This is a genomic window from Micromonospora globbae (genome assembly GCF_036184225.1).
Taxonomy (GTDB): domain Bacteria; phylum Actinomycetota; class Actinomycetes; order Mycobacteriales; family Micromonosporaceae; genus Micromonospora; species Micromonospora globbae.
The window spans coordinates 6,286,695-6,340,949 of sequence record NZ_CP108084.1 but is presented as its reverse complement, the minus strand read 5'-3'; the positions used below and the strand labels follow the sequence as shown (position 1 = coordinate 6,340,949).

Here is a 54,255-nt window from a genome sequence, read left to right as displayed (position 1 = left end):
GCGCGATCTGCTTGATCTCGAACGGCACCGGCTGCTGGGCGCCGTGCGGGTGCTCGGCACCGGCGTAGACCTTCAGCTTCTTGATGAGCTTACGGCCGAGCTTGTTGTGCGGGAGCATCCCCTTGACAGCCAGCTCGACGGCCCGCTCGGGACGCTTGGTCAGAAGCTCGTCGTAGCCGACCTGCTTCAGACCACCGGGGTAGCCGGAGTGGCGGTAGGCGATCTTCTGCTGCCGCTTGTTGCCGGTCAGCGCCACCTTGCTCGCGTTCACGATGACGACAAAGTCGCCCGTGTCGACGTGCGGCGCGAAGGTCGGCTTGTGCTTGCCACGCAGCAACGTGGCGGCGTGGGTGGCCAGGCGGCCCAGCACGACATCAGAAGCGTCGATGACGTGCCACTGACGCTCGATCTCACCCGGCTTCGGGCTGTACGTACGCACAGGTCTACCTTGTCTCGTCGTCGGTCTGGGGTCGCGCGCCGGGTCACCAGGCGCGCACGAACGACCAAGCGTACCTGATGGGGCACGCCTCTGGATGTCGTACAACAGCAGGCAACGATACCCGGCGCCCGGTCGGCTGGTCAAAACAGGGTCCCCACCCGGCGCGCCCGCCCGGCCGCCATGGTCGATGTCACACCCGACCGGCGGGCTCCGGGCCCGGTGCCGCGCCCCGGCTCAGAGCTGCTGGAGGATGCGCAGCGCGCGCCCCACCCGTTGCATGGTCCCGCTGTCCGCCACGTCCACGCACTCGGTGAACCACTTCTTCATCGGTGAGGAGAGGCGGTCCGGCATGATCACGTACCGACCCATCGGCACGGCGAGCGGCGAGTCCCGCAGCAGCTCCTGCTCGACCACCTCGGCCACGATCACGATGGGTACGGCGGTGGAGTTGTAGACGTCCGAGCTGATCACCAGCCCGAGCCGTTCCCGGGCGCCCTCGATGCGCCAGACCTCTCCCCTACGCAGCACGCGGACGCCCGCCGAAGAGCAGGTCGTCGACCATGTCCACCTCGCGGGCGTCGGCGAGCGCGGCCGACTCGAGATCCATGCCGGCGCGCTCGACGGCGTCGGCGTGGGCGGCGAAGACCTCGCGCAGCGCCTTCTCCCGGGCCGCCTGGTCCATCCACGCCGAGAGCGACAGCCCCTCGCGCTTGGCGAACCGCCGGGCCTCCTCGATCGTCTCGTCGGAGAACGACAGTGTCACCTTGGCAGTCATGCCGGAGAGACTACCCCTCGGTATGACTCTCAGTCATCCCGGCAACCGGCGGGCGGCAAACCGGACATCACGGCCTTCCGGCCGGGCCGGGCGGCGCTCAGGCCGGGCCGGGCCGCATCGGGCCGGCGCTCAGGGGCGGCGGCCACCGAAGACCGCGAAGCGCCACTCCTTGAAGAAGCAGTCGACGTCGGCGAGGCCGGCGTCGGTGAGCCACCGGCACTGGTCGGCCACCGGCGCCGGCCGGTCGTGCCGCATCCGCTCCCGTGCCGCCGCGATCTCGTCGGCGTCCGAGCCGAGTTCGGTGATCCGTGCCGTCCACACCTCGTCGTACCGGCGGTCCAGGGCGGGCGTCGGCCCGGCCACCTGCTCGGCGTTGACGAACACCCCGCCCGGCACCAGCGCGTCGGCCGCCCGCCGGTAGAGCGCCCGCTTGCCGACGTCGTCCAGGTGGTGGATCGCCAGGGCGCTGACCACCGCGTCGTACCGGCCGGCCGGGAGCGGGTCGGCCAGGTCGGCGACCACGGTCCGGTGCGGCACGTCGCGGTCGCGCAGGTGGTCGCGGGCCACCGCCAGCATGGCCGGCGCCGCGTCGACCAGGGTGAGCCGTACCCCGGGCACGGCGGCGGCGACCAGCAGGGACAGCAGGCCGGTGCCGGCGCCCAGGTCGAGCACCTCGGGGGTACGCCCGGCGGCCAGCGCGGCGCGCAGCGGCGGCGCCGCCACCTCGACGGCCGTGCCGTAGAACGCGTCGAAGCAGGGCACCAGCCGGCGGCGGGCCTCGTCGTAGGTGCCGGCGACGGCGTCGAACGCCTCGGCGACGGTCATGGCGCCCTCCCATAATCCAGGAAACCTGTCCCACATCCTAAACGTCCGAGAGTGGGCGGTCACCGGCGAGCGGTGTGAACCGGCCGTGACAGGACCGAAACAGGAGGGACCCGGGCCGGAAACCGCCCGGCGGCACGCTGTGCCCGCATGACGCACGGTGCGCGGACGGCCACGCGGCCCCCGGCGAGCCGTGCCCGCACCACCACGACGGCCGGCGGCCCGTCGTCGACCGTCGGCGGCGGACGAACCCCGGGCGGCACCCGCCGAGGCCGCCCGGCCGCTCGCCGGCGGCGGGCGGACCGCGTGGCGGCACCGCCGGACGCCGCCCGGGGCGCGGACGCCGTGGCCGCCCCGGCCGCGGACGGGGCGCGCCGCCGGACGGGTGCGGACGCGACAGGAGGGGTGATGCGGGAGGAACTCGCCGGCTTCACCGTCGGAGTGACCGCGCACCGGCGGCACGACGAACTGGCCGCGCTGCTGGAGCGGCGAGGCGCCCGGGTCGTGCTCGCCCCGGCGGTGCGGATCGTGCCGCTGACCGACGACACCGGGCTCCGCGAGGCGACCCGTGCCTGCCTCGACCGGCCCCCGGACGTCCTGGTGGCGAACGCCGGCATGCGGGGCTGGCTGGAGGCGGCCGAGGGGTGGGGTCTGGGCGAGCCGCTGCGCGCGGCGCTGGCCCGGGCGTACGTGGTGGCCCGCGGCCCCGCGGCGCGCGCCGCCGTCCGTGCCGCCGGCCTGCGCGACCGGTGGTCCCCGCGTACCGAGGACTGCGACGAGGTGGTCGACCACCTGCGCCGGAGGGGGATCGCCGGGCGGGTGGTCGCCACGCAGCTGCACGGCGACTGGCAGCCGGAGTGCACCCTCGCGCTGGAGGCGGCCGGCGCGACGGTCGTCGAGGTGCCGGTCCACCGGTGGGCGCCGCCGACCGACCCGGCGCCGCTGCACCGGCTCGTCGACCTGATCGCCAACCGGCTGGTCGACGCGGTCACGTTCACCTCCGCACCGGCGGCGGAGGCCCTGCTGCGGGCCGCCGGGGACCGCAGCGAGGCGGTGCTCGCCGCGTTCCGGACGGAGGTGCTGGCCGGCTGCGTCGGACCGGTCACCGCGGAGCCGCTGCGACGGCGCGGGGTGCCGGTACGCACACCGGACCGCGCCCGGATCGACGCGCTGGTCCGCACCATCGCCGACGAGCTGCCCCGGCGCACGGTGAGTTGCCGTGCGGCCGGGCACGTCCTCACCCTGCGCGGGCACGCGGCGGTGGTCGACGGGGAACTGCGCCCGCTCGCGCCGGCCCCGATGGCGGTCCTCCGGGCGCTCGCGCAGCGGCCCGGACGGGTGCTGTCCCGGGCCGCCCTGCTGCGGACGCTGCCGCGCGGAGCGGACGAGCACGCGGTGGAGATGGCGGTGGCCCGCCTCCGTGCCGGCCTGCGCGCTCCCCGCGTCGTGCAGACCGTCGTCAAGCGCGGCTACCGCCTGCGCGTGGACTGACCGCCGCGCGCCGTGGGCACTCGGGCGCGGCGTGGCCCCCGCCGGCGGCGGGTCAGCCGACGGGCGCCGGGTACCCCCGGCCGTGCTCGGCCTGGAGCCGGATCATGGCGTGCTCGACGACGGTGACCAGCACCTGCTTCACCGAGTCCCGGCGGCGGGCGTCGGTCATGATCAGCGGCACGTCGGGCGAGATCGCCAGCGCCTCGCGAACCTCCTCCAGCTCGTAGCGCGGCGCACCGTCGAAGCAGTTCAGCGCGACCACGTACGGCAGCTTGCGGTTCTCGAAGTAGTCCAGCGGCGCGAAGGCGTCGGTGATCCGGCGGGTGTCCACCAGCACGGCGGCCCCCACCGCACCCCGGATGATCTCGTCCCACATGAACCAGAAGCGCGTCTGACCCGGCGTACCGAACAGGTAGAGGATCAGGTCGTCGGCCATCGTGATACGGCCGAAGTCCATGGCGACGGTGGTGGTCTCCTTGCCCGGCACCTTGGACGGGTCGTCGATCCCGACACCCGCCGCGGTCATCACCGCCTCGGTCCGCAGCGGGGTGATCTCGGAGATCGAACCGACCAGTGTGGTCTTGCCGACGCCGAACCCGCCCGCGATGACGATCTTGGCGGAGACGATCCCGCGGCTCTGCTGCCCCCTGGCGGGGTCATAGCCTGCGAAGTCCACTTAGCACCCTTCCCAGCAGTTCCATCCGCTCCTCGAACCCCTCGGCGGGAGCAGCAGCGTGTAGCGTCAGCAGGCCCTCGGCCACCATGTCGGCGACCAGCACCCGGGCGACGCCGAGCGGCATCCGGGTGTACGCGGCGATCTCCGCCAGCGACTGCGCGCGTCCCTCGCAGACGGTGGCGATGCGGTGCTTGTCGTGGCCGGCGAAGCGGGACTCGGCGACCTGGGTGGGCGTCGCCATGAGGACCGCTTCCAGAGCGATGTCCTGCCGGGGCTCCGTACGGCCGCGGGTGACCGCGTACGGGCGCACCAGCGCGCCGCGCGGGTCACGCCGGGGTTCCATCCGCGATCACCTCCTCTCCGTGCCGGCGCCCGTGCGGCCCCGGTCCCTTCCCGTTCCTGTGCGGGCGCGCGGGCGCGCCCCGTGTGCTACGAGCGCACCGCGTCCCGCGGCAGCGGCACCAGCGCGGCGCCGACCCGCTCGACCAGCAACGCCATCTCGTAACCGACCTGACCCACGTCGCAACTGCGGGCGGCCAGCACCGCCATGGAGGACCCGTCGCTGATCGACATGAGGAACAGGTAGCCGCTGTCCATCTCGATGACGGTCTGCAGCACGCCGCCGGCGCTGAACATCCGGGCGGCACCCTCCGTCAGGCTCACCACGCCGGACGTGATGGCGGCGAGCTGGTCCGCCCGGTCCGGGGGCAGGTCCCGGGACGAGGCGAGCAGCAGCCCGTCGGCGGACACCGCCACGACGTGGGCGATCCCCGCCACGCTGTCGGCGAAGTTGGTGAGCAGCCAACCCATGTCCTGCATGGCCGCTGGCCTGTTCATCGGGTCTCCTTGGTAGAGGTGCGGTTCTGGTCCGTACCGGCCGACCGACCGCGTTGCACACCGCGGTGGTAGGCCGACAACAGACCACGTACGTCGTCCGGGCTGCGCCGGGTGCGCTGCTGGCCGCCGCGCGGCTCGACACCGCCGGGGACGAGCTGGGCCTGCGGCACGCGCTTGGGCAGACCGGACCGGGTGGTCCCGCCGGTGGCCGGCTCGGCCGCCCGGCTGGCGCGCGACCAGCCCTCGTCGGCCGCCGTCCGCCAGGCCCCGGCGTCACTGTCCGGCGCGGAGGACGCCGTGCTCGCGGCGGGCGCCGCGCTCGCGGGGGGCGCGGCCGTGCTCGCGGCGGTTGCGGCCGTGCTCGCGGCGGTTGTGGCCGTGCTCGCCGGCGGAGTGTACGACGGCGGCGGCTGGGGCGGGGGGACGGCGCCGCTGCCACCGGGGGTACGGGTGGGCAGTGGCGGGGCCGGGGCGGCCGGAGCCGTGGCCGCCGGGGCGGCGCTGGCGCCGACGGTCGGGGCGGCACTGGCCACCGGCGCGGTGGCCGGGGCGGCGGACGGCGTACCGGCGGGCGGCTCGTCGAACTGCGGCCGGGTGAAGATCGCCGTGGCGTCGTTGCCGTGGGAGCGGAACCAGACCGCCTCCATCTCCCGGAAGATCGGCGCCTCGGCCGCCGGCTCGGGACGTGCCGCGACCGGCGCCGGCGGGACGGCCGGCATGGGCGGCGGAGCCGCCGGCACGGGCGGGGCGGGCGGTGCGGCGCCCGGCCCCGCGGTGGGCCCGAGCGGCAGCCCCGCCGCGGACGACAGGTCGGTGGCGCTGGTGGCCGGCGAGCGCCGGGGCAGCGGGGCGAGCGTCGGGTGGGCGGCCGTTGGGTTGTCGGCGAGCCCACCGGCGTACGCCGGCCGGGCTGGCGGCGTCGCGGGAGCGGGTGGCGCGGCCGGCGGCGTGGCGGTCAGGCCGCCCGCCGACACGGCCGGGGTGCCGTCCTGGGCGTCCATCGGGGACTGCCACGGTGCCGGCGCCGGCGCGCTCGTGCGCCACTGGCTGGTCAGGGTGGCGGCCGAGGTGAGGCCGGTACGCGGCTCGGCGAGCGCCACCGGGGTGTGGGGCGCCTGCTCGACCGCCATCGGCTGCCGCGGCCTCGTGAGCGTCTGCTCCCGGCCCCGGTGCGTCGGCAGCACCACCGTGGAATTGGGCAGGGTCACCTGCGCGACGGTGCCGCCCTCGACGTTGCGCCGCAGCTCGACGCGGATGCCGTAGCGTGCCGCCAGCCGGCTCACCACCGCGAGACCCATCAGCCGGAACGCCGCGACGTCCACGGTCGGCGGCGCCGCCAGCCGGCGGTTCAGCGAGTCGAGCTGCTCGTCGGTGAGGCCGAGCCCGCGGTCCTCGATCTGGATGAGCACGTAGTCCCGGATGCGCCGGCCGTCGGCGACGACGATCGTGTTCGGCGGCGAGAACCGGGTCGCGTTGTCCAGCAGCTCGGCGACGAGCCGGACCACGTCGTTGACGGCGTGCGCCGCCACCGAGATGTCGGTGTCGACGGTGCCGAACTCGATGCGGTTGTAGAGCTCGACCTCGGACTGCGCGGCGCGCAGCACGTCCACGAGCAGGGCGTCGTCGCGCCGCGGCACGGCCGAGTCGGCGCCGGCCAGCACCAGCAGGTTCTCGTCGTTGCGGCGCATCCGGGTGGCCAGGTGGTCCAGCTCGAAGAGCTGGGCGAGGCGCTTCGGGTCCTCCTCGCCGCGCTCGATGGCGTCCAGCTCGCCGATCATCCGGTCGACCAGCGTCTGGCTCCGCCGCGCCAGGTTGAGGAACATCGCCGAAACGCTCGTACGCAGGGCGGCCTGCTCGGCGGCGATCCGCACCGCCTCCCGGTGCACCACGTTGAAGGCGGTGGCGACCTGGCCGACCTCGTCGCGGTTGGTGAGGTTGATCGGGTCGCGGACCTGCCGGACGATCTCGTCCACGCCGCCCTCGCCGACGCTGCCCATGTTCTGCAGGCGCTGCACGGCGTCGGGCAGGTCGTGGTTGGCCACCGAGAGGGCGCCCTCGCGGAGCCGGCGCAGCGAGTCGTTGAGCGACCGGGCCAGCACGACGGCGAGCGTCACGGCGATCACCAGCGTGAGCAGCACGAGCACCGACTCGATGAGCGCCTGCTGGATGACATCCGAGCGCGCCTGGTCGGTCTGGGCGAAGAGCGCGTCCTGCAACTGGATCTCGGCCCAGCGCATCAGGTCGTTGACCGCGCCGATGGCGGCGGTGGCGGCCGCCGCGGTGACGAGCGGGCGCTGGCCGACCGAGCGGGTGATGTCCGCGGCGACCCGGTCGGCGAGGCCGACCGCGTCACCGGAGACGGTGCTGTTCACGAGGGCCCGCTGCGCCGGGTCGGCGGCCAGCGAGAAGGCGAGCAGCGCCTCCTGCTGGCTGGTCAGCGTGGCCACGAACGAGGAGAACTGCTCCTCGTCGAGCTGGCCGGCGCTGAGCGCGGTGAAGGCCACCGCCTCCTCCTCGGCCACCGCGGCCTTCGCGCGGGCGAAGGCCGCGACGGCGCGGCGGGCGTCCGCGAGGCGCTCGCTGCCGGGCAGCTGGGCCAGCCCGTCGCCGTACGAGACCAGGTCGTCGAGGATGACGCCGTAGCGGAGCACGGCCTCGGCGATCGCCATCTGCCGGCGGTCCAGCACCTCCTGCCGGGTGCTGTCCAGCGTCTCCAGGTGGGCGTCGATGGCGGCCAGCCGCTCGCGCAGGGCGGCCGGCACGTCGTCACCGACGCGCCGGCGCTCCTCGCGGTACGCGTCGACGCGCTGCTGGGTCTCGCGGACGCGCAGGTTGTAGGCGTCGGCCTGCTGCTGCGGCGCGGCCAGGTACTCCGCCGCGGCCATCCGCTCGGCGTGCAGGTCCTGGGTCAGCGCGGAGACGTCGACGGCCAACTGCGTCAGCGACCGGGCCTGGGTGGCGTCGAGGGCGCCCTGCCCGACCGAGATGAGCCGGACGGTGGCCAGCGCGATGACCGCGGCGACGGGCACGACCAGGATCAGCGCCAGCTTCGACCGGATCCGGGCGTCACGCAGCCGGGGCAGTCGACGACGCGCCGGCCGGGCACTCGCACGGTTCTCGGGCAGAGTCGTCGGTCCGGTGCTCACGACATCGCCTCCGTCGTTTCATCCACGCCTGAACCGCCGAACCGTGCCGGGCGCGGTGGGCGGCGGCACGCGCGGCACGGCCGCGATTTCATCAGAGACGCTCCTGTTTGGGAAGCCGCAGCCGGGCAGATAACGGTCGGACGGCGCGCAACCCCTGATCCGGTCAACTGTTACCTTCAATTCCGCAAGGCCCTGAACTGGTCATGTGACCACAGAGTGGTCGGTCGTGTGTGGAAAGTGACCGCTTGCAAACGCCGTACGTCACCAACATGTGGGACGGCCGTCCCGAAACGACCATCCGCGCACGCGCTTGACCGCAGCGCCCGCCGTTGGCAAGGTTTTGCAGGCTTCGCGCACACCGTACGGCACACCCTTCCCGTCGCTCCACTGAGGACGGAATAGTGGCGGTGACCGGGCAGCGCCCCCGCGCCCCGCACCTGGAGGACGACTTGAGCCCCATCCGCTCCGCGACCCTCGCCGCGCTCGCATCCGTCGTGCTCGCCGGCACACTCACCGGTTGCCAGTTCGGCGACGACGAGGTGGCGGCGAGTCCGATCGTGATCGCCGCGGACCTCGAACTCTCCGGCTCCGCCGCGCCGATGGGCAAGGCGTACCAACGCGCCCTGGAGCTGAAGGTCGAGCAGCTGAACGCCTCCGGTGTGCTGGCCGGGCGGCGGATCGAACTGCGGGTGAAGGACAACCGGTCCGACGCCAGCGAGTCGCTGCGCAACATCGGCGACTTCAGCAGCGACCCACAGGTCAGCGCGATCATCATGGGCAGTTGCAACGAGTGCGTGATCGGCGCGGTGCGGACGATCAACGAGAAGCGGATCCCGACGATCGCGCTCGCCACGTCCGACGCGGTGGCCAACCCGGTGGCGGAGCGGCGGTACGTCTTCAAGCTCGGCCCGAACGCCGACGACAACGCCTCCGCCCTCGCCAGCGAGCTGATCCGCAAGAACGTCCGCAAGGTGGCGCTGCTGCGCAGCGACGACGACTACGGCCGCGAAGGGGCGACCGCGCTGCAGGGCGAGTTCGACAAGGCCGGCATCAGGCTGCTCCGCGAGGCCACGGTGAAGCCCACCGACACGGACGTCAGCCAGCAGATCGCCTCGCTCACCGCGCGCAAGCCCCAGGCGCTGGTCCTCTGGACCTCGCCGGAGCAGGCCGCCCTCGCCGCCACCGCGGCCCACGACGCCGGGTTCACCGGCTCGCTCTACCTCGACGCCGGGGCCGCCGGTGACCTCTTCCTCGGCGAGTCCGCCAAGGCCACCGAGCGGGCGACCCTGATCTTCACCCAGACCATGGTGATCGACGACGTCATCGCCACCACGCCCGCCAAGGCGGCCCGCCGGCAGTGGTTCCAGGACTACACCGCCCGGTTCGGCGGGTACAACGGCGGCTCCTCGTTCGCCGCGGACGCGCTCCAGCTCATCGCCGACGCGCACCTGCGCGCCGGCGGCCCCGCGGACCGGGTCAACCGGAACGGCATCCGGGACGTGCTGGAGACGTCCCAGCTCGACGGCCTCTCCGGCCCCATCCGGATGACCCCGGACAACCACTCGGGGCTGATGCCGCAGGCGCTGACGACGCTCGTGGCGCGCAACGGGCGCTGGCGGTTGGCGGGTTGACGCGGGCCGGCCGGTGGTAGGTGTCCCGGCCGTGAGCCTCCGTCGCGGGCCGGGTGGGGGCTGTGGCCCACCACGCCCGGCTCCGGGCGGTCAGGCTTGATCCCTGCGCCGGGCGCGGTGGGCCACACCTTTGGCGCTTCGGCGCCGGGCACGTTCGCGGGCCGGCCTTCCCGGTGGGGAGGCCGGCCCGGCGTCCTTGTGGGGGATCTTCTGTGGGGGATCTTCCGGGGTGACCCTGGTTCGTCTGGCTGCCCGTGGTCGTTGTGGTGGTCAGCGGCTGCTCGTGGTTTCGCGGACCCAGGGCAGGGCGAGGCGCTCGACCAGCACGACGGCGCTGTACAGCAGGATGCTGACCAGCGCGACCAGCATGATGGCCGCCCACGCGGTGGCCGTGTCGCCGATGCCGGCGTACTGCTGGATGACGTAGCCGAGACCGCCCTCGCCGGCCTGGAACTCACCGATCACCGCGCCGATGGCGGCCAGCGGCATGGCCACCTTGAGGCCCACGAAGATCTGCGGCAGCGCGGCCGGGAAGCGCACCTTGCGGAACGCCTGCCAGCGGGACGCGTTCCAGGAGCGCACCAGTTCGGCGAGGTCGGCCGGCGTGGTGGTCAGGCCGGTCGCCGTGGCGAGCACGATCGGGAAGAACGACAGCAGGAACACCATCGTGAGGATCGGCTTCTGGCCCCAGCCGAGCGCCACCACGAGCAGCGGCCCCAGTGTGATCTTGGGCACCGCGTTCACCGCGACGAGGAACGGGGTGAACATCCGCTCCACCGTCCGGGACGACGCCAACGCCAGCCCGATGAGGACGCCGGCCACCGCGGAGAGGGCGAACCCGATGAGGATCTCCAGCGTGCTGTCCCAGGTGTGTTCGAGCATCCGGGCGGGCTTGTCGACGAACGCGGTCAGCACGTCCGCCGGGGGTGGCAGGGCCGCGGGGTGGACCAGCTCCAGCCGGGCGGTGAGCCACCACACCGCGAGCGCGATCAGCAGGCCGACCGCGGGCAGCAGCGCCGCGCCCGCCCCGGCGACGCGCGCCCGGGCGGCCCCGCCGGCGCGTGCCACCGGTTCGGTCCCCGCGGTCGTGGGTTCGGTCACCGGCTCCGCCGACCGGACCTCCGTCATGTCTCCTCCTTCGGATCGTCCGGCACGGGCCGGGACGCCGGACGGGGTGCGCCCACCGGACTCCGGTGGGCGCACCCCGTGTCAACTGAGTGATCAGGCCTTCGGCGTGAGGCTGAAGTCGATGATCTGCTCGGGGGTGATGTTCTGCTTCAGGGTGCCGGCGCCCTGGAGGATGGCGATGCTCTTGGCCACCCGGCCGCTGTCCAGGGTGCCCAGGGCCGTGCCGGAGTTGCTCGACCGGACGTACCCGGCCATCAGCTGAAGCTCGGCGGCGGCCGAGGCGACGTTGGTCGCGTCGACGTTCTTCTTCAGGATCTCCGCGGCCTCCTGCGGGTTCGCCAGGCTGTACTCCAGGCCCTTCATGAGCGCCGCGGTGAACTTCTTCACCATCTCCGGCTTCTCCTTGGCGATCTTCGAGGAGGTGATCAGCACGTTGCCGTAGAGGTCCTGCATCACGTTGCTGTAGGGCAGCAGGACAGCCTTCTTCTTGGCCACACCCTCGATGGTGGGCTGGCCGACGACGAACTGGCCGATGCCGTCCACCTGGCCGGTGGCCAGGGTCTGGATCAGCGTCTGCGCGTCCCCGTTGACCCACGTCACCTTGCTGGCGTCCACGCCGGCCATCCGGGCGTACGTCGGGAAGAGGTTGCGGACCACGGAGCCGGGGGTGTCGGCGAGCTTCTTGCCCTCCAGGTCCTTCGGCGTGGCGATGCTCTTGCCCTCGAGGGTGGCGATGGCGGCCATGGTGCGCTGCTGGATCGCGGCCACCGCCACGAAGTCCTTGGCCTGCCCGTTGCCGAGCTGGAGCAGGCCACCGGTCAGGTCGATCGGGCCGAAGTCGGCCTGGCCGCCCACGATGGTCTGGATGACGGAGCCGGTGCCCTGGCCGGGCTTGATGTCGACGTCGAAGCCGGCCTCCTTGAAGAAGCCCTTGTCCTTCGCCACCCAGGCGTACGAGTCACGGCCGAAGTTGCCGAACGAGGTGAGGTACGTCACCTTCTCCAGTCCGCCCGAGCCGCCGCCCTTGTCGTCGGAGGAATCCGAGCCGCCGCTGCAACCCGCGGCGAGGGCGAGGACGGTGGCCAGCGCGGCCGCGGCGACCGTACGGGTCAGCCTTCTCATCAGTGCACCATGTCCTTTCCGACCGGGGCCGGCAGGCCACCGGAGGGGGTTGTGGCGGGGCGCCGGCGAAAGGGGGCAGGCCGGCACCACCGTCGTGAGGGGACTCTTCGCGGGCACAGCGTACGAGAACCCAACCTTTGCGACGCCAGGCGTTTCGGGTTGCGGAACGGAAACAAACTGACGTCCACCCCGGACGGTGCACTCAGGATCCAGGCGGGCTAGCCTGTGTCGAATTCCTGACCGCCCACTCAGGGGAAGGCACGCCGGAGATGATTCGACTGTCCGGAGTGGCCCGCACGTTCGACGGCCGTTCCGGCCGCGTCGAGGCGTTGCGGGGGATCGACCTCGACGTCGCCGAGGGCGAGTTCGTCGCCATCCTCGGCCGTTCCGGCTGCGGGAAGTCCACCCTGCTGCGGCTGGTCGCCGGGCTCCTGCCGGTGACGGCCGGCGAGATCACCGTCGCCGGCACGCCGGTCGCCAAGCCCCGGCGGGACATCGCGATGCTGTTCCAGAAGCCCGCCCTGTTGCCCTGGCGTACGGTCCTCGACAACGTGCTGCTGCCGGTCGAGATCTTCGGCTGGAGCCGGGCCAAGTACCGCGAGCGTGCCCGGCAGCTGCTCGACATGGCCGGGCTCGCCGGCTTCGAGAAGCGGCTGCCGCACGAGCTCTCCGGCGGTATGCAGCAGCGCGTGTCGCTCTGCCGGTCGTTGATCGGCGAGCCCCGGGTGATGCTCATGGACGAGCCGTTCTCGGCGCTGGACGCGCTCACCCGCGAGGAACTCTCCGGCGAGCTCCAGCGGGTCCACATGGAGAGCGCCGCCACGATCGTCTTCGTCACCCACTCGATCGACGAGGCGGTGCTGCTCGCCGACCGGGTGGTGGTGCTCAGCCCCCGACCCGGCCGGATCCGCAAGATCGTGGACGTGGACATCCCCCGGCCGCGCACGCTCGGCCGCAACGCGCACCTCGCGGACGTCGCCCGGGTCAGCGCCGACCTGCACGAGCTGCTCATGGAGCGCGACCAGCCGGTGGCCGCCGGCGCGGAGGGACGATGACCGTGCGGGTGTCGGTCTTCGTCGAACCGCACCGTGGCGCCACCTACGACGACCAGCTCCGCTTCGCGCGGGCGTCCGAGGCCTGCGGGTACGAGGGCTTCTTCCGCGCCGACCACTACCAGTCGATGGGGGACGACCCCGGTCTCCCCGGCCCGACCGACGCCTGGCTGACCCTGGCCGCGCTGGCCCGGGAGACCGACCGGATCCGCCTCGGCACGCTGGTCACCTCGGCCACCTTCCGGCTGCCCGGGCCGCTCGCCGTGATGGTGGCCCAGGTGGACCGGATGAGCGGCGGCCGGGTCGAGCTGGGCATCGGCGCCGGCTGGTACGAACGCGAGCACACGTCGTACGGCATCCCGTTCCCGCCCGTCGGCGAACGCTTCGACCGGTTGGCCGAGCAGCTCGAGGTGGTCACCGGGCTGTGGCGGACCCCGGTGGGCGAGACCTACCGCTTCACCGGCGACCACTACCGGCTGGTGGACGCGCCCGCGCTGCCGAAGCCGGTGCAGGTGCCCGGGCCCCCGATCATCCTGGGCGGCCGCGGCCCGAAGCGCACCCCGGAACTCGCCGCCCGATACGCCGACGAGTTCAACATGCCGTTCACCTCGGTGGAGAAGACCGCCGAGGCGTACGAGCGGGTGCGCGAGGCCTGCGACCGGGTGGACCGGGCCGGGTCCGGGCGGGCGCCGCTGGTGCTCTCCGCCGGGATCGTCGTGGCCGTCGGCCGGACCGACGCCGAGGCGCACCGGCGGGCCGCGCCGCTGCACGTGGCGAGCGCGCTGCCGCCCGAGGACGCGGTGGTCGGCTCCCCCGCCCTGCTGGTCGAGCGGATCGGCCGGTTCGCGGCGATCGGTGCCACCCGGGTGCACCTGCGCTTCACCGCGATCGACGACCTCGACCATCTGGAACTGATCGCCAGCGACGTGCTGCCGCAGTTGGACGGAGTGGACCGATGAGCAACGTGACCGACGGCATCGAACTCGGGCCGGTGGGCCAGGAGGTCGTGTACGAGAACGACCGGGTGCGGGTCTGGCACATCCGCCTCGAACCGGGTGAGTCCCAGCCGCTGCACCGGCACGACCACCCGTACCTCGTGGTGGCCGTCCAGGGCGCCAAGAACGTCGTGCAGACGATCGACGGCACCCGGATCGACGCCGACGAGCCGACCGGCGGCGTCGTCTACCGGGACCCGGGCGCCGTGCACATGCTGACCAACGTCGGCACCACGACCTATCTGGCCCGGCTGGTCGAGCTCCTCTAGGGCGGCCGTCCGGGCGGCCGTCACGTTGCGCGGCGTGCCGGTGGCGATCCGGCGTACCAGGTGCGTAACGTGCCGGACATGGCCATTCGGACGTGGGGCAAACTGCTGCTCACAGCGCTCGGGGTGAGCGTGCTGGCCGGGGCCGGTCAGCTGGGCGTCGCGTACGGCTTCGGCATCGTACGGCTCACCGGCGCCTTCACCGGGGCGACCGTCAACCAGTGGCCGGCCCAGCTCGTGTGGGTCGCCTGGTTCGCGGCGAACGCCGCCGTCGCCGGCGCGGTGCTCGCCGGGCGCCTCGCGCGCCGCGGTCCGGTGCCGGCCACCACCGGCCGGCACCTCGCCGTCGGCGCGGCCGCCGCGCTGGGCGCCACCGCTGTCGCGCCGCTGTGCATGCAGCCCGCCCGGGCCGCGGAGCTGATCTCCGTCGACCCGGTGTTCGCGGTCGGCATCTGCGCCGTCCTCGGCGCGGTCGTCGGCGCCGGCGCGGCCATCGCCGTGCTGCTCAACCCACCGCTCGGCTGGAACGTGGCGGCGGTGGCCGGCGCCGTCTGGCTGCTGGCGCTGCTCTCCGCGCTGCCGTCCCTCGGGGCGAGCGGCCCGCTGCGCACGGTCCGGCTCGGCGTGCTGGAGCCCACCTGGCTGGACGCCGACGCGGCCCAGCGGCTGTCGCTGTTCCTGCTGCCGATCGTGGCGCTGCTCGCGGGGGCGTCCACCGCCGGGCTGGCCCGCTGGCGGGGTCAGGTGCCGCTCGTCAGCGGCGCGACCGGGGTGGCCGGCCCGGTGCTGGTGGCCTTCGCCTACCTGACCGCCGGGCCCGGCGACGCGGTGGACCGGTACCAGACGACGCCGTACTACGGCGCGCTCATCGCGGTGGCCGCCGGAGCCCTCGGCGCGGCCGCCGCCGCCCTGCTGCGCTGGCCGGCCGGCACCCGGACCACGGGCGCGCACGCCATCACGCCGAGCGCCGTCCTTCCCCCGCTGCCCGCCGGTCCGGCGCTGCCGCCGACCGGTACGCGGCCCGGTCAGCCGGACGAGAACGCGGACCCGGCCGGCGCCGACCTCGCCGTACGCCCGACCGGCACGGTCACGTCACCGGACGCCCTTCCCGTCACGGGCCTGGCCGGACCGACGACCGCCCGCACCGCCCCCGTGCACTGGGACTGGCCGGAGACCGGGAGCGCCACCCGGTCGTGGCCGACGGACGACCGCCGGCGGCCGCTCGTCGACGACCCGGCCTCGGCGCCGCTCACCGTCGAGTCGACGCTGGGCCGTCCGGCCGGCACCGCCTCGGAGGCGCCCGATGCCGCGTCCGGCGCCACGGGCGCCACGCCTCCGGCCGCCGCCGAGGACACCGGCGTCGAGCCCTCGGCCGCCGAGGGCGCCGGGGCGCGGCGCAGGTCGGCGGCCCGGAAGCGGACGCCGTCGCGCCCCGCCGAGCCGGCTCCGACGGGCTCGGTCGCCGAGGCGACGGGCCGCACCGCGACGCCGGCCGAGGTGCCGTCGGCTGCCGAGGGGTCCTCGGCAGCGCCGTCGTCGCCGCCCGCGAGCGCCGCCGCGTCCACCACCGAGGCGACGCCGACCGAGGGGACCGGCGCGGAGGCACCGGCGGACGCACCGACGCCGCGACCGCGCCGCACCCGCAAGGGCCGGTCCTCGACCAGCCGTACCGGCGTGGACGCGCCGGCCGCGGCCACCGCCACCGGCGCATCCGGGCCGGCCGGCGGCGCGGACGCCACGGCCACTGCGGAGACCTCACCCCCGACCGGCGCCACGTCCGCAGCCACCGCGCCCACGACCGGCACGGCGGACGCCGCACCGTCGGCCGCCGGCACGGCCACGGCCGGAAGCGTCGGCAGCGCGGCCACGGCCGGAAGCGTCGGCAGCGCCGCCAGGGCCGCAAGCGTCGACGTCCCGGCCACGCACGCCGGCGTCGACGCCACGGCCGGCAGCGCGGGCGCCGTAGCGGCGGACGGCGTCGGACGTGCCGCGGCGCCCGAAGGCCACCCCGGTGCGGACGCCCCGGCCCGCCCGTCGGCACCGGCACCCGACCGCGCCGCCCCACCCGCCGCCGACCAGGTGGCGACCACGCCGCCCACCGGCGGACGCGTCACCGCCGCACCGGCAGCCGACGACCGCGCGACCGGTGACGACGACACGACGAGCGAGCCGCTCCCGAGCGGCACCGCCACGGCCTCGGGCGAGAAGACGGCGGCCACCTCGCGGCTCGGCGACGACCCGACGGCCGGGACGGGCACGGACACGTCGTCCTGGCGGCTGACGCCGGCCTGGCCGGTCCCCCGGCGCACACCGCCCGCGGCGGCCGAACCGGCCCACCCGGACGCACCGGAGAAGCCGTCCGAGGCGACGCCGCGGGCCCGGCACCGCGCCTCGCTGCCCGACCTCCACCGGGCCGCGAACTGGGAGGCCCTCGCCACCGCCCGCCGCGCCGGACCGGTGTCGACCGGTACGCCCACCACCCCGGCGAACGGCGCCGCGACGGACGACGGCGAGGACGACGCCACACCGCCGGCCACGGAGGCGGCGCAGCCGAACGGGCGTGAACGCAGTCGGCTCGGGCTGTTCCGGCGCAACCGCTCGCGGAATCCGGAGACCGAGGAACCGGAGCCGTTGGCGGCGCAGGACGAGGAGTACGTCGACTGGGTGGCGGGGCTGGGCCGGCCACTGGCCGACAACGAGCCCGAGCAGGAGAGCGGCCGGCGCTCGCTGCGCTCCACCGGCCGCCACCACCGGGACTGAACCGGGACTGACCGGCACGACGACGCCCGGGGCGGTGCCCCGGGCGTCGTTCCGTGTGGACAGCCCGCCGCCGACCAGGCGGACAACCCGGTCAGGGTGGGCGGTCCGCCGCCGGTCAGGCCAACGGCAGGTAGACCCGGCCGCCCGCGTTCACGAACTCCGCCGACTTGTCCCGCATGCCGCGGGCCGCGTACTCCTGGAGATCCTGCGTGATCTTCATCGAGCAGAACTTCGGGCCGCACATCGAGCAGAAGTGTGCCGTCTTCGCCGGCTCGGCCGGCAACGTGGCGTCGTGGTACGACCGTGCGGTCTCCGGGTCGAGCGCGAGGTTGAACTGGTCCTCCCAGCGGAACTCGAACCGCGCCTTCGAGAGCGCGTCGTCCCACGCCTGCGCCCCGGGATGCCCCTTCGCGAGGTCGGCCGCGTGCGCCGCGATCTTGTACGCGATCACGCCGGCCTTCACGTCGTCCCGGTCGGGCAGCCCCAGGTGCTCCTTCGGCGTCACGTAGCAGAGCATCGCCGTGCCGAACATGCCGATCATCGCGGCGCCGATCGCCGAGGTGATGTGGTCGTACGCCGGCGCGATGTCGGTGGTCAGCGGCCCGAGGGTGTAGAAGGGCGCCTCGTGGCACCACTCCTGCTGGCGGTCCACGTTCTCCTTGATCTTGTGCATGGGCACGTGCCCCGGGCCCTCGATCATCACCTGGACGTCGTGCTCCCAGGCGACCCTCGTCAACTCGCCGAGCGTCCTCAGCTCGGCGAACTGCGCCTCGTCGTTGGCGTCGGCGATCGAGCCGGGGCGCAGCCCGTCGCCCAGGGAGAAGGTGACGTCGTACCTCGCGAAGATCTCGCACAGCTCGGCGAAGTGCGTGTAGAGGAAGTTCTCCTCGTGGTGCGCGAGGCACCACGCCGCCATGATCGAGCCGCCCCGCGACACGATCCCGGTCACCCGGTCCACGGCCAGCGGCACGTACGGCAGCCGCACCCCCGCGTGCACGGTCATGTAGTCGACGCCCTGCTCGGCCTGCTCCACGACGGTGTCCCGGAACACCTCCCAGCTGAGCTTCACCGGGTCGCCGCCGACCTTCTCGAGAGCCTGGTAGATCGGCACGGTGCCGATCGGCACGGGCGAGTTCCGCACGATCGCCTCGCGGGTCTCGTGGATGCGCTTGCCGGTGGAGAGGTCCATGACCGTGTCCGCGCCCCACCGGGTGGCCCAGGTCAGCTTCTCCACCTCCTCGGCGATCGACGAACTGACCGCCGAGGTGCCGATGTTGGCGTTCACCTTGACGAGGAACGCCTTGCCGATGATCGCCGGCTCGCACTCGGGGTGGTTGACGTTCAGCGGCAGCACCGCCCGGCCGGCCGCGATCTCGTCGCGGACGAACTCCGGCGCCATCCCCTCCCGGATCGCCACGAACTCCATCTCCGGCGTCACGACACCCGCCCGGGCGTACGCGAGTTGTGTGGGCCGCCGGCCGTCCGCACCCGCCAGCGGGGTGCCGGCTCCGCGCACCGGGGCGACGTCGCCCCGCTCGGCGATCCACGGTCCACGCAGCGGCGGCAGCCCGACCTGCGGGTCGGACCCGGGCCCGGAGGTGTCGTACAGCCGCACCGGCGGGTTGTCCCCGGTCAGCGTCACCTCGGCGAACGGCACCCGGACGTCCGGCCGCGACCCTTCCACGTACACCTTGCGTCGTGCCTGCATGACAGCCTCCCTGGTGGTCACCTGGACCAGCCGAAGTGGTCTAGTGGGCCCCGTCCAGCGCCCAGTTCCCAGTGCCGTGCGCCGGTCAGCGCACGGGTCACGTACTCCTTGGCCGCCGCCACGGCGGCCGGCACCGCGTCACCCCACGCCAGCCGCACGGCGACCGCCGCCGAGAACGAGCAGCCGGTGCCGTGGGTGTGCCGGGTGTCCACGCGCGGCGCGCGGAACAGGGTGGTCGTGCCGCCGCCGTGCAGCACGTCCACCGCCTCGCCGCCCTCCAGGTCGCCGCCGGTCACCACCACGTGGGCCGGCCCGTTGGAGGCCAGCGCCGCGGCGGCGGCGACCATCTCCTCGACCGTGGTCACCGGGCGTCCGGTGATGGCCGCGGCCTCCGCGCAGTTCGGCGTCGCCACCTCGGCGTACGGCAGCAGCCGCTCGACCGCGGTCACCACGCCGAGCCGGTGCCCGCTCGTGGCGACGAGCACCGGGTCGACGACCAGGTGCGGCAGCCGGCCGGCCCGGGCGGCGTCGACCACCGCGTCGGCGACGGCCGGTGTGCCGAGCATCCCGGTCTTCACGGCGCCCACCGTGAAGTCGGCCAGCACGCTCTCGATCTGGTCGGTGACGGTGGCCGGGGGCAGCGGCAGGACGGCGTCGACGCCCCGCGTGTTCTGCGCGGTGACCGCGGTGATCACGCTGGTGCCGTACGCGCCGAGCGCCGCGAAGACCTTCAGGTCGGCCTGGATGCCCGCTCCCCCGCCGGAGTCGGAGCCGGCGATGGTGAGGACGGTGCGTGGCGTCATCTCTCCCCCTCGGTCGGTCCCGTCGACGGCTGCTTCTCGGGGAAGGGCTGCGGCCCCCGCGGGGAGGGCTGCGGCCGACCGCGCCCACTCCGGGCGGTCAGGCTTGATCCCTCCGTGGGCGCGGTCGGCCGCAGCCCCGTCGTGGAGACCGTCGTCGGGACGTGCCCGCTTCGCGGTGGTCCGGTGGTCGCCCCGCTTCGGATGGCCTCGCGGGGCATGGCCGCCTCGCGTCGGGTCGCCTCGCGTCGGGTCGCCTCGCGTCGGGTGGCCCTGTCTGCGGCTCTTGTCAGGGTGTGGGCTGCTTCGGTGGGGTCGTCGGCGCGCATGATCGCCCCCAGCACCGCCACCCCGACGGCGCCGGCCTCGACGCAGGCCGCCACCTGGTCGGGGGTCTCGATCCCGCCGAGGGCGAGGGCCGGGACCGGGCTTCGCTCGATCAGCGCGGCGAGCCCGTGCGGGAGCAGGGGCGGGCCGTAGCCGGGCTTCGTCCTCGTCGGGTAGACGGGCGAGAGCGTGACGTAGTCCTCGGTGGACAGTCGGGCCAATTCCGCCTCGTCGTGGCAGGAGCGGCCGACGAGGCCCAGGGGAGGGGGCGGATAGGGGCCGGCGGCGGGCAGGTGGACGGCGTCGCCGTCGAGCGGGTCCGGGCCGGCCACGACCAGGGTGCCGCCCACCTCGGCGAGGATCGGGCGAAGGTCGGCGGCCAGCGCGGCGCGCTCGGCGCGGGGCAGGTCCTTCTCCCGCAGCACCACCCAGCGAACTCCCCCGGCCACCGCCGCGGCGACCACCTGCGGGAGCGGCTTCCGCGCCGCGCGCCGGTCGGTCAGCAGGACGACGCCGGAGGGCCGCGTCGCGATCCCGGTACGAAGGCGCTCCTGCCGGGGCGCTCGGGTACCGAGATCCGGCATTGGCCTCACAGGTCCGGCCTTCCCTCGTCCGGGGTGGAGGCGAGGGCGTGGTGGCGGCGGGGGATGCGGCCCGCGCCGGCGGCGAGCCGGCCGGCCTCGACCGCGTACCGCATGGCCGTGGCCATGGCGACCGGGTCCGCCGCCCGGGTGACCGCGCTGGCGAGCAGCACCGCGTCACAGCCGAGTTCCATGGCCAGCGCGGCGTCCGAGGCGGTGCCGATTCCGGCGTCCAGGATCACCGGCACGTCCACGGACTGCCGGATCAACCGGATGTGGTGCGGGTTGCCGACGCCCAGCCCCGACCCGATCGGCGCGCCCGCCGGCATCACGGCGGCACAGCCGGCGTCCGCGAGGCGCCGGGCGAGCACCGGGTCGTCACTGGTGTACGGCAGGACGGTGAACCCGTCGGCGACGAGTTCCTCGGCGGCGCGCAGCAGTTCCACGCCGTCGGGGAGGAGCGTGCGCTCGTCGCCGATCACCTCCAGCTTGACCCAGTCGGTGTCGAACGCGTCCCGCGCCAGCCGGGCGACCTTCACCGCCTCCACGGCCGTCCGGCAGCCCGCCGTGTTGGGTAGCAGCCGTACGCCGCACCGGTCGAGCAGGTCCAGCAGCCCGCCGCCGGTGCCGGGCGCGGTGTCCACCCGGCGCAGCGCCACGGTGACGAGTTCGGTGCCGGACGCGCGGATCGCCCGTTCGAGCACGTCGAGGTTCGCGGCGCCGCCGGTGCCGAGGATGAGCCGCGAGGTGAACGTCTCCCCGCCGAGCTGGAAGGTCACGCCGCTCACCCGCCCTGCGCGGCGCTGAGCACCTCGACCCGGTCGCCGTCGTGCAGCACCGTGGCGGGCCAGCCGGTCCGTGGCACCACCTCGCCGTTGACCGCGACCGCCAGCCCGCGCTGCTGCGCGGTGACCGTGCGGACCAGATCCGCCACCGTCGCTCCGGTGGGCACCGTCCGGCCGGTGCCGTTGACCGTCAGTTCCACGGGTCCTCCTTGCTCGGTGTCGACCCCTGCGACGCCGGGGGCGTCGGGCCGGGGGCGTCGGCGTCGCCGGCCTCGAACCGGTCCGGCCGGAACGGGCCGAGCAGCGGATCCGGTACGCCGGTGGTCACGAGGTCGGCGATCAGGTCGGCGGTGACGGGGGTGAGCACGATGCCGTGCCGGTGGTGCCCGGTGGCCGCCAGCACGCCCGGTCGGCCGGGCAGCGGGCCGAGGATCGGCGCGTTGTCGGGTGTGCCCGGCCGCAGCCCGGCGGCCGTCTCGACCAGGTCGTACTCGGCCAGTTCGGGGACGAGTTCGACGGCGGCGCGCAGCAGGCGGAGCACCGCCCCGGCGGACACGTCGGTGTCCCGGCGCTCCTCGACCGTGGCGCCCACGACCACCTCGCCGCTGTCGCGGGGCACCAGGTAGACGGACTCGCCGTCGGCGTACCCCCGGACGACGTGCCGGAAGCCCGGCGGCGCCCCGCCGGGCGCGCGGAGCCGGAGCACCTGCCCCTTCACGGGACGGACCGGCAGCCCGGTGAGGGCGGCCGCGCCGCAGCCGGCCGCCACCACGGTGACCACGGCGTCCACGTCGGACAGCCGACGGACCGCCCCGGGCACGAGCACGGCGCCGGCACGCTCGGCGGCGGTGCGCAGCGCGGGCACCAGCAGCCGCGGGTCGACCTGGTGATCGGTGGCGGCGAGCGCGCCGCCCCGCACCCGGGTGGCCAGCGCCGGCTCGCGGTCGCGCAGCTCGGTGGGGCGCAGCGGGGTCACGGGCAGCCCGAGGTCGGCCTGGTACGCCCAGAGCCGCCGCGCCTCGGCCAGGTCGTCCGCCGTCAGGCCGACCATCAGCGTGCCCTCGGTGCGGTAGCCCAGGTCCGCGCCGGTCGCCTCGGCCAGTTCGGCGGCGAAGGGCGGCCAGCGGCGCGCCGACTCCACGAGCAGCGCGGTCAGCTCCCGCTCACCGAAGTACGCCTCGGCGACCGGGGAGAGCATCCCGGCGGCCACGGCCGAGGCCCCCGATCCCGGGGCCGGGTCGTGGACGGTGACGCGGAGCCCTCGGGCGGCGCAGCGCCAGGCGACGGCGAGACCGATGGGCCCGCCCCCGACCACCGCCACGTCCGCCCGGCCCGCACCGCCACCAGGGGTCGACGGGGGCCGGGCGCTCAGCACGTCAGCGCCTCGATCAGCTCGGCCGTGGCACGGGCCGGGTCGGCCGCCGTGGACAGCGCGCCGACCACGGCGACCCCGTACGCGCCGGCCGCCCGCAGCGCCGGCACGTCGGCCGCGGTCACGCCACCGATGGCGACCACCGGCACGTCGACGGCCTCCGCCACGGCCCGCACACCCGCCACTCCGATCGGCGGCGGCAGCCCCTCCTTGGTGGCCGTCGGACGGCACGGGCCGACCCCGAGGTAGCCGGCCCCGGCCGCGACCGCCGCGACCGCGGCGCCCGGTTCCCGGGCCGTGGCACCGAGCACGGCGGCCGGTCCGAGCACCCGCCGTGCGGCGTCGACCGGCAGGTCGTCGGCGCCGACGTGCCCACCGGCGGCGCCGACCGCGAGCGCCACGTGCAACCGGTCGTTGACGAGGCAGGTCGCCCCGTACGGCGTGCAGAGATCGACCACCCGGCGGGCCAGGTCGTACGCCTCGCGGTCGGTCGCGGAGTCCTCGACCCGGACCTGCACCACGAGGTCGGCGCGGGCCACCGGGAGGGCGGCCCGGACGACGGCGAGCGGATCGCGCCCGGGTCGGGTGTCGGTGATGAGATGCAGTCGTCCCAGGGACGGCACGGCAACACTCCTCCCTGCGCCGGCATTACCCGGATCAGGTTCGACGGTCGGGGGCTACCAGCCCCCCTCTCAGCCCGGTACACCGGGCTCCCGTGGGTCACTTGCGGGCTCACCGTACGACAGATCGGGCCGCCCTGCCAAGGTGACCTCGCGGACACCTCCCCCCGGGCGCCCGGGCTGGGCGCTTCATGTGGTCCTGTTCGGATTGTCGCCCGCTGTTGCGAAACCGTTACCAGGCGGCATCTTGCCGGACATGCATCTACCGGCATTAATTTGTTCAGCGAATCGACATAAATGCTCGGTGCGGACGCCATGGCCCGGTGCCCGCGTCGATCCATCCGGGACGGTCTTCGGCGAGCCGGCCCCCGCGATCCCCTGTCCACTGAGACACAGGAGGCGGCGTGTCCCGAACTCGTCGTGCCCGCGTACCCGTCACAGCGACCCTGCTCTCCCTCGCCCTCGCATCCACCACCCTCTTCGGCACCCCGGCCGCCGCGCAGGCGGCACCAGCAGCCGCGCAGGCCGCACCGGTCGGCGGCCCGGCACCGCAGGCAGCCGCGCAAGAAGCGGCGACCCTGGTGACCCAGGCCCTACCCCAGGCGGCGCCCGCCGCCGACGAGCCCTTCTCGGTGCTGGTCTTCTCGAAGACCGCCGGGTTCCGGCACGACTCGATCCCCACCGGCATCGCGGCGATCCAGGCGCTCGGCGCGGAGCACGGCTTCACCGTCGACACCACCGAGGACGGCGGCGCGTTCACCGACGCCAACCTCGCGAAGTACCAGGCGGTGATCTGGCTCTCGACCACCGGCGACGTCCTCGACGGCGAGCAGCAGGCGGCGTTCGAGCGCTACATCCAGGGCGGTGGCGGCTACGTCGGCATCCACGCGGCCTCGGACACCGAGTACAGCTGGGCGTGGTACGGCGACCTGGTCGGCGCGTACTTCGCCAGCCACCCGGCGAACCAGCAGGCCACGGTCAAGGTGGAGGACCACGCCCACCCGGCCACCGCCCACCTGCCGGAGCGCTGGTCGCGCTTCGACGAGTGGTACAACTACCAGTCCAACCCGCGCCCCGACGTCCACGTCCTGGCCAGCCTGGACGAGACCAGCTACTCCCCCGGCGCCGGCGCGATGGGCGCCGACCACCCGATCGCCTGGTGCCACGACTTCGAGGGCGGCCGTTCCTGGTACACCGGCGGCGGGCACACCCGGGAGTCGTACGCGGAGCCGGAGTTCCTGGCCCACCTGCTCGGCGGCATCCGGACGGCGGCCGGCGTCGCCGACGCCGACTGCGGCGCCTCGCTGACCGCGAGCTTCGAGAAGGTCACCCTCGACAGCAACACCAGCAACCCGATGGAGCTGGACGTCGCACCGGACGGGCGCGTCTTCTACATCGAGCGCGACGGCCGGGTGCAGATCGTCAAGCCGGACACCGGCAACACGGTGACCGCCGTCGACCTGGACGTCTTCACCGGCAACGAGGACGGCCTCATCGGCATCCGGCTCGACCCGGACTTCGCCACGAACAACTGGGTCTACCTCTACTACGCCCCCAACGACGGCATCGCCCGCAACCTGCTGTCCCGTTTCACGGTCACCGGTGACACCATCGACCCGGCGAGCGAGAAGCAGGTCCTGCGGGTCGACACGCAGCGCAACACCTGCTGCCACGCCGGCGGGAGCATGGCCTTCGACTCGGCGGGCAACCTCTACCTGGCCACCGGCGACAACACCAACCCGTTCGAGTCGGACGCGTTCACCCCGATCGACGAGCGGCCGGGCCGGGCCGACTACGACGCGCAGCGCACCTCCGGAAACACCAACGACCTGCGCGGCAAGGTGCTGCGGATCCACCCGGAGGACGACGGGACGTACACGGTGCCGGAGGGCAACCTCTTCGCCCCGGGCACCGCGAAGACCCGGCCGGAGATCTACGCCATGGGCTTCCGCAACCCGTTCCGGATCGGAATCGACCCGGCCACGGACACCCTCTACGTCGCCGACTACGGTCCGGACGCCAGCGCCGCGAACCCCAACCGGGGCCCCGAGGGGACCGTGGAGTGGAACATCGTCGCCACGCCCGGCAACTACGGCTGGCCGTACTGCACCGGGGCGAACTACGCCTACAACGACTACCAGTTCCCGTCCGGCCCGAGCGGCGCGAAGTTCGACTGCGCGGCGCCCGTGAACGACTCGCCCAACAACACCGGCCTGACCCAGCTCCCGCCAGCCATCCCCGCCACCGTCGACTACGACTACAGCGGCAACCCCCGCTTCCCGGAGATCGGTGGCGGCGGCGCGCCGATGGGCGGCCCGGTCTACCGGTACGACCCGGAACTCGACTCCGACCGGAAGTGGCCGGCGTACTACGACGGCAAGGCGCTGTTCGGCGAGTGGAACCAGTCGAAGATGTACACGATGCAGCTCACCGGCGACGGCAAGAGCCTCGTGGACATCAACCAGATCCTCACCGGGATGACCATGCTCCGGCCGATGGACTTCGAGTTCGGCCCGGACGGAGCGCTCTACCTCATCGAGTGGGGCAGCGGCTTCGGCGGCAACAACGACAACTCCGGCGTCTACCGCATCGACTACATCGCCGGTGACCGCGCGCCCATCGCGGTGGCCAGCGGTGAGCCGACCTCCGGCCCGGCGCCGCTGACGGTCGCCTTCTCCAGCGCCGGTTCCCGTGACCCGGACGGCGGCACGCTCACCTACGCCTGGGCGTTCGGCGACGGGCAGACCTCCACGGAGGCGAACCCGACGCACACGTACGCCGAAGCCGGGACGTACACCGCGCAGCTCACCGTCACCAACCCGAAGGGGCGTACGGCGGTGGCCAACGTGCCGGTCACCGTGGGCAACACCGCCCCGACCGTGAAAATCGAGTTCCCGCCGGACGGCGGCTTCTTCGACTGGGGCGACCAGGTCCGCTACACGGTGACGGTGACCGATCCAGAGGACGGCGAGATCGACTGCGACCGGGTACGCCTCCAGGTGCTGCTCGGCCACGACGAGCACGCCCACCCGCTGGAGCAGCACACCGGCTGCACGGGCATCGTCCAGACGTCGCTGGCCTCCGGCCACGGCGCCGAGGCGAACGTCTTCGCCGTCTTCGAGGCGACCTACACCGACCTGGGCGGCGCCGAGGGCGCCGGGCCGCTCACCGGCCGCGCCATCGAGCAGCTCCAGCCCAAGCGCAAGCAGGCCGAGTACTTCACGGCCACCGGCCGGGCGCCGGGCAGCACCGGCGGCGGTGACCCGGGCGTGCAGCGCGAGACCACCGGCGACACCGCCGGCGGCGGCCAGAACATCGGCTTCATCGAGGACGGCGACTGGTGGTCGCTCACCCCGGCGGACCTCACCAACATCACCTCGATCCGGTTCCGGGTCGCGTCGGCCACCAGCGGCGGCCGCATCGACGTCCGGGCCGGCGCTGTCGACGGGCCGCTGGTCGCGCAGGCCACCGTGCCCGGCACCGGCGCCTGGCAGACGTACACGGACGTGACCGCCCCGGTCACCGGCCCCGCCTCCGGCACCCTGTACTTCGTGGCGAAGGACCCGGGCGGCGGCGCGGGGTCGCTGCTCAACGTCAACTGGATGGACTTCCTCGGTCGGGGCGTCACCGAGAACGCACCGCCGGCGGTCAGCGCCACCGCCACCCCGACCACCGGCACCGCGCCGCTCACCGTCGCGTTCGACGGCACGGCCACCGACGCCGAGGGGGACACCCCGCTGACGTACGCGTGGGACTTCGGCGACGGCGGCAGCGCGGACACCCTGGACGCGCAGCACACCTACACCAGCCCGGGCACGTTCACGGCGACGCTCACGGTGACCGACAGCCGGGGCGCCCGGTCGTACACCACCGTGCCGGTGCGGGTGGAGGCCCCGAACACGTCCTGCTTCGGGGCGCGCTCGGACGACTTCACCGGCACCAGCCTCGACCGCGCCCGCTGGAGCGTCGTCCGCGAGACCCAGCAGCTCGCGGTCTCCGGCGGCGCGCTGCGGCTGCCCACCGCGGTGGGCGACCTCTACGGCGGCCGCAACGACGCCACCAACCTGGTGCTCCAGCCCGCGCCGAGCGGGGCCTGGCAGGTGACCACCCGGGTCACCCTGCCGGTGACGGCCGACTACCAGCAGGCCGGCCTGCTGGTGTACGGGGACGACGAGAACTACGCCAAGCTGGACCTGCTCCACTCGGGCGGCCGGCGGGTCGAGTTCATCCGGGAGACCGCGGGCACCCCGCGCAACGAGGCGGCCGACAGCGTCGCCGCCCCGGCCGGTGACACCCTCTACCTGCGGGTCACCAGCGACGGGACGAACCTGACCGCGGCCGTCTCGGCCGACGGGCAGACCTTCACCCCGGTCGGCCGGGCCGCCGCGCTCGCCGGCATCGCCAACCCGCGGGTCGGGCTGTTCGCGCTCAACGGCGGCACGGCCGCTCCGGTGGTCGAGGCGGCGTTCGACTGGTTCCAGGTGTCGCCGGACGAGCCGGCCGAGCCGGTCGACCCGTCGGACGAGTTCACCGGCGACACGCTCGACAAGTGCCGCTGGGACGCCGTCCTCCGCGAGGACCCGACGGGCTACCGGGTGACCGGCGGCGCGCTGCGGATCGACGTGCCGAACGGCGACATCTACGGCTCCGGCAACTCCGGGCCGGCGAACTTCATCCTCCAGACCGCGCCCTCCGGCGACTGGACCCTGGAGACGAAGGTCGACGGCAGCCAACTGAACGAGCAGTACCAGCAGGCCGGTCTCATGGTGCACGCCGACGACGACAACTACCTGAAGTTCGACTACATCGTGGACAACCAGCCCGGCCAGCCGGTGACGCGGCGGATCGAGTTCCGCAGCGAGATCGGCGGGGCGGTGCAGAACCCGCAACCCGAGGCCGCGAACCTGACCGGCTCGGTGTGGCACCTGCGGCTGGCCCGCAGCGGTGACACGTTCACCGCGTCGTACTCGGCGGACGGGACGACCTGGACGGCGCTGACGGCGCTCACCAACAGCGCGGTCGGCGCCACCCCCAAGGTCGGTCTGTTCACCCTCGGCGCCAACCAGACCGCGTCGAAGACCGCCGTGTTCGACTACTTCCGGCTCACCACCGAGGCGGCCGACAAGACCGCACCGGTGACCGAGGCCAGCGTCTCGGGCACCCCGACCGAGGGGTGGCACACCGGGCCGGTGACCGTCACCCTCACCGCCACCGACGAGGACGGCGGCAGCGGCGTGGCCGGCACCGAGTACCAGCTCGACGGGGCGGACACCTGGACCGCGTACACCGGGCCGGTGCCGGTCAGCGGCGACGGCGAGCACGAGCTGCGGTTCCGCTCGACCGACCAGGCGGGCAACGTGGAGCCGACGCGGACCGTGTCCGTGAAGATCGATGCCACGGCGCCGGTCACCACGGCGACGTTCGCCCCGGCGAACGACGAGGGCTGGCACGACGGGACCGTCCCGGTCGTGCTGACCTCGACCGACGCCGCCTCCGGGGTGAAGACGGTCGAGTGGTCGCTCGACGGCGGCGCCTGGACGCCGTACGCCGGGCCGGTCGAGGTGAGCGGGGACGGCGAGCACGAGCTGCTGTTCCGGGCCACCGACAAGGCGGGCAACGCCGAGACGCTCAAGTCGGCGGTGCTGCGCATCGACGGCACGAAGCCGACGCTGCTGGTCTCCGGCCTCGCCGACGGCCAGCTGTACGGCGACAGCCAGGACGTGCGGGTGTCGTGGCAGGCCGTCGACCCGACCTCGGGCATCGCCTCGGTGGTCGGCGACCTGGACGGCCGGCCGTACGCCAGCGGCACGTTGCAGGCCATGTACGAGCTGCCGCTCGGCCTGCACGAGCTGACCGTCACGGCCACCGACAAGGCCGGCAACCGGACCACGGCGGAGGTGCGCTTCTTCGTCACCACCTCGTTCCGCGACATGCAGAACCTGCTGGACCGGTTCAAGGCGACGGGACGGCTCTCGGCCACCGCGCACAAGCAGCTGAAGGCGAAGCTCGACGCGGCGCGCAAGGCCGAGGCGGCCGGCAACGACGACAAGGCGGTCAAGCAGCTCACCGCCTTCCGGGAGCTCGCCGCCGACGCCACCCTGGTGGCCGAGGCGGAGATCCGGGACGTCCTGGTCCGGGACGCCGACGCCATGATCGTCCGGCTGGGCGGCACGGCCAGCAAGGCCGGCGTACTGGCCAACGATGGCGAACCGGTGGCCGGCGCGGGCCGGCTCGGGGGCGACCCCACCCGGCTCGCGCCGGGTCGCCGGCTCTGACAACCGGTGCGGTCCCGTCCCGACGCGGGGCGCCGGGACGGGACCGCACCACCCCGTGAGGAGGCGTCCGTGACGCGTACCCGGAAGGGCCTGGCCGCTCTGCTCGCCGGGCTGGCCCTCGTCCTGTTCTCCGCGGCCCCGGCCGCGGCCCACACCGGCAAGCTCAAGCTCACCGTGGCCGGCGACGGCGCCGACGGCGTCACCGTGCAGGCCACGTACGCCGACGGGCACCGGCTGGACAAGCTGGTGCGGCTGGTCCTCACCGCCACCGGGCCGGACGGGCAGCGGGTCGGCCCGCTCCAGCTCGAACCGGCCGCGGAGGGCCAGGGCTTCTACGCCACCGGCCCGGTCCTCTCCCCCGGCCGCTGGCAGGTGACGGTCAGCGCACCGGCCCCGCACCGGGGCGAGGCCACCGCCCAGGTGCAGGCCCGCGCCGCACAGTCCCCACCGGCCGCCGCACCCGTCGCGGTGACCGCGCCCACGGACGGACGGTCCGCCGGGCGCGGGGCGGGCACCGGCTGGTGGCCGCTCGCCCTGGTCGGTCTGCTGCTCGCCGCCACGGTGGTGGCGCTGGCCCTGGTGTCGGTCCGCCGCCGACCCGGCTGACGATCCGGTGCGGTCGGGGTGACCGCTCACCCCGACCGCCCGGGTGGTCAGAGGATCACGCGCAGCGCGTCCAGGTCCTCGTCGGTGGGCTGCCACGCGCCCGCCTCGGCGTTGGCGCGCACCTGCTCGGGCGTGGTCGCCCCGGCGATGACCGAGGTGACCGCCGGCTGGGCGGCGAGCCCGCCGATGGCCACCTGGAGCATGCTGAGCCCCCGCTCGTCCGCGTACCGGCCGATCGCCTCGATCACGTCCCAGTTCGCGGCGGCGAGCCGCTCGGCGTACCGGCCGCCGCCGGCGAGCCGGCTCCCCGCGGGCGGCGCCTCGCCCCGCCGGTACTTCCCGGTGAGCAGTCCGTTGGCCAGCGGGAAGAACGGCAGCAGCCCCAGGCCGAAGCGCTCGCACGCGGGGACCACCTCGGCCTCGACGTCCCGGTGCACCAGGCTGTAGTGGTTCTGGGCGCTGATGAAGCGGGACCGCCCGTTCGACGAGGCCACCCAGTCGGCGTCGGCGATCTGCCAGCCGGAGAAGTTCGAGTTGCCCAGGTACCGCACCTTGCCGGAACGGACCAGGTCGTCCAGGGCGGCGAGGGTCTCGTCGATCGGGGTGCCCGGGTCGGGCTCGTGCATCTGGTACAGGTCGATGTAATCGGTGCCGAGCCGACGCAGGGACGCCTCCACGGCCCGCATGACGTAGCGCCGGGCGCCGCGGGCGCCGAAGTCCGGACCGTTGAGGCCGTGCATGTCCATGCCGAACTTGGTGGCCACCACGACGTCGTCCCGGCGGCCCTTGAGCGCCTCGCCGAGCATCTGCTCCGAGCTGCCCTGCGGATCGCCGTAGATGTCCGCCGTGTCGAAGAAGTTGATCCCGACGTCCAGCGCGGCGTCCACCACGGCCCGGGTGCCGTCGAAATCGAGCTTGCGGCCGAAGTTGTTGCAGCCGATGCCGACCACGGACACCACGAGCCCGGAGTCGCCCAGCCGGCGGTAGGTCATCTCAGTCACGAGATGAACCCTATGCCCACGCCCTCCGGCGCATCCGCGTGATCCGCCACTCAGCCGAGCACCTCGGCGCAGAGCCGGCGGGCGGCGTCGACCGTGGCGGCCAGGTCGTCCGGCGTACGCCCCACGGCGGCGAGCAGGGCCTGCGCCCGGGACGCGAAGCCGGGCGGCGAACCGGGCAGCCGCCCCGCCGACTCGACCATGCCCTTCTCGTTGACCAGCCACCGCCCGGCCCGCCCGTGCAGGGCGTGGACGAGCACCCCGACCGCGCGGAAGAGGCAGCCCGCGACGTAGGCGGCGTCCCCCGAGGCGGCACCCTTCGCCGCCGCCTCGACGAGGAAGCCCGCCTCCCAGCCGCCGGCGACCAGCGCGGCACCGAGCGCCGGCGGGTACGCCGACGTCTCCTCCCGCAGCGCCGTCAGCTCGCCGGTCGGGTCGGCCAGCACGTGGCACAGGGCCACCTCACCCGCGTAGGCGTGGGAGTAGAAGCCGAGCGGGTGGCCGGCCTGCACGCCCACCTCGTACCGGCCGGCGCGGCAGTCGGCCCAGATCCGGCGTACCCGGTCGAGGTCGCGGTAGATCCAGTCGACGGCCGTCCCGCCGACCCGCAGCCAGCCGCCGCCGTCGACCCACGGCCCCCAGCCGCCGGGCGGCGTCAGCTCCGTCTCCTGGTCGGCGACCGTGGCGGCGACCGCACGCAGCCCCGCCACGTCGAGTTCGCCCCGGTAGTAGAGGCCGAGATCCCAGTCGGAGTCCGGCCGGTGGGTGCCACGCGCCCGGCTGCCGCCCAGGGCCACGGCCACCACGCCGTCGACCGCGCAGAGCCGTTCGGCCAGCTCGGCCGGGTTCACTTCACGTCCCACACCGGCTCCGCGGTCTCGACCACCTCACCGTCGCCCCGGAACAGCACGAACCGGTCGAAGGTGCGGGTGAACCACCGGTCGTGGGTCACGGCGACGACCGTCCCCTCGAACGCGTTCAGGCCGGCCTCCAGCGCCTCCGCGCTGGCCAGGTCGAGGTTGTCGGTGGGCTCGTCGAGGAGCAGCAGCGTGGCGCCGGAGAGTTCCAGCAGCAGCACCAGGAACCGCGCCTGCTGCCCGCCGGAGAGGGTGCCGAACCGCTGGTCGCCCTGCCCGGCCAGTTCGTACCGGGACAACGCCGCCATGGCCGCGTGCCGGTCCATCCCCGCCCGGTGCGCGTCGCCGCGCCAGAGGATCTCGACGAGCGTCCGCTCCACCAGCTCCGGCCGGTCGTGGGTCTGCGAGAAGTGCCCCGGGCGCACCCGGGCGCCGAGCCGGGCCACCCCGTCGTGTGCCACGGGCGCCAGCGCCGACCCGCCGTCGACCGGCCCGTTGGCCGGGTCGGGATCGGTGCCGCCGCGCGCCAGCAGCCGCAGGAAGTGCGACTTGCCGGTGCCGTTCGCGCCGAGCACGGCCACCCGGTCGCCGTACCAGATCTCCAGGTCGAACGGGTAGGTCAGGCCGTCGAGTTCCAGCTGTTCGCAGATCACCGCGCGCTTGCCGGTCCGCCCGCCGGTCAGGCGCATCCGGATGTCCTGCTCCTTCGGGGGTACGGGCGGCGGCCCGGCCTCCTCGAACTTGCGCAGCCGGGTCTGCGCCGCCTGGTAGCGCGACGCCATCCCGTCGTTGTACGCGGCCTTCTGCTTGTACATGAGCACCAGCTCGCGCAGCTTCTGGTGCTCCTCGTCCCAGCGCCGGCGCAGCTCGTCGAGACGGGCGTGGCGGGCCACCCGCGCCTCGTGCCAGCTCGCGAAGCCGCCGGGATGCACCCAGGCGCTGCCGCCCTCCACGGCGACCACCCGGTCGGCGGTCTGCGCGAGCAGTTCCCGGTCGTGCGAGACGTACAGCACCGACTTGGCCGACTCGCGCAGCCGCCCCTCCAGCCAGCGCTTGCCCGGCACGTCGAGGAAGTTGTCCGGCTCGTCGAGCAGCAGCACCTCGTCCGGGCCCCGGAGCAGCAGTTCCAGGGCGAAGCGCTTCTGCTGGCCGCCGGACAGTGTCCGCACCGGACGGTCGCGGGCGGCGTCCCAGGGAAGGTCGAGCACGATGGTGGCCACCGTGTCGAAGAGCACCTCGGCGTCGTACCCGCCGACCTCGCCCCAGGCGGCGAGCGCGTCCGCGTACGCCAGCTGCGCCTTGCTCGCGGCGGTGCTGTACTTGCCGCGCACCTCGGCCGCCCGCATGGCGGCCTCGGTCTCGGCGAGGCGCCGGCCGGCCGCCCGCAGCGCGGGCGGGGCGAGTGAGAGCGCCAGGTCGGCGAGGGTGGACTCGTCCCCGATCATGCCGATGAACTGCCGCATGACGCCGAGCCCGCCGGTACGCGCGACGGTGCCCGTCACCACCGGCAGGTCGCCCGCGACCATCCGCAGCAGGGTGGTCTTGCCGGCGCCGTTCGGCCCCACGAGTGCCACCTTGGCGCCCTCGCCGACCCGGAACGACACGTCGGCGAACAGTTCCCGGCCGTCGGGCAGGGTGTGCCCGACCCCTGCCACGTCCACGTAACCCACGCCGGGATCCTGCCTCAGGCCCCGGCCGGCGGTACATCCAATTACCGGCCGAGCCACCACCGGCGGAGGCGGCGCACGCGGCGCCGCGGCCGGCGGGCGGCACGCGGTGTCACCGACCGACGCGCAGGACGCGGTAGCCCTTCTGGCTGGCGTGCCGCTCGACCTGCCAGCCCTCGTCGACGAGCCAGCGGTGCAGCGAGTCGCCGCCGAGGTGGCGCGCGACGACCAGCCAGGCGACGCCGTCCGGTGCGAGCCGCGGCAGCCAGCGCCGCAGCAGCTCGTGCAGCTCGTCCTTGCCGATCCGGATGGGTGGGTTCGACCAGAGCTGGGCGAAGCGGACCTCGTCCGGCACCTCGTCCGGGGCGCGGACGCGGATCCGGTCCCCCGCGCCGATCCGCTCGGCGTTGGCGGCCGCGAGTTCACGGGCCCGCTCGTTGACGTCGACGGCCCAGACGGTGGCCGACGGCGCCGTGCTGGCCAGCACGCAGCTGATCGGGCCGAAGCCGCAGCCGAGGTCGAGCAGGTCGCCGGTCGTACCGGCGGCGGGCAGCTCGGCCTTGCGCAGCAGCACGGCGGTGCCCGGGTCGAGCCGGTCGGCCGAGAACACACCGCTGGCCGAGGCGAGCGTGTAGTCGCGGCCGGCGACGGTGAACTCGACCTCCCGCCGCCGGGCGGTGGTCGCGGGTTCCGCGGTGAAGTAGTGCTCGCCGGTCACGCCGGCAATTCTCGCACCCGGCCACTTCGCCGCCGGCGGCGCTCGCGTGCCCGTCACGATCCGGCGCGGTGAGGCGTTGTGAGGGTGACCCGACACCCCCCGACGCCACAATTTCCCATTATTCCCACCTAAAGGGACAATCACTCCTACCCTGGGCGGCATGGTGTATCGGTACGAGTTCGATGAGGACGCTTTCGTGGACCACCCGGAGGGTGCGTCCGACCCCGTGCTCGGTGCCGGTCCGCCACCGCCGGCCGGGCCGTCCCCGTCCCGCTTCCCCACCCCGTCGCTGCCCCGCGCGACCCGGAGGACACTGCCGCCCGAACCCGAGCCGGCGCAGATCGAGCCCCCGGCCCAGATCGAACCCCCGGCCCAGGTCGAGCCCCCGGCGCAGGTCGAGCCCCCGGCCCAGGTCGAGCCTCCGGTCCGCGCCGAGGCCCCGGCGCCCGTACGGGCCGAGGCTCCCCCTCCGCCGCCCGTACGGGCGGAGGCGCCGCCACCACCGCCCACCTCCCAGGTCTACGTCTCGGCGCCGCCGGCGCCCGAGCCGCCCGCGGCCGTGCCGGCGCCCCGCTCCGGCGGTGGCCGGCTCTGGCAGGTCCTGATCGGCGGCGCAGCCGTGCTCGTGCTGCTCGCGCTCTGCGGCCTCGGTGCCGCCGCGCTGCTCGTCGACCGCACACCCGACCCGCAGCCCGGCCCGAGCCAGCAGGCCGGCGCCGAGCCATCCGCCGGCGTCGAGCAGGAGGAGGCGGAGCACCTCGACTCCCGCGACACCGACCAGGCGCCGCTGACCGCCAAGGAGATCTTCGCCGGCAAGGAACTGGTGGTCGAGGACGGCCGGCCCGCCTACGAGGTGCTCAAGACGCAGTCCAGCGGCAGCTGCGCGGTCGCCGCCACGGACGAGGTCGCCGACCTGCTGGTCCGGCTCGGCTGCAACCAGGTCGTCCGCGGCACGCTCCGCAGCCCCGACGGCGACCACCTGGTCACCACCGGCTTGTTCAACCTCACCGACCGGGCCAGCGCGGAACGCGCCCGGGACCGCATCCGGCAGCTGCTCGACGAGCGGCAGGGACGCTTCCGCGGCCTCGCGGCCGGTGAGGGCACCGAGGCCATCGCGACCGCCCCCGCCCGGGTGGGCTGGCAGGTGCGAGGCCACTACCTGGCGTACGCGCTCGTCGTCCGCACCGACGGGGAGACCATCAAGTCCGGCGACCCGGCCGTACGGGAGATCCTCTTCGACACGATCGAGCTGCACCTCAACCGGACGGTGCTGGAACGGCGTGCCGACGGCGGCATCGCGAACCAGCCCACCACCGAGCCGTCGGACAGCACCGGCGCGCAGGACGGCGAGAGCGAACCGTCGGGCGACTGACCCGAGACCCCGGCGGTCCGGCGGGTGCGTGCTCCTCGCGGCACGCACCCGTCGCCGTTCGTACGGGCTGCCGCCGCGGGCGTCATGCCTCGGCGGGGACGCGCAGGCGGCGCGTGAGTTCGGCGCGGCGGGCGTACTCGGCGGGGTCGTCCGGGTAGCCGACGGCCACGAGGGTGAGACCGTGCGCGGGCGCCACGGTGACCTCGCCCGAGCGTTCGCGGCGGCGGAGCAGGCCGGCGGGCCAGTCGGCCGGGCGACGGCCCTCGCCGACGGCCAGCATCGCGCCCACGAGGCTGCGGACCATCGCCTGGCAGAACGCGTCGGCCTGGACGGTGGCGACCAGCACGCCGTCGGGGTCGCGCCGCCAGTCCAGCCGGGTCACCTCCCGCAGGGTGGTGGCGTTCTCCTTGCGCCGGCAGTACGCCGCGAAGTCGTGCTCGCCCACCAGCCCCGCCGCCGCCGCGTTGAGCGCGTCGAGGTCGAGCGGGCGCGGCCAGGCCAGGATCTCGTGCCGGCGCAGCGGTTCGGCGCCGTACGGGGCGTCGGTCACCCGGTACTCGTAACGGCGGAAGGTGGCCGAGAAGCGGGCGTCGAACTGCGCCGGCACCTCGGTGACGGCCCGGACCCGCACGTCGCCGGGGAGCAGCCGGGACAGCCGGCGCAGGAGGCTCCCCTCCCGCTCCCGCCAGAGCGCGGTCGGCAGGTCGACGTGGCAGACCTGCCCGGTGGCGTGCACGCCGGCGTCGGTACGGCCCGCCACGGTCAGCCCGGTCGCGGAGCCGGCGCCGAGCAGGAGGTCGAGCGCCTCGACGAGCACGCCGGCGACCGTGCGCCGGTCCGGCTGGGGCGCCCAGCCGGAGAAGTCAGTCCCGTCGTACGACACGTCCAGCCGCAGCCGGGTGCGCTCGTCCACCCCGTACCTCCCGTCACGAAGCGGGCCCGACACCCACGAGGGGTGCCGGGCCCGGCAAAGCCCGAGATCAGGCCTTGTTCTCGTTGTTCTCCTCGGTGGCGAGGTCGCTGTCCTCGCGCGCCTCGGCGGTGTCGCCGGACGCCGAGACCGGCGGCTCGGAGTCCTGGTCGGACGACTCGGACCGCGGAGTCTCCTCCTCGGGCGCGAGCGCCTCGACCTTGTCCTGCTGAGCGGCCTTGCGGGCGGCGGTCTTCCTGTTCGCCTTCGGCTCGGCGACCTGAAGCTCCTCGACCAGCTCGATGATCGCCATCGGCGCGGCGTCGCCCTTGCGCGGCCCGGTCTTCACGATCCGGGTGTAGCCACCGTTGCGGTTGGCGTACCGCGGCGCGATCTGGTCGAACAGGGTGTAGACCACGTCCTTGTCCTTGACGACGGCGAGCACCCGACGCCGGGAGGCCAGGTCACCGCGCTTGGCCTTGGTGATCAGCTGCTCCGCGAGCGGGCGCAGCCGCCGGGCCTTGGTCTCGGTGGTCTGGATCTTGCCGTGCTGGAACAGCGACGTGGCCAGGTTGGCCAGCATCAACCGCTCGTGCGCCGGGCTGCCGCCGAGGCGGGGACCCTTGGTGGGCGTGGGCATTCTCGGTGCTCCTCAGATGTGGCGGCAGCGCGACTTAGAGCTGCTCGGTCTCGCGGTAGTCGTCGGTGTCGTAGTCGGCCTCGCCGAAGGCGTCCACGACGTGCGCCGGGTCGAAGTTCGGGGCCGAGTCCTTCAGCCCCAGACCCATCCCGGCGAGCTTCATCTTGACCTCGTCGATCGACTTCTGACCGAAGTTGCGGATGTCGAGGAGGTCGGCCTCGGTACGCCCGATGAGCTCACCAACGGTGTTGATGCCCTCGCGCTTGAGGCAGTTGTACGAGCGGACGGTCAGGTCCAGCTCCTCGATCGGCAGGGCCAGGTCGGCCGCCAGCTGGGCGTCCTGCGGCGACGGGCCGATGTCGATGCCCTCCGCCGTCTCGTCCAGCTCGCGGGCCAGCCCGAAGAGCTCCACCAGCGTCGACCCGGCCGAGGCCAGCGCGGTACGCGGGCCCATCGACGGCTTGGTCTCGACGTCGATGATGAGCCGGTCGAAGTCGGTGCGCTGCTCGACACGGGTCGCCTCGACGCGGTAGGTGACCTTGAGGACCGGCGAGTAGATCGAGTCGACCGGGATCCGGCCGATCTCGGCGCCGGCCTGCTTGTTCTGCGCGGCCGTGACGTAGCCCCGGCCCCGCTCGACGGTCAGCTCCATGTCGAGCCGGCCCTTGCCGTTGAGGGTGGCGAGCTTCAGGTCCGGGTTGTGCACCGAGACGCCGGCCGGCGGCTGGATGTCCCCCGCCGTCACGTCGCCCGGGCCCTGCTTGCGCAGGTACATGCTGACCGGCTCGTCGTGCTCGGAGCTGACGCACAGCTCCTTGATGTTCATGACGAGCTCGACCACGTCCTCCTTGACCCCGGGGATCGTGGTGAACTCGTGCAGCACACCGTCGATCTTGATCGAGGTCACGGCCGCGCCCGGGATCGACGACAGCAGCGTACGCCGCAGCGAGTTGCCCAGGGTGTAGCCGAAGCCCGGCTCCAGCGGCTCGATGGTGAACCGGGAGCGCGTCTCGTTGATCGACTCCTCGGAGAGGGTCGGTCGCTGGCTGATGAGCATGTCTTCTCTTCTCTTCCGGGGCGCCCGCCATATGACGCCCACGACACAAACTGTTCCGGTGGCCCGCCCCGGCCAGGGCGGGCCACCGCAACGAGCCCTTACTTGGAGTAGAGCTCGACGATCAGCTGCTCCTGGACCTGGGTGTCGATCACCTGGCGGCTCGGGAGCGAGTGCACGAGGATCTTCATCTGGCTCGGGATGGCCTCCAGCCACGCCGGGACGCTGCGCGAGCCCGCCTCGGCCTGGGCCACCAGGAACGGGGTGAGCTCCTTGCTCTTGGCCCGAACCTCGATGATGTCGTGCTCCTTGACGCGGTACGACGGGATGTCGACCTTCTTGCCGTTCACGGTGAAGTGACCGTGCTTGACCAGCTGACGGGCCATGTCCCGGGACTTGGCGTAGCCGGCCCGGTAGACCACGTTGTCCAGCCGCGACTCGAGGATCTGCAGGAGGACCTCACCGGTCTTCGCCTGCTTGGCCACGGCCTCCTCGTAGTAACCGCGGAACTGCTTCTCCAGCACGCCGTACACGCGGCGGGCCTTCTGCTTCTCACGGAGCTGGAGCAGGTACTCCGTCTCCTTCGTGCGGCCGCGGCCGTGCTGCCCGGGCGGGAACGGCCGGGACTCGAACGGGCACTTCGGGCCGTCGCACTTGCTGCCCTTGAGGAACAGCTTCATCTTCTCCCGCCGGCAACGGCGGCAGTCAGCACCGGTGTAACGAGCCATCTCTCTCTACCTCTCAGACCCGGCGACGCTTCGGCGGACGGCACCCGTTGTGCGGCTGCGGCGTGACGTCGGAGATCTGGCCGACCTCCAGGCCGACGGCCTGCAGCGAACGGATGGCGGTCTCCCGGCCGGAGCCGGGGCCCTTGACGAACACGTCGACCTTGCGCATGCCGTGCTCCATCGCCCGGCGCGCGGCGGCCTCGGCGGCCAGCTGCGCGGCGAACGGGGTCGACTTGCGCGAGCCCTTGAAGCCCACCTGGCCCGCGGAGGCCCAGGAGATGACCGCACCGGTCGGGTCCGTGATGGACACGATGGTGTTGTTGAAGGTGCTCTTGATGTGCGCCTGCCCGTGGGCGACGTTCTTGCGTTCCTTGCGCCGGACCTTCTTGACGGCGGCTCCGGCACGAGCCTTCGGTGGCATAAGTCTTGTGCGCTCCTGTTTCGGTTCTCGATCGGGTTCCGGCCCCCCGTCCGCGGGCGACGCCCCGGGCCGGGGCCCGCCTCACCTGGACGGCGACGAGCCGGACTTCCGTGGGGAACTACTTCTTGCCGGGCTTCTTCTTGCCGGCGACGGTCCGCTTCGGGCCCTTGCGGGTGCGGGCGTTGGTACGCGTCCGCTGGCCACGCACGGGCAGGCCCCGGCGGTGCCGGATACCGGCGTAGCAGCCGATCTCGACCTTGCGGCGGATGTCCGCGGCGACCTCGCGGCGCAGGTCACCTTCAACCTTGTAGTTGGCCTCGATGTGGTCCCGGAGCTGCACGAGCTCCTCGTCCGTGAGGTCCCGGGCGCGCTTGTCCGGCGAGATGCCGGTGGCGGCGAGCGTCTCCAGGGCGCGGGTACGGCCCACGCCGAAGATGTAGGTGAGCGCGATCTCCATCCGCTTGTCGCGGGGGAGGTCGACGCCGACTAGACGTGCCATGTGCGGGCGTGCTCCTCGTGATGTTGGCGGAGGTCTGGCCCGCCCCCACCCCGCTCCGGCCCTCTCCTGACTCCGGCGCGATCCGCGCCGGCGACCGGGAGACGGCCGCTGCCCGAGCGGGCCCCGGCCTCCGACCGGGGGTCGGCCACGAAGGAGTACGCCTGGCGCGTACCGCTCGCGGCTGGGACGAGCATGTGTCGTGTGTGTGTTGTCCGGATCTGCGGCCCGGGCCGGTCCTCACCGGCCGCTTGCGCGGCCGGGCGAGGGGTTCAGCCCTGACGCTGCTTGTGGCGCGGGTCGCTGCAGATGACGATGACCCGGCCGTGCCGGCGGATCACCTGGCACTTGTTGCAGATCCTCTTGACGCTCGGCTTGACCTTCACGGTTGCCTTACTTCCCATCAGGCCCGGTGACGCGCCACGCGCGACCTCGGACGTCGAAGACGGACACGGGGACGTCCCGGCCGTCGTCAGGCTTACTTGTAGCGGTAGACGATGCGCCCGCGGGTCAGGTCGTACGGCGAGAGTTCGACGACGACCCGATCCTCCGGCAGGATGCGGATGTAGTGCTGCCGCATCTTGCCGCTGATGTGAGCCAGCACCTTGTGGCCGTTCGCGAGCTCCACGCGGAACATGGCGTTCGGCAGGGGCTCGATGACCCGACCTTCGATCTCGATGGCTCCGTCTTTTTTCGGCATGTCCTCCGCTGTCCTGACGTCGGTTGCTCCGGACGGCCCACAACGTCTTACACGGGTGAACTGATCGAAATCAGGTAGCCCGCGCCAGCCGCGGCTCCCGCTCCCATCGAAGCGCGGATGGGCATGCAGGAGTGGACGCTGTGCGCCGATCTGAAAGTGTACGCCCGCACGCACGCCGTCGCCAAACCGGCCACCAGCGGTTCCGCGGACGGATGACGTTTCCCGGCTCGATCCGCTACCGGCGGCGCCGCTTCCGCCCCTCCGCCCGCCGCCGCGGCTCCCCGCCGGCGGCGCCGCTGATCGTCCGGGCGAGCAGGACCACGCCCCACGGCCCGGCCACCCAGCCCGGCCAGAAGTAGAGCAGGTCACGGGACATCAGGGACGTGACGGCCCAGATCCCCACGAGGATCGGCACCACCCGGAGGTACGGCAGCCACACCTGCGCGAGCCAGCCGGTCGCCGGACCGGCCCCGGCCGGCTGCGCCGCCGGCCCGGCTGCGGCGGGTTGCGTCGCCGGCGCCGCGCCCGGGGGCACGGCCACCCCCGACCCGGCCGGAGGCGTCACCGGCGGCAGGTCGGTGAGCAGGCCGTCCAGGTCGGCGTACGTCCGGGCGGCGTACGCCCGCTGCAGCCGCTCGTCGTACTCGTGCAGGTCCAGCCGGCCCTCGTCGAGCGCGGCCCGCAGTCGTTCGGCCACCGCCTGACGGTCCGCGTCGGCGGCCCGCATCCCCTCCCGCCCCTCCATGCCCGCCAGCATGCCACCACCACACCAGCATCAGGAGCCCCGGAAGGCCCGGGTGCGGCAGCCGGGCGGCCCGGTGCGGCTGCTGGGCGGCCCGGTGCGGCTGCTGGGCGGCCCGGTGCGGCCGCCGGACCGCCGTTCTGGCGTGATCGTCTACTGAACGCGCGCAGCGCCGTCGGTCGACCGGGACCGAGCGAGGAGGGCGGGCGTCAGGGGGCCGGGGTGTCGGCGGGCTGGCGGGCGGTGACCAGGTCGCCGAGACGCGCCCGGCCGCCGTCCTCGGCGGTCAGCACCCACACCCCGTCGGGGAGCAGCGCCATCGTGTGCTCGACGTGGGCCGCCACCGACCCGTCACGGGTCACCACCGTCCAGCCGTCGGCCAGTTCGGCGGTACGCGGCGAGCCCATGGTGATCATCGGCTCGATGGCCAGCGCCATCCCGGTCACCAGGCGGGGACCCTTGCCCGGCCGCCCGTGGTTCAGCACGTGCGGGTCCTGGTGCATCTCGGTGCCGATCCCGTGCCCGCCGTAGCCGTCGACGATCCCGTAGCGCCCGGCGCGGCGCACCGCGTCCTCCACGGCGTGGGAGATGTCGGTGAGCCGTCCACGGCCGCTGGCCGCCCCGCGGGCCGCCGCGGCGATGCCGGCCCACATCGCGTCCTCGGCCACCGCGGCCATCTTGAGCAGCGCCGGGTCGACGTCACCGACCCCGACGGTGATCGCGGCGTCGCCGTGCCACCCGTCGAGGATCGCACCGCAGTCGATCGAGATGAGGTCGCCCTCCCGGAGCACCTGCGTCGGCGCCGGGATCGCGTGCACGACCTGCTCGTTGACAGACGAGCAGATCGACGCCGGGTACCCGTGGTAGCCCTTGAACGACGGTGTGGCGCCCGCCTCGCGGATGGTCGACTCGGCGATGGCGTCCAGGTCGGCCGTGCTGACCCCCGGGGCGACAGCCTCCCGCATCCGACGCAGCGCCTCGGCGACCACCAAGCCGGCGGCGCGCATCTTCTCGATCTGCTCGGGGGTCTTCAGCTGGATATCCAGCTGGGGACGACGCATGAAGCCGTTACCTTTCCTTGCCGACACAGCGGGGCACGCCGAACGTACCCCGCTGTGCGCACTCTATCCGCCGGTGAGCCGGCGTGACCTCAGCCGCCGTACGACCGCAGGGCGTCGATGGCGCGGACCGTGACGTCCTCCACCGGGCCCGTGGCGTCGATGCCGACGAGCTTGCCCTGGGCGCCGTAGTAGTCCACGAGCGGCGCCGTCTTCTCGGCGTACTCCCGCAGGCGGGTGGCGATCGTCTCGGGCTTGTCGTCGTCGCGCTGGAACAGCTCGGCGCCGCACCGGTCGCAGATGCCTTCCCGGGTGGGGGCGTCGAACTCGACGTGCCAGATCTTGCCGCACCCCCGGCAGGTACGCCGGCCGGAGAGCCGCCGGATCACCTCGTCGTCGTCGACCACCAGTTCGAGCACCACGTCGAGCGCGGTGCCCAGGTCGGCCAGGAGCTTGTCCAGTGCGGCGGCCTGCGGCGTGGTCCGGGGGAAGCCGTCGAGCAGGAACCCCTCGCTGGCGTCCGGCTCGGCGAGCCGGTCCCGGACCATGTTGATGGTGACCTCGTCCGGCACGAGTTCGCCGGCGTCCATGTACCGCTTCGCCTCGATGCCCAGCGGGGTGCCCTGCGAGACGTTCGACCGGAAGATGTCGCCGGTCGAGATCTTCGGCACCGCGAGGTGCGCGGCGATGAACTCGGCCTGCGTGCCCTTGCCCGCGCCCGGCGGGCCAACCAAGACGAGTCTCATCTACCGCAGGAACCCTTCGTAGTTCCGCTGCATCAGTTGGCTCTCGATCTGCTTCACGGTCTCCAGACCCACGCCGACCATGATCAGCACTGCGGTGCCGCCGAACGGGAAGTTCTGGTACTGCTGGTTGTCCAGCCAGATGAAGAAGAAGTTCGGCAGGATCGAGATGATGCCCAGGTAGAGCGCGCCCGGAAGGGTGATCCGGCTGAGGATGAAGTCCAGGTAGTCGGCGGTCGGCTTGCCGGGGCGGATACCCGGGACGAACCCGCCGTACTTCTTCATGTTGTCCGCGACCTCGGTCGGGTTGAACGTGATCGAGACGTAGAAGTACGTGAAGAAGATGATCAGCAGGAAGTAGACCGAGATGTAGATCGGGCTGTCGGGCGCCACCAGGTTGTTCTGGATCCACGCCTGCGTCTTGCCCGGGTTGGTCTGGTCGAAGAACTGCAGGGCGAGCTGCGGCAGGTAGAGCAGCGACGAGCCGAAGATGACCGGGATGACACCCGCCTGGTTGACCTTCAGCGGGATGTAGGTCGAGGTGCCGCCGTACATCCGCCGGCCGATCATGCGCTTGGCGTACTGCACCGGGATCCGGCGCTGCGCCTGCTCGATGAACGTGACGGCGGTGATGACGACCAGCACCAGGGCGATCACGAGGAAGAACTTCCACCAGCCCTGGCTGGTCTTGATCTGCCAGCCCTCGCTGGGGAGGCGGGCGGCGATCGAGGTGAAGATCAGGACGGACATGCCGTTGCCGACGCCGCGGTCGGTGATCAGCTCGCCGAGCCACATGACCACGCCGGTGCCGGCGGTCATCGTCATCACGAGGATGCTGAGGGTCAGCCAGTCCGGGATGCCCGTGCCCTCGGGGATGATCGGGAACTGGTCGCAGCGGTTCTGGAAGAGCTGCCCGGAGCGGGCCAGCGCCACGAACGCCGAGGCCTGGAGGACACCGAGGCCCAGGGTCAGGTAGCGCGTGTACTGCGTGATCTTCGCCTGGCCGGCCTGGCCCTCCTTGCGGAGCTGCTCGAGCCGCGGGATCACCACGGTCAGCAGCTGCAGGATGATCGACGCGGTGATGTAGGGCATGATGCCCAGCGCGAAGACCGAGAGCTGGAGCAGCGCCCCGCCGGAGAACAGGTTGAGCAGGTTCAGCACACCCGTGGTGTCGCCCTGGAGGGTGTCGAGGCACTTCTGGACGTTGCCGTACGACACTCCGGGGCTGGGCAGGGTGGCGCCGAGCCGGTAGATCGCGATGATGCCGACTGTGAACAGCAGCTTCTTGCGCAGGTCAGGCGTACGGAACGCACTGAGAAAGGCGGACAGCAACTTCTTCCTCCTGCGCGAGGCGGGCCGCCGGTGGGTCCCTGGCGGGTCGGGGTGGGCGTCGGGCCAGTGCCCGATATCCATGGCTGGGAAGGGACTCTAACAGCCCGATCCCGGTCCGGGCAGACGTGCCCGGCTACATAAATCGATTCCGATGTTACTGGGTGCACACGTCCCAGGTAGACCATGGCGCCCGCCAGTTGCTCACAACTGGACGGGCGCCATGGGTCTGCTCCTCTTACAGCTCGGTGACCGAGCCACCGGCGGCGGTGATCTTCTCCTTGGCCGACGCGCTGAACGCGTGCGCCGACACCTGGAGGGTCACCCCACCGAGGTCCCCGGTGCCGAGAACCTTGACCGGCTGGCCCTTGCGGACCGCGCCGGCCTCGGCCAGCTCCAGCGGACCGACCTGGCCGCCGTTCGGGAAGAGCTCGGCGAGCCGGTCCAGGTTGACCACCTGGTAGGTCACCTTGAACTTGTTCTTGAAGCCCTTCAGCTTCGGCAGGCGCATGTGGATGGGCATCTGCCCACCCTCGAACGCCGCCGAGATGTTCTTCCGGGCCTTCGAACCCTTGGTACCGCGACCGGCGGTCTTGCCCTTGGAGCCCTCACCGCGACCCACCCGGGTCTTGGCGGTCTTGGCCCCCGGCGCCGGGCGCAGGTGGTGGACCTTGATCGTCATTACTCGACCTCCTCGACCTTCACGAGGTGGCTCACGGTGAAGATCATGCCGCGGATCTCCGGCCGGTCCTCCTTGACCACCACGTCGTTGATCCGCTTGAGACCGAGCGACCGCAGCGAGTCACGCTGGTTCTGCTTCGTCCCGATCTCGGACCGGACCTGGGTGACCTTCAGGCGCGCCATCAGGAAGCCACCCCCGCCCGCGACGCCAGCATCCCGGCCGGCGCGACGTCCTCGACCGGCAGGCCACGGCGGGCGGCCACGGCCTCCGGCGACTCCAGCGACTTCAACGCCGCCACGGTGGCGTGGACGATGTTGATCGGGTTCGACGAGCCGAGGCTCTTGGAGAGCACGTCGTGGATGCCCGCGCACTCCAGCACGGCACGCACCGGGCCACCGGCGATGACACCCGTACCGGCCGAGGCCGGCTTGAGCAGCACGACGCCGGCGGCGTCCTCGCCCTGGACCGGGTGCGGGATCGACTGGCCGATCCGCGGCACCTTGAAGAAGTGCTTCTTGGCCTCCTCGACACCCTTGGCGATCGCCGCGGGCACCTCCTTGGCCTTTCCGTAGCCCACGCCGACCGTGCCGTCGCCGTCGCCCACGATCACCAGGGCGGTGAAGCTGAAGCGACGACCACCCTTCACGACCTTGGCGACGCGGTTGATCGCGACGACCCGCTCGAGGTGCGGGGTCTTCTCGACGGGCGCGTTTCCGCGGCCGCCCTCACGGCGGTTGTCGCGGCGACCACCCTCGTTGCCACCGGACCCGCCGCCACGGCGCTGTTGACCTGGCATCAGCAGCCTTCCTTCTCTCTCGTGACGGGGTTACTAGAACTCGAGCCCGGCTTCGCGGGCGGCGTCGGCAAGCGCGGCGACCCGCCCCGCGTACCGGTTGCCACCGCGGTCGAAGACGACCCTGGAGATGCCGGCGGCCTTGGCCCGCTCGGCGAGCAGCGCGCCCACCTTGCCGGCGAGGGCGCTCTTGTCGCCCTCGGCACCGCGCAGCGACGCCTCCATGGTCGACGCCGACACCAGGGTGTGGCCCTGGGTGTCGTCGACGATCTGGGCGACGATGTGCCGGAGCGAACGGGTGACGACCAGGCGCGGGCGCTGGGGCGTGCCGTTGACGCGCTTGCGGACCCGGAAGTGCCGACGCGCACGCCCGACGGCGCGCTTGGCGGCGACGCCGCGGCGGCGCTTGAGCAGCGTGGCGGTCACTTCTTACCTGCCTTTCCAGCCTTGCGGCGGATGACCTCGCCCTGGTACTTGATGCCCTTGCCCTTGTAGGGCTCCGGCGGGCGGATCTTCCGGATGTTGGCGGCGAGCTCGCCGACCTGCTGCTTGTCGATGCCGGCGATGTGGAACAGCGTCGGACGCTCCACCGTGAAGGTGATGCCCTCCGGCGCGGCCACCGTGACCGGGTGCGAGAAGCCGAGGGCGAACTCGAGGTCCTTGCCCTTGGCGGTGACCCGGTAACCGGTGCCGGAGATCTCCAGGCTCTTCCGGTAGCCCTCGGTAACGCCGACGATCATGTTGGCGACCAGGGTCCGGCTGAGGCCGTGCAGCTCCTTGGACCTGCGCTCGTCGTTCGGTCGGTTGACGGTCAGCTGGCCGTCCTCGCCCCGCTCGATGGTGATCGGGTCGGCCAGGGTGTGCGACAGCTCGCCCTTCGGGCCCTTGACCTTGATGGTCCGGCCGTCGATCGTGATGTCGACGCCGGCTGGCACCGGGATCGACTTACGTCCAATACGCGACATTTCTACCTGTCTCCCGTTACCAGACGAAGGCGAGGACTTCCCCGCCAACGCTCCGCTTGCGGGCCTGCCGGTCGGTGAGCAGCCCCTGGGACGTCGAAATGATCGCCACGCCCAGCCCGCCGAGCACCCTGGGGAGCTCACCCGACTTGGCGTACACCCGCAGCCCGGGCTTGGACACCCGCTTGATCCCGGCCAGGCTCCGCTCCCGGTTCTGGCCGTACTTCAGCTCGACGACCAGTCGCTTGCCGACGGCGCCCTCCTCGGGCTCCTCGACCGACCAGGAGGCGATGTAGCCCTCGGACTTCAGGACCTCGGCGATGTTCGCCTTGATCTTGGAGTAGGGCATCGTCACCCGGTCGTGGTACGCCTGGTTGGCGTTACGCAGACGCGTGAGCATGTCTGCGATCGGGTCGGTCATCGTCATGGATTTCGTCAACCTTTCTCGCCGGGGTTCCCGCGGTCGGCCGCAGGCCTACGGCGAAGAGACAGTGCAGCTGACGCGCGGAGCGCGCCGGGCTATTACCAGGAAGCCTTGGACACGCCGGGCAGCTCACCGCGGTGGGCCATCTCCCGGATGCACACCCGGCAGAGACCGAACTTGCGGTAGACCGCCTTCGGACGCCCGCACCGCTGGCAGCGGGTGTACGCGCGAACCGAGAACTTCGGCTTCGCGGCCGCCTTCAGGATCAGCGCCTTCTTGGCCATCTCAGTTCTCCTTGAACGGGAAGCCCAGGAGCTTGAGCAGCGCCCGGCCCTCGTCGTCGGTCGTGGCGGTGGTGACCACCGTGATGTCCATGCCCCGCTGGCGATCGATCTTGTCCTGGTCGATCTCGTGGAACACCGACTGCTCGGTCAGCCCGAACGTGTAGTTGCCGTGCCCGTCGAGCTTGCGCCCGTCCAGACCGCGGAAGTCACGGATACGCGGCAGCGCGATGGACAGCAGCCGGTCCAGGAACTCCCACATGCGGTCGCCGCGCAGGGTCACCTTCGCGCCGATCGGCATGCCCTCGCGGAGCTTGAACTGCGCGATGGACTTGCTCGCCCGCCGCACCTGCGGCTTCTGGCCGGTGATGGTGGCCAGGTCGCGCACGGCGCCGTCGATCAGCTTGGCGTCGCGGGCGGCCTCGCCGACACCCATGTTGACGACGATCTTGACCAGGCGCGGCACCTGCATCGGGTTGCCGTAGTTGTACTGCTCGCGCAGCTGGGCCACGATCTCGTTGCGGTACCGCTCCTTGAGGCGCGGCATGGTCTTGGTTTCGGTAGCCGTGGTCATCAGAGGTCCTTACCGGTGCTACGCGCGATGCGGACCTTCTGGCCGTTGTCGTCGATCCGGTAACCGACGCGGGTCGGCTTGCCGTCGGAGTCCAGGACCATCACGTTCGAGACGTGGATCGGGGCCTCCTGGGTGACGATGCCACCGGTCTTGGCGCCGCGCTGGGTGGTGCTGATGCGGGTGTGCTTCTTGACCCGGTTCACGCCCTCGACCAGGACCTTGTTCTGCCGCGGGTAGGCCGCGATGACCTTGCCCTTGGCGCCCTTGTCCTTGCCGGCGATGACGACGACCGTGTCGCCCTTCTTGACCTTCACGGTCACAACACCTCCGGCGCGAGGGAAATGATCTTCATGAACCGCTTGTCCCGCAGCTCCCGACCGACCGGGCCGAAGATACGGGTACCGCGCGGGTCCCCGCCGTCCTTGATGATGACGGCGGCGTTCTCGTCGAAGCGGATGTACGACCCGTCCGGGCGCCGCTTCTCCTTGGCGGTGCGAACGACGACGGCCTTGACGACGTCGCCCTTCTTCACACCGGCACCCGGGATCGCGTCCTTGACGGTGGCCACGATGACGTCGCCGATGCTCGCGTAGCGCCGACCGGAGCCACCGAGAACCCGGATGCACAGGATCTCCCGAGCACCCGTGTTGTCGGCGACGCGCAGTCGCGACTCCTGCTGAATCACGTCTATCTCCTATGTCTGCCGGTTCTCCGGCCGCCGTGGCGGCCGGAGCCTGGCGGAACCCGCGCCCGACGCGACGCCGGGCGAGCTCGAAGCCTTCGCTACTTGGCCTTTTCCAGGATCTCCACGAGCCGCCAGCGCTTCGTGGCGGACAGCGGCCGGGTCTCCATGATGAGGACGCGGTCGCCGATGCCGGCGCTGTTCTGCTCGTCGTGCACCTTGAGCTTGCTGGTCCGGCGCATGATCTTGCCGTACAGCGCGTGCTTGACCCGGTCCTCGACCTCGACGACGACGGTCTTGTTCATCTTGTCGCTGACCACCAGGCCCTCGCGGACCTTGCGGCGGCCCCGCGTGGGGGTGTCGGCGGTCGTGGTGTTCTCGCTCATCCTGCAGTCACCTCAGTCGGCGCGGCCGAGAGCCCCAGCTCGCGCTCGCGCATGATCGTGTAGATCCGGGCGATCTCCCGACGGATGACCTGCAGCCGCCGGTTGTTGTCCAGCTGACCGGTCGCGGCCTGCACGCGGAGGTTGAACAGCTCCGCCTTGGCCTCGCGCAGCCTCGTGACCAGCTCCTCCTCGGAGAGCTCACGCAGCTCGGAGGCCTTAACGCCCGCTGCCATCAGGATTCACCCACTTCGCGCGTCACAATGCGGCACTTCATCGGGAGCTTGTGGATCGCGCGACGCATCGCCTCTCGCGCGATCTGCTCGTTGGGGAAGGACATCTCGAAGAGCACCCGCCCCGGCTTGACGTTGGCGACCCACCACTCGGGCGAGCCCTTACCGGAACCCATCCGGGTCTCCGCCGGCTTCTTGGTCAGGGCCTGGTCCGGGAAGATCGTGATCCAGACCTTGCCACCACGCTTGATGTGACGGGTCATCGCGATACGCGCCGACTCGATCTGCCGGTTCGTCACGTACGCCGGCTCGAGAGCCTGAATCCCGAACTCGCCGAACACCACCCGGTTGCCACCCTTGGACATACCACTGCGACCAGGGTGGTGCGGCTTGCGGAAGCCCTTCGGGGGCTTGCGCGGCATCAGCATCTGTCAGCCCTCCTGCTGCGTTTCTGCCGCGGCGGCGACGGCGGCGGGATCCACCGCGTCCCCACTCGGCGTCTCGGCCTGCTGCGCGAGCGTGGTCGCGGCAGCCCGGCCGGCCTCGGTACCGCCGGCGGTCGTGCCGGACGAACCCGACCGACCCCGGCGCGGCCGCTCGGGCCGGTCGCCACGGTCACGGCGCGGACGCGACGGACCCGCCTCGGCCGGAGCCTCCCGGCCCGGGACCGCGTCGCCCTTGTAGATCCAGACCTTCACGCCGATCCGGCCGAAGGTGGTACGGGCCTCGAAGAAGCCGTACTCGATGTTGGCCCGCAGCGTGTGCAGCGGAACCCGGCCCTCGCGGTAGAACTCGGTCCGGCTCATCTCGGCGCCGCCGAGACGGCCCGAGACCTGGACCCGGATGCCCTTGCAGACCGGGTTCTTCATGGCCGACTGCATGGCCTTGCGCATCGCCCGACGGAAGCTGACCCGGCTGGACAGCTGCTCGGCCACGCCCTGCGCGACGAGCTGCGCGTCCGACTCGGGGCTCTTCACCTCGATGATGTTGAGCTGCACCTGCTTGCCGGTCAGCTTCTCCAGCTCGCCGCGGATCCGGTCGGCCTCCGCGCCCTTACGGCCGATGACGATGCCCGGCCGGGCGGTGTGGATGTCGACGCGGACCCGGTCCCGGGTGCGCTCGATGTCGACCTTGGAGATGCCGGCCCGCTCCAGGCCCTTGGACATCATCCGGCGGATCTTCACGTCCTCGCCGATGTAGTCCTTGTAGAGCTTGTCCGCGAACCAGCGGGACTTCCAGTCGGTCGAGATACCGAGCCGGAACCCGTGCGGGTGAACCTTCTGACCCATTACTCCGCGCCCTCCGTGTTGCTCTGCGTCTCGGCCGGCGCGGCCTTCTTCGCCGGAGCCGTCTTCTTCGCGGCCTTACGCGGCGCGGCCGGCGCGACGGCCTCGACCGCCACCGTGATGTGGCAGGTGCGCTTGCGGATCCGGTACGCCCGGCCCTGCGCACGCGGCTGGAACCGCTTCATGGTCGGGCCCTCGTCCACGTACGCCTCGCTGACGAGCAGCGCGTCGGGGTCCAGCCGCTCGTTGTTCTCCGCGTTGGCGATCGCGCTGGCGAGCACCTTGTACACCTGCTCGCTCGCAGCCTGCGGCGCGAACTGCAGCACCGTGAGCGCCTCCTTCGCGGGCAGGCCGCGGACGAGGTTGACCACCCGGCGCGCCTTCATCGGCGAGATGCGCACGTACCGCGCAACCGCCCGCGCGCCCGGAAGCACCGGAGCGTCGCCCTTTCCTGGCATCGCTGTAACCCCTTGATCCTCTATCCGTATGCCCGCGGCGTCAGCGCCGACGGCTCTTCCGGTCGTCCTTCTCGTGACCCTTGAACGTGCGGGTCAAAGCGAACTCGCCGAGCTTGTGCCCGACCATCGCCTCGGTCACGAACACCGGGACGTGCTTGCGTCCGTCGTGCACGGCGATCGTGTGCCCGAGCATCTCCGGGATGATCGTCGAGCGCCGCGACCAGGTCTTGATGACGTTCTTCGTGCCCTTCTCGTTCTGCGTCTCCACCTTCTTGAGCAGGTGGTCGTCGACGAACGGGCCCTTCTTCAGGCTGCGAGGCATAAGTCAGCTCTCCTGTTAGCCGCGCTTGCGGGTGGCGTAGCGGCGACGGACGATCAGCCGGTCACTCGGCTGGCCCTTACGACGGGTACGGCCCTCGGGCTTACCCTGCGGGTTGACCGGGTGGCGACCACCGGAGGTCTTACCCTCACCACCACCGTGCGGGTGGTCGACCGGGTTCATGGCGACACCACGGACGGTCGGGCGCTTGCCCTTCCACCGCATACGGCCGGCCTTACCCCAGTTGATGTTCGACTGGTCGGCGTTGCCGATCTCACCGACGCTGGCCCGGCAGCGCACGTCGACGCGCCGGATCTCGCCGGACGGCATGCGCAGGGTCGCGTACGCGCCCTCACGACCGAGCAGCTGGATGCCGACGCCGGCCGAGCGGGCCAGCTTGGCGCCACCGCCCGGACGCAGCTCCACGTTGTGGATCGTGGTGCCGACCGGGATGTTGCGCAGCGGCAGGTTGTTGCCCGGCTTGATGTCGGCGCTCGGACCCGACTCGACGACGTCGCCCTGCTTCAGGTCCTTCGGCGCGATGATGTAGCGCTTCTCGCCGTCGGCGTAGTGCAGCAGCGCGATGCGCGCGGTGCGGTTCGGGTCGTACTCGATGTGGGCGACCTTCGCCGGCACGCCGTCCTTGTCGACCCGCTTGAAGTCGATCAGGCGGTACTGGCGCTTGTGGCCGCCACCGTGGTGCCGGGTGGTGATCCGGCCGTGGGCGTTCCGGCCGCCCTTCTTGGGCAGCGGAGCCAGCAGCGACTTCTCGGGCGTCGACCGGGTGATCTCGGCGAAGTCGGCGACGCTGGAGCCGCGCCGGCCCGGCGTCGTCGGCTTGTACTTACGGATAGCCATTGTCTACACCCCTCAGCTGACCGGGCCGCCGAAGGCCTCGATACGGTCACCGTCAGCCAGCTTCACCATCGCCCGCTTGGTGTCCTTGCGCTTACCGAACCCGGTGCGGGTGCGCTTGCGCTTGCCCTCGCGGTTGAGCGTGTTGACCGTCAGGACGCGGACGTTGAAGATCTGCTGGATAGCGATCTTGATCTGCGTCTTGTTCGCGTCCGGGTGCACCAGGAAGGTGTACCAGTTGCGGTTCAGCTCGCTGTAGCTCTTCTCCGAGACGACCGGCGCCACGATGATGTCGCGCGGGTCGGCGATCGTGCTCACTTGTCACCCTCCTCGGTGGTCTCGGCGGGAACGCCGAGGAACTCGTCCAGGGCGTCCTTCGTGAAGACCACGTCGTCGGCCACCAGCACGTCGTACGTGTTCAGCTGGCCGGCCTCGATCAGGTGCACCCGCGGCTCGTTGCGCAGCGACACCCAGTTCAGCTCGTCGGTGCTGCTCAGCACGACCAGGACCCGCCGGGCCGTGGTGAGCTTCGCCAGCGTGGCCAGGGCGGCCTTCGTCGACGGCTTCTCGCCGGAGACGAACGACTCGACCACGTGCACCTGACCGGCGCGGGCCCGGTCGGAGAGGGCCCCCCGCAGCGCGGCGGCCTTCATCTTCTTCGGGGTCCGCTGGCTGTAGTCGCGCGGAACGGGACCGTGCACGACGCCACCGCCGGCGAACTGCGGCGCGCGGATCGAGCCCTGGCGGGCACGACCGGTGCCCTTCTGCTTGTAGGGCTTCTTGCCGCCGCCGGCGACCTCGCCGCGGGTCTTGGTCTTGTGCGTGCCCTGCCGGGCCGCCGCCAGCTGCGCCACCACGACCTGGTGCATCAGCGCGACGTTGGCCTGCACGTCGAAGATGTCGGCCGGCAGCTCGACGGAGCCGGTCTTGGTGCCTTCGCCGTTGAGGACGTCAACGGTGGTCACTTGGTCGCACCACCCTTCTTCGCCTTTGCCTTGGCCGCGGAGCGGACCAGGACCAGCGCGCCCTTCGGACCGGGGATGGCACCGCGGACGAGCAGGAGGTTGTTCTCGGTGTCGACCGCCTGGACGGTCAGGTTCTGGACGGTGTAGCGCACGCCACCCATCCGGCCCGCCATCCGGGTGCCCTTGAAGACGCGACCCGGGGTGGCGCAGGCGCCGATCGAGCCGGGCGAGCGGTGCTTGCGCTCGACACCGTGGCTGGCGCGCAGACCGTGGAAGCCATGCCGCTTCATCGGACCGGCGTAGCCCTTGCCCTTGGTCTTGCCGGTCACGTCGACCGACATGCCGGCCGGGAACTCCTCGACCGTGACCTCCTGGCCCGGCGAGTAGTCGGCGGCGTCGGTGGTGCGCAGCTCCACGATGTGCCGGCGCGGCGCCACGTTCGCCTTGGCGTAGTGCCCGCTGATCGGCTTCTTCACCTTCCGCGGGTCGATCGCGCCGTACGCCAGCTGGACCGCGGAGTAACCGTCCTTGTCGGCGTCACGAACCTGGGTGACGACGCACGGGCCGGCCTGCACCACGGTCACGGGCACAACTCGGTTGTTGTCCCAGACCTGGGTCATGCCGAGCTTTGCGCCCAGGATCCCCTTAACTTGCCTGTCCATTTGTCCGGTCCCTACAGCTTGATCTCGATGTCGACGCCAGCCGGCAGGT

General features: G+C 72.6%; 63 protein-coding genes, 1 pseudogene and 1 riboswitch (2 of these 65 running past the window's edge). Of the genes and pseudogenes, 10 read left to right on the top strand and 54 right to left on the bottom strand.

Annotated features, from left to right (window positions below; genetic code table 11):
- From rplM to OG994_RS29075, 4 genes are all read right to left on the bottom strand, one after another.
- Positions 1 to 439 carry the 5' portion of a 50S ribosomal protein L13 gene (gene rplM / locus OG994_RS29090; RefSeq protein WP_120330612.1) on the bottom strand. 5 nt of this gene lie to the left of the window's left edge, so the window shows 439 of its 444 coding nt (coding positions 1-439); the start codon lies at positions 437 to 439; the stop codon falls past the left edge of the window.
- A 234-nt stretch (positions 440 to 673) separates the two neighbouring features.
- Complete coding sequence (locus OG994_RS29085) at positions 674 to 967, bottom strand: type II toxin-antitoxin system PemK/MazF family toxin (RefSeq protein ID WP_120330613.1); 294 nt, start codon at positions 965 to 967, stop codon at positions 674 to 676.
- On the bottom strand, positions 957 to 1,214 hold the full coding sequence (locus OG994_RS29080) for a DUF6364 family protein (protein WP_120330614.1): 258 nt from the start codon (positions 1,212 to 1,214) through the stop codon (positions 957 to 959). The genes OG994_RS29085 and OG994_RS29080 overlap by 11 nt, the downstream gene beginning before the upstream one ends.
- A 129-nt stretch (positions 1,215 to 1,343) precedes the next feature.
- Positions 1,344 to 2,039 carry a class I SAM-dependent methyltransferase gene (locus tag OG994_RS29075; protein WP_328851589.1) on the bottom strand — a complete coding sequence of 232 codons (696 nt, stop codon included), beginning with the start codon at positions 2,037 to 2,039 and terminating at the stop codon, positions 1,344 to 1,346.
- A gap of 405 nt (positions 2,040 to 2,444) precedes the next feature.
- Between OG994_RS29075 and OG994_RS29070 the strand changes: the two genes are divergently transcribed.
- Positions 2,445 to 3,527, top strand: a complete 1,083-nt coding sequence (locus tag OG994_RS29070) for a uroporphyrinogen-III synthase (protein WP_120330720.1) — start codon at positions 2,445 to 2,447, stop codon at positions 3,525 to 3,527.
- Positions 3,528 to 3,579: 52 nt separating this feature from the next.
- Here the strand turns inward: OG994_RS29070 and OG994_RS29065 are convergent, their stop codons facing one another.
- From OG994_RS29065 to OG994_RS29050, 4 genes are all read right to left on the bottom strand, one after another.
- Positions 3,580 to 4,203, bottom strand: coding sequence for a GTP-binding protein (locus OG994_RS29065; RefSeq protein ID WP_120330616.1), 624 nt, complete (start codon positions 4,201 to 4,203; stop codon positions 3,580 to 3,582).
- Positions 4,184 to 4,546, bottom strand: a complete 363-nt coding sequence (locus OG994_RS29060) for a DUF742 domain-containing protein (RefSeq protein WP_120330617.1) — start codon at positions 4,544 to 4,546, stop codon at positions 4,184 to 4,186. Before OG994_RS29060 ends, OG994_RS29065 begins: the two co-directional genes overlap by 20 nt.
- 86 nt (positions 4,547 to 4,632) lie before the next feature.
- Complete coding sequence (locus OG994_RS29055) at positions 4,633 to 5,040, bottom strand: roadblock/LC7 domain-containing protein (RefSeq protein WP_088976088.1); 408 nt, start codon at positions 5,038 to 5,040, stop codon at positions 4,633 to 4,635.
- Entirely contained in the window at positions 5,037 to 8,186 is a 3,150-nt protein-coding gene (locus OG994_RS29050; protein WP_328851588.1) for a sensor histidine kinase, read from the bottom strand. The genes OG994_RS29055 and OG994_RS29050 overlap by 4 nt, the downstream gene beginning before the upstream one ends.
- Positions 8,187 to 8,635: 449 nt before the next feature.
- Here OG994_RS29050 and OG994_RS29045 point away from each other — a divergent pair, with 449 nt between their 5' ends.
- Positions 8,636 to 9,817: an ABC transporter substrate-binding protein gene (locus OG994_RS29045; RefSeq protein ID WP_328853822.1), complete on the top strand. Its 1,182-nt coding sequence runs from the start codon at positions 8,636 to 8,638 to the stop codon at positions 9,815 to 9,817.
- 270 nt (positions 9,818 to 10,087) lie between these two features.
- On the opposite strand, the gene OG994_RS29040 is transcribed toward OG994_RS29045, so the two are convergent.
- Both OG994_RS29040 and OG994_RS29035 read right to left on the bottom strand, forming a co-directional pair.
- Positions 10,088 to 10,945: an ABC transporter permease gene (locus OG994_RS29040; RefSeq protein ID WP_328851587.1), complete on the bottom strand. Its 858-nt coding sequence runs from the start codon at positions 10,943 to 10,945 to the stop codon at positions 10,088 to 10,090.
- A 93-nt stretch (positions 10,946 to 11,038) separates the two neighbouring features.
- Positions 11,039 to 12,067 carry an ABC transporter substrate-binding protein gene (locus OG994_RS29035; RefSeq protein ID WP_120330620.1) on the bottom strand — a complete coding sequence of 343 codons (1,029 nt, stop codon included), beginning with the start codon at positions 12,065 to 12,067 and terminating at the stop codon, positions 11,039 to 11,041.
- 269 nt (positions 12,068 to 12,336) lie between these two features.
- Between OG994_RS29035 and OG994_RS29030 the strand changes: the two genes are divergently transcribed.
- The 4 genes from OG994_RS29030 to OG994_RS29015 all read left to right on the top strand — a co-directional run bounded on the left by OG994_RS29030 (position 12,337) and on the right by OG994_RS29015 (position 17,140).
- The gene (locus OG994_RS29030) at positions 12,337 to 13,122 is read left to right on the top strand and encodes an ABC transporter ATP-binding protein (RefSeq protein ID WP_328851586.1); all 786 of its coding nucleotides are present in this window, start codon (positions 12,337 to 12,339) and stop codon (positions 13,120 to 13,122) included.
- A gap of 2 nt (positions 13,123 to 13,124) precedes the next feature.
- Positions 13,125 to 14,078, top strand: coding sequence for an LLM class F420-dependent oxidoreductase (locus tag OG994_RS29025; RefSeq protein WP_120330722.1), 954 nt, complete (start codon positions 13,125 to 13,127; stop codon positions 14,076 to 14,078).
- Positions 14,075 to 14,383 carry a cupin domain-containing protein gene (locus OG994_RS29020; protein ID WP_120330622.1) on the top strand — a complete coding sequence of 103 codons (309 nt, stop codon included), beginning with the start codon at positions 14,075 to 14,077 and terminating at the stop codon, positions 14,381 to 14,383. Before OG994_RS29025 ends, OG994_RS29020 begins: the two co-directional genes overlap by 4 nt.
- Positions 14,384 to 14,461: 78 nt before the next feature.
- Entirely contained in the window at positions 14,462 to 17,140 is a 2,679-nt protein-coding gene (locus tag OG994_RS29015; RefSeq protein WP_328851585.1) for a hypothetical protein, read from the top strand.
- Between the two features lie 115 nt (positions 17,141 to 17,255).
- Here OG994_RS29015 and thiC read toward each other — a convergent pair whose 3' ends face one another.
- The 7 genes and pseudogenes from thiC to thiE all read right to left on the bottom strand — a co-directional run bounded on the left by thiC (position 17,256) and on the right by thiE (position 23,336).
- Positions 17,256 to 18,848, bottom strand: coding sequence for a phosphomethylpyrimidine synthase ThiC (gene thiC, locus OG994_RS29010; protein ID WP_120330624.1), 1,593 nt, complete (start codon positions 18,846 to 18,848; stop codon positions 17,256 to 17,258).
- 17 nt (positions 18,849 to 18,865) lie between these two features.
- The gene (gene thiD / locus OG994_RS29005) at positions 18,866 to 19,651 is read right to left on the bottom strand and encodes a bifunctional hydroxymethylpyrimidine kinase/phosphomethylpyrimidine kinase (protein ID WP_328851584.1); all 786 of its coding nucleotides are present in this window, start codon (positions 19,649 to 19,651) and stop codon (positions 18,866 to 18,868) included.
- Between the two features lie 179 nt (positions 19,652 to 19,830).
- A pseudogene (locus tag OG994_RS29000) lies at positions 19,831 to 20,559 on the bottom strand (thiamine phosphate synthase); the annotation flags it as partial.
- A gap of 5 nt (positions 20,560 to 20,564) precedes the next feature.
- Positions 20,565 to 21,344: a thiazole synthase gene (locus OG994_RS28995; protein ID WP_328851583.1), complete on the bottom strand. Its 780-nt coding sequence runs from the start codon at positions 21,342 to 21,344 to the stop codon at positions 20,565 to 20,567.
- Entirely contained in the window at positions 21,341 to 21,541 is a 201-nt protein-coding gene (gene thiS / locus OG994_RS28990; protein WP_328851582.1) for a sulfur carrier protein ThiS, read from the bottom strand. The genes OG994_RS28995 and thiS overlap by 4 nt, the downstream gene beginning before the upstream one ends.
- Positions 21,532 to 22,713: a glycine oxidase ThiO gene (gene thiO / locus OG994_RS28985; protein ID WP_328853821.1), complete on the bottom strand. Its 1,182-nt coding sequence runs from the start codon at positions 22,711 to 22,713 to the stop codon at positions 21,532 to 21,534. The genes thiS and thiO overlap by 10 nt, the downstream gene beginning before the upstream one ends.
- The gene (thiE, locus tag OG994_RS28980) at positions 22,710 to 23,336 is read right to left on the bottom strand and encodes a thiamine phosphate synthase (protein WP_328851581.1); all 627 of its coding nucleotides are present in this window, start codon (positions 23,334 to 23,336) and stop codon (positions 22,710 to 22,712) included. Before thiE ends, thiO begins: the two co-directional genes overlap by 4 nt.
- A riboswitch (TPP riboswitch) is annotated at positions 23,331 to 23,440 on the bottom strand. It overlaps the preceding gene by 6 nt.
- Before the next feature lie 297 nt (positions 23,441 to 23,737).
- On the opposite strand from thiE, the gene OG994_RS28975 reads away from it, so the two are divergent.
- On the top strand, positions 23,738 to 29,608 hold the full coding sequence (locus tag OG994_RS28975) for a ThuA domain-containing protein (RefSeq protein WP_328851580.1): 5,871 nt from the start codon (positions 23,738 to 23,740) through the stop codon (positions 29,606 to 29,608).
- A gap of 69 nt (positions 29,609 to 29,677) precedes the next feature.
- Positions 29,678 to 30,214 carry a hypothetical protein gene (locus tag OG994_RS28970; protein ID WP_328851579.1) on the top strand — a complete coding sequence of 179 codons (537 nt, stop codon included), beginning with the start codon at positions 29,678 to 29,680 and terminating at the stop codon, positions 30,212 to 30,214.
- Positions 30,215 to 30,261: 47 nt separating this feature from the next.
- Here OG994_RS28970 and OG994_RS28965 read toward each other — a convergent pair whose 3' ends face one another.
- From OG994_RS28965 to OG994_RS28950, 4 genes are all read right to left on the bottom strand, one after another.
- On the bottom strand, positions 30,262 to 31,206 hold the full coding sequence (locus OG994_RS28965; protein WP_328853820.1) for an aldo/keto reductase: 945 nt from the start codon (positions 31,204 to 31,206) through the stop codon (positions 30,262 to 30,264).
- Positions 31,207 to 31,265: 59 nt separating this feature from the next.
- Positions 31,266 to 32,075: a nucleotidyltransferase domain-containing protein gene (locus OG994_RS28960; protein WP_328851578.1), complete on the bottom strand. Its 810-nt coding sequence runs from the start codon at positions 32,073 to 32,075 to the stop codon at positions 31,266 to 31,268.
- Positions 32,060 to 33,739: an ABC-F family ATP-binding cassette domain-containing protein gene (locus OG994_RS28955; RefSeq protein ID WP_328851577.1), complete on the bottom strand. Its 1,680-nt coding sequence runs from the start codon at positions 33,737 to 33,739 to the stop codon at positions 32,060 to 32,062. The genes OG994_RS28960 and OG994_RS28955 overlap by 16 nt, the downstream gene beginning before the upstream one ends.
- Before the next feature lie 109 nt (positions 33,740 to 33,848).
- Positions 33,849 to 34,454 carry a class I SAM-dependent methyltransferase gene (locus tag OG994_RS28950; RefSeq protein WP_328851576.1) on the bottom strand — a complete coding sequence of 202 codons (606 nt, stop codon included), beginning with the start codon at positions 34,452 to 34,454 and terminating at the stop codon, positions 33,849 to 33,851.
- 160 nt (positions 34,455 to 34,614) lie between these two features.
- Here OG994_RS28950 and OG994_RS28945 point away from each other — a divergent pair, with 160 nt between their 5' ends.
- Positions 34,615 to 35,826: a hypothetical protein gene (locus OG994_RS28945; RefSeq protein ID WP_328851575.1), complete on the top strand. Its 1,212-nt coding sequence runs from the start codon at positions 34,615 to 34,617 to the stop codon at positions 35,824 to 35,826.
- 82 nt (positions 35,827 to 35,908) lie between these two features.
- On the opposite strand, the gene truA is transcribed toward OG994_RS28945, so the two are convergent.
- The 9 genes from truA to OG994_RS28900 form a co-directional block, all read right to left on the bottom strand.
- Positions 35,909 to 36,739, bottom strand: a complete 831-nt coding sequence (gene truA / locus OG994_RS28940) for a tRNA pseudouridine(38-40) synthase TruA (RefSeq protein ID WP_120330637.1) — start codon at positions 36,737 to 36,739, stop codon at positions 35,909 to 35,911.
- 67 nt (positions 36,740 to 36,806) lie between these two features.
- A complete protein-coding gene (gene rplQ, locus OG994_RS28935; RefSeq protein WP_120330638.1) occupies positions 36,807 to 37,376 on the bottom strand; it encodes a 50S ribosomal protein L17 in 570 nt (189 codons plus the stop codon).
- Between the two features lie 34 nt (positions 37,377 to 37,410).
- Positions 37,411 to 38,433 carry a DNA-directed RNA polymerase subunit alpha gene (locus OG994_RS28930; RefSeq protein WP_111134433.1) on the bottom strand — a complete coding sequence of 341 codons (1,023 nt, stop codon included), beginning with the start codon at positions 38,431 to 38,433 and terminating at the stop codon, positions 37,411 to 37,413.
- Between the two features lie 98 nt (positions 38,434 to 38,531).
- Positions 38,532 to 39,158, bottom strand: coding sequence for a 30S ribosomal protein S4 (gene rpsD, locus OG994_RS28925; RefSeq protein ID WP_120330639.1), 627 nt, complete (start codon positions 39,156 to 39,158; stop codon positions 38,532 to 38,534).
- 13 nt (positions 39,159 to 39,171) lie between these two features.
- Positions 39,172 to 39,579 (bottom strand): 30S ribosomal protein S11, encoded by a 408-nt coding sequence (rpsK, locus tag OG994_RS28920; RefSeq protein ID WP_007073011.1) that lies wholly within the window; start codon positions 39,577 to 39,579, stop codon positions 39,172 to 39,174.
- 118 nt (positions 39,580 to 39,697) lie between these two features.
- Entirely contained in the window at positions 39,698 to 40,078 is a 381-nt protein-coding gene (gene rpsM, locus OG994_RS28915) for a 30S ribosomal protein S13 (RefSeq protein ID WP_089005226.1), read from the bottom strand.
- Between the two features lie 269 nt (positions 40,079 to 40,347).
- Positions 40,348 to 40,461: a 50S ribosomal protein L36 gene (gene rpmJ, locus OG994_RS28910; protein WP_046567181.1), complete on the bottom strand. Its 114-nt coding sequence runs from the start codon at positions 40,459 to 40,461 to the stop codon at positions 40,348 to 40,350.
- Between the two features lie 92 nt (positions 40,462 to 40,553).
- On the bottom strand, positions 40,554 to 40,775 hold the full coding sequence (infA, locus tag OG994_RS28905; protein ID WP_007073013.1) for a translation initiation factor IF-1: 222 nt from the start codon (positions 40,773 to 40,775) through the stop codon (positions 40,554 to 40,556).
- Between the two features lie 235 nt (positions 40,776 to 41,010).
- Positions 41,011 to 41,520, bottom strand: a complete 510-nt coding sequence (locus OG994_RS28900) for a DUF1707 SHOCT-like domain-containing protein (protein WP_328853819.1) — start codon at positions 41,518 to 41,520, stop codon at positions 41,011 to 41,013.
- 10 nt (positions 41,521 to 41,530) lie between these two features.
- Here OG994_RS28900 and OG994_RS28895 point away from each other — a divergent pair, with 10 nt between their 5' ends.
- Entirely contained in the window at positions 41,531 to 41,677 is a 147-nt protein-coding gene (locus OG994_RS28895) for a hypothetical protein (protein ID WP_328851574.1), read from the top strand.
- Between the two features lie 49 nt (positions 41,678 to 41,726).
- Here the strand turns inward: OG994_RS28895 and map are convergent, their stop codons facing one another.
- The 24 genes from map to rpsJ form a co-directional block, all read right to left on the bottom strand.
- Positions 41,727 to 42,578 carry a type I methionyl aminopeptidase gene (map, locus tag OG994_RS28890; RefSeq protein ID WP_120330641.1) on the bottom strand — a complete coding sequence of 284 codons (852 nt, stop codon included), beginning with the start codon at positions 42,576 to 42,578 and terminating at the stop codon, positions 41,727 to 41,729.
- Positions 42,579 to 42,667: 89 nt separating this feature from the next.
- Entirely contained in the window at positions 42,668 to 43,321 is a 654-nt protein-coding gene (locus OG994_RS28885; protein WP_120330642.1) for an adenylate kinase, read from the bottom strand.
- Positions 43,322 to 44,650 (bottom strand): preprotein translocase subunit SecY, encoded by a 1,329-nt coding sequence (secY, locus tag OG994_RS28880; protein ID WP_120330643.1) that lies wholly within the window; start codon positions 44,648 to 44,650, stop codon positions 43,322 to 43,324.
- Between the two features lie 235 nt (positions 44,651 to 44,885).
- Positions 44,886 to 45,329 (bottom strand): 50S ribosomal protein L15, encoded by a 444-nt coding sequence (gene rplO, locus OG994_RS28875; protein WP_120330644.1) that lies wholly within the window; start codon positions 45,327 to 45,329, stop codon positions 44,886 to 44,888.
- Positions 45,329 to 45,511 (bottom strand): 50S ribosomal protein L30, encoded by a 183-nt coding sequence (rpmD, locus tag OG994_RS28870; protein WP_120330645.1) that lies wholly within the window; start codon positions 45,509 to 45,511, stop codon positions 45,329 to 45,331. Before rpmD ends, rplO begins: the two co-directional genes overlap by 1 nt.
- The gene (gene rpsE, locus OG994_RS28865) at positions 45,511 to 46,125 is read right to left on the bottom strand and encodes a 30S ribosomal protein S5 (protein ID WP_120330646.1); all 615 of its coding nucleotides are present in this window, start codon (positions 46,123 to 46,125) and stop codon (positions 45,511 to 45,513) included. The genes rpmD and rpsE overlap by 1 nt, the downstream gene beginning before the upstream one ends.
- Positions 46,126 to 46,158: 33 nt before the next feature.
- Positions 46,159 to 46,548 (bottom strand): 50S ribosomal protein L18, encoded by a 390-nt coding sequence (gene rplR, locus OG994_RS28860; protein ID WP_120330647.1) that lies wholly within the window; start codon positions 46,546 to 46,548, stop codon positions 46,159 to 46,161.
- Positions 46,545 to 47,087, bottom strand: coding sequence for a 50S ribosomal protein L6 (gene rplF, locus OG994_RS28855; RefSeq protein ID WP_120330648.1), 543 nt, complete (start codon positions 47,085 to 47,087; stop codon positions 46,545 to 46,547). The genes rplR and rplF overlap by 4 nt, the downstream gene beginning before the upstream one ends.
- A 16-nt stretch (positions 47,088 to 47,103) precedes the next feature.
- The gene (gene rpsH / locus OG994_RS28850) at positions 47,104 to 47,511 is read right to left on the bottom strand and encodes a 30S ribosomal protein S8 (protein WP_120330649.1); all 408 of its coding nucleotides are present in this window, start codon (positions 47,509 to 47,511) and stop codon (positions 47,104 to 47,106) included.
- 95 nt (positions 47,512 to 47,606) lie between these two features.
- Positions 47,607 to 47,792 carry a type Z 30S ribosomal protein S14 gene (locus tag OG994_RS28845; protein WP_007073023.1) on the bottom strand — a complete coding sequence of 62 codons (186 nt, stop codon included), beginning with the start codon at positions 47,790 to 47,792 and terminating at the stop codon, positions 47,607 to 47,609.
- 1 nt (position 47,793) lies between these two features.
- The gene (gene rplE / locus OG994_RS28840) at positions 47,794 to 48,363 is read right to left on the bottom strand and encodes a 50S ribosomal protein L5 (RefSeq protein ID WP_120330650.1); all 570 of its coding nucleotides are present in this window, start codon (positions 48,361 to 48,363) and stop codon (positions 47,794 to 47,796) included.
- On the bottom strand, positions 48,363 to 48,683 hold the full coding sequence (gene rplX, locus OG994_RS28835; RefSeq protein ID WP_192902245.1) for a 50S ribosomal protein L24: 321 nt from the start codon (positions 48,681 to 48,683) through the stop codon (positions 48,363 to 48,365). Before rplX ends, rplE begins: the two co-directional genes overlap by 1 nt.
- Positions 48,680 to 49,048 carry a 50S ribosomal protein L14 gene (rplN, locus tag OG994_RS28830; protein ID WP_007073026.1) on the bottom strand — a complete coding sequence of 123 codons (369 nt, stop codon included), beginning with the start codon at positions 49,046 to 49,048 and terminating at the stop codon, positions 48,680 to 48,682. The genes rplX and rplN overlap by 4 nt, the downstream gene beginning before the upstream one ends.
- Before the next feature lie 98 nt (positions 49,049 to 49,146).
- The gene (gene rpsQ / locus OG994_RS28825; RefSeq protein WP_120330651.1) at positions 49,147 to 49,431 is read right to left on the bottom strand and encodes a 30S ribosomal protein S17; all 285 of its coding nucleotides are present in this window, start codon (positions 49,429 to 49,431) and stop codon (positions 49,147 to 49,149) included.
- Positions 49,428 to 49,664, bottom strand: coding sequence for a 50S ribosomal protein L29 (rpmC, locus tag OG994_RS28820; protein ID WP_120330652.1), 237 nt, complete (start codon positions 49,662 to 49,664; stop codon positions 49,428 to 49,430). The genes rpsQ and rpmC overlap by 4 nt, the downstream gene beginning before the upstream one ends.
- Positions 49,664 to 50,089: a 50S ribosomal protein L16 gene (gene rplP, locus OG994_RS28815; protein ID WP_120330653.1), complete on the bottom strand. Its 426-nt coding sequence runs from the start codon at positions 50,087 to 50,089 to the stop codon at positions 49,664 to 49,666. The genes rpmC and rplP overlap by 1 nt, the downstream gene beginning before the upstream one ends.
- 3 nt (positions 50,090 to 50,092) lie before the next feature.
- Positions 50,093 to 50,950, bottom strand: a complete 858-nt coding sequence (gene rpsC, locus OG994_RS28810) for a 30S ribosomal protein S3 (RefSeq protein WP_091594943.1) — start codon at positions 50,948 to 50,950, stop codon at positions 50,093 to 50,095.
- A complete protein-coding gene (gene rplV, locus OG994_RS28805; protein WP_120330654.1) occupies positions 50,950 to 51,405 on the bottom strand; it encodes a 50S ribosomal protein L22 in 456 nt (151 codons plus the stop codon). Before rplV ends, rpsC begins: the two co-directional genes overlap by 1 nt.
- A gap of 40 nt (positions 51,406 to 51,445) precedes the next feature.
- Positions 51,446 to 51,727 carry a 30S ribosomal protein S19 gene (rpsS, locus tag OG994_RS28800; protein WP_120330655.1) on the bottom strand — a complete coding sequence of 94 codons (282 nt, stop codon included), beginning with the start codon at positions 51,725 to 51,727 and terminating at the stop codon, positions 51,446 to 51,448.
- A gap of 15 nt (positions 51,728 to 51,742) precedes the next feature.
- Positions 51,743 to 52,582: a 50S ribosomal protein L2 gene (rplB, locus tag OG994_RS28795; protein ID WP_120330656.1), complete on the bottom strand. Its 840-nt coding sequence runs from the start codon at positions 52,580 to 52,582 to the stop codon at positions 51,743 to 51,745.
- Positions 52,583 to 52,594: 12 nt separating this feature from the next.
- On the bottom strand, positions 52,595 to 52,897 hold the full coding sequence (gene rplW, locus OG994_RS28790) for a 50S ribosomal protein L23 (protein WP_120330657.1): 303 nt from the start codon (positions 52,895 to 52,897) through the stop codon (positions 52,595 to 52,597).
- A complete protein-coding gene (rplD, locus tag OG994_RS28785) occupies positions 52,894 to 53,544 on the bottom strand; it encodes a 50S ribosomal protein L4 (protein ID WP_328851573.1) in 651 nt (216 codons plus the stop codon). The genes rplW and rplD overlap by 4 nt, the downstream gene beginning before the upstream one ends.
- Positions 53,541 to 54,206, bottom strand: a complete 666-nt coding sequence (gene rplC, locus OG994_RS28780; RefSeq protein WP_120330659.1) for a 50S ribosomal protein L3 — start codon at positions 54,204 to 54,206, stop codon at positions 53,541 to 53,543. Before rplC ends, rplD begins: the two co-directional genes overlap by 4 nt.
- A gap of 11 nt (positions 54,207 to 54,217) precedes the next feature.
- On the bottom strand, positions 54,218 to 54,255 hold the end of the coding sequence (gene rpsJ / locus OG994_RS28775) for a 30S ribosomal protein S10 (protein WP_007073037.1). 271 nt of this gene lie beyond the right edge of the window; 38 of the gene's 309 nt are visible here — the last part of the coding sequence; the start codon falls outside the window, past its right edge; it ends in the stop codon at positions 54,218 to 54,220.

Bases quoted from the DNA above. Each gene is read 5' to 3' on its own strand.
- OG994_RS29055 (WP_088976088.1), bottom strand. From the start codon at position 5,040: ATGAACAGGCCAGCGGCCATGCAGGACATGGGTTGGCTGCTCACCAAC.
- OG994_RS29070 (WP_120330720.1), top strand. From the start codon at position 2,445: ATGCGGGAGGAACTCGCCGGCTTCACCGTCGGAGTGACCGCGCACCGG.
- rpmC (WP_120330652.1), bottom strand. From the start codon at position 49,664: ATGGCAGCGGGCGTTAAGGCCTCCGAGCTGCGTGAGCTCTCCGAGGAG.
- rpsS (WP_120330655.1), bottom strand. From the start codon at position 51,727: ATGCCTCGCAGCCTGAAGAAGGGCCCGTTCGTCGACGACCACCTGCTC.
- OG994_RS29015 (WP_328851585.1), top strand. From the start codon at position 14,462: ATGGCCATTCGGACGTGGGGCAAACTGCTGCTCACAGCGCTCGGGGTG.
- OG994_RS29060 (WP_120330617.1), bottom strand. From the start codon at position 4,546: ATGGAACCCCGGCGTGACCCGCGCGGCGCGCTGGTGCGCCCGTACGCG.
- rpsC (WP_091594943.1), bottom strand. From the start codon at position 50,950: ATGGGTCAGAAGGTTCACCCGCACGGGTTCCGGCTCGGTATCTCGACC.
- OG994_RS28895 (WP_328851574.1), top strand. From the start codon at position 41,531: ATGCCACCACCACACCAGCATCAGGAGCCCCGGAAGGCCCGGGTGCGG.
- rpsK (WP_007073011.1), bottom strand. From the start codon at position 39,579: ATGCCACCGAAGGCTCGTGCCGGAGCCGCCGTCAAGAAGGTCCGGCGC.
- OG994_RS29075 (WP_328851589.1), bottom strand. From the start codon at position 2,039: ATGACCGTCGCCGAGGCGTTCGACGCCGTCGCCGGCACCTACGACGAG.
- rpsM (WP_089005226.1), bottom strand. From the start codon at position 40,078: ATGGCACGTCTAGTCGGCGTCGACCTCCCCCGCGACAAGCGGATGGAG.
- rpsE (WP_120330646.1), bottom strand. From the start codon at position 46,125: ATGCCAGGTCAACAGCGCCGTGGCGGCGGGTCCGGTGGCAACGAGGGT.
- rplO (WP_120330644.1), bottom strand. From the start codon at position 45,329: ATGACGATCAAGGTCCACCACCTGCGCCCGGCGCCGGGGGCCAAGACC.
- thiD (WP_328851584.1), bottom strand. From the start codon at position 19,651: ATGACGCCACGCACCGTCCTCACCATCGCCGGCTCCGACTCCGGCGGG.
- OG994_RS29035 (WP_120330620.1), bottom strand. From the start codon at position 12,067: ATGAGAAGGCTGACCCGTACGGTCGCCGCGGCCGCGCTGGCCACCGTC.
- rpsD (WP_120330639.1), bottom strand. From the start codon at position 39,158: ATGGCTCGTTACACCGGTGCTGACTGCCGCCGTTGCCGGCGGGAGAAG.
- rpsQ (WP_120330651.1), bottom strand. From the start codon at position 49,431: ATGAGCGAGAACACCACGACCGCCGACACCCCCACGCGGGGCCGCCGC.
- OG994_RS28930 (WP_111134433.1), bottom strand. From the start codon at position 38,433: ATGCTCATCAGCCAGCGACCGACCCTCTCCGAGGAGTCGATCAACGAG.
- OG994_RS29030 (WP_328851586.1), top strand. From the start codon at position 12,337: ATGATTCGACTGTCCGGAGTGGCCCGCACGTTCGACGGCCGTTCCGGC.
- OG994_RS28900 (WP_328853819.1), bottom strand. From the start codon at position 41,520: ATGGAGGGGCGGGAGGGGATGCGGGCCGCCGACGCGGACCGTCAGGCG.
- infA (WP_007073013.1), bottom strand. From the start codon at position 40,775: ATGCCGAAAAAAGACGGAGCCATCGAGATCGAAGGTCGGGTCATCGAG.
- rplP (WP_120330653.1), bottom strand. From the start codon at position 50,089: ATGCTGATGCCGCGCAAGCCCCCGAAGGGCTTCCGCAAGCCGCACCAC.
- OG994_RS29040 (WP_328851587.1), bottom strand. From the start codon at position 10,945: ATGACGGAGGTCCGGTCGGCGGAGCCGGTGACCGAACCCACGACCGCG.
- rplE (WP_120330650.1), bottom strand. From the start codon at position 48,363: ATGACCACGGCTACCGAAACCAAGACCATGCCGCGCCTCAAGGAGCGG.
- rplV (WP_120330654.1), bottom strand. From the start codon at position 51,405: ATGCCAGGAAAGGGCGACGCTCCGGTGCTTCCGGGCGCGCGGGCGGTT.
- OG994_RS28965 (WP_328853820.1), bottom strand. From the start codon at position 31,206: ATGACCTACCGCCGGCTGGGCGACTCCGGGCTCGTGGTGTCCGTGGTC.
- OG994_RS29080 (WP_120330614.1), bottom strand. From the start codon at position 1,214: ATGACTGCCAAGGTGACACTGTCGTTCTCCGACGAGACGATCGAGGAG.
- thiC (WP_120330624.1), bottom strand. From the start codon at position 18,848: ATGCAGGCACGACGCAAGGTGTACGTGGAAGGGTCGCGGCCGGACGTC.
- rpmD (WP_120330645.1), bottom strand. From the start codon at position 45,511: ATGGCGCGCCTGAAGGTCACCCAGGTCCGGTCCGAGATCGGGACGAAG.
- rplF (WP_120330648.1), bottom strand. From the start codon at position 47,087: ATGTCGCGTATTGGACGTAAGTCGATCCCGGTGCCAGCCGGCGTCGAC.
- OG994_RS28885 (WP_120330642.1), bottom strand. From the start codon at position 43,321: ATGAGACTCGTCTTGGTTGGCCCGCCGGGCGCGGGCAAGGGCACGCAG.
- rplB (WP_120330656.1), bottom strand. From the start codon at position 52,582: ATGGCTATCCGTAAGTACAAGCCGACGACGCCGGGCCGGCGCGGCTCC.
- rplC (WP_120330659.1), bottom strand. From the start codon at position 54,206: ATGGACAGGCAAGTTAAGGGGATCCTGGGCGCAAAGCTCGGCATGACC.
- OG994_RS28845 (WP_007073023.1), bottom strand. From the start codon at position 47,792: ATGGCCAAGAAGGCGCTGATCCTGAAGGCGGCCGCGAAGCCGAAGTTC.
- rplQ (WP_120330638.1), bottom strand. From the start codon at position 37,376: ATGCCCACGCCCACCAAGGGTCCCCGCCTCGGCGGCAGCCCGGCGCAC.
- OG994_RS29020 (WP_120330622.1), top strand. From the start codon at position 14,075: ATGAGCAACGTGACCGACGGCATCGAACTCGGGCCGGTGGGCCAGGAG.
- map (WP_120330641.1), bottom strand. From the start codon at position 42,578: ATGCGTCGTCCCCAGCTGGATATCCAGCTGAAGACCCCCGAGCAGATC.
- OG994_RS28945 (WP_328851575.1), top strand. From the start codon at position 34,615: ATGGTGTATCGGTACGAGTTCGATGAGGACGCTTTCGTGGACCACCCG.
- rpsH (WP_120330649.1), bottom strand. From the start codon at position 47,511: ATGACGATGACCGACCCGATCGCAGACATGCTCACGCGTCTGCGTAAC.